The sequence below is a fragment of the Streptomyces sp. NPDC093795 genome, from assembly GCF_044764665.1.
GTDB lineage: Bacteria > Actinomycetota > Actinomycetes > Streptomycetales > Streptomycetaceae > Streptomyces.
The window spans coordinates 283,465-339,451 of the sequence record NZ_JBIWIO010000004.1; the positions used below are offsets into that span (position 1 = coordinate 283,465).

Sequence of the window (55,987 nt, forward strand, 5' to 3'; positions counted from 1 at the left end):
GGCGCGGGGAACGCTGCTGGTAGAAGAGGATCATGAACACCGCCGACCGGGCCTCCGTCGCCCGGCGAAACGTCCAGCCGCCCCGCGCCCAGGCCTCTCTCGGAGCGGGGGTGGTCGTGACCGACGAGGCCGGACGGGTCCTCCTCGGGCTGCACCGCTCCGGGGTGTGGGAGCTGCCGGGCGGCCAGGTCGAGCCCGGTGAGTCCGTCGAGGACGCGGCGGTCCGCGAGCTGGCCGAGGAGACGGCGCTCGTCGCCGACGCCGCCGACGTGGAGGTGATCGGACTGATCCTGGACTCAGTCACGTCCACCCTGATGACCCGGCTGACCGCCGCCACCGTCGTGCGCGCCTTCCGTGGGGTCCCCGCGGTGGCCGAGCCGGACAAGATCGAGCGCTGGGAGTGGACGGAGCCCGACCGTCTGCCGGAGGCGCTGTTCCTGCCCTCCGCCCAGGTGCTGCGGATGTGGCGGCCGGAGCTCGGCCTGCCGGACGGGCCGTACCACCGCTACGCCATGGGCCGACTGCCCGTGTCACCGAGCGGGCCGGGGCGAGCGTGACTAGCGTGGCTCACAGGAACACGTCATCGAACCGGAAGTGAGAGTCACCGTCATGGCCGCACGACCTGAAGGCACGCCGGTCTGGACCGACGCGATGTTCACCGACTTCGAGGGCGCGAAGACGTTCTACGGCGACGTGCTCGGCTGGACCTTCGGCGAGTCCTCAACGGAATTCGGCAACTACACGCAGGCGTACAAGAACGGCAAGGCGGTCGCGGCCGTGGTCCCGCCGATGCCGGGGCAGGACGGCGAACCGCAGTCGGCCTGGTGTCTGTACTTCGCCTCTCCCGACGTCTCCGCGACGGCGGAGAAGATCCGGAGCGCGGGCGGCACCGTCCTGATGGAGCCGATGCAGGTCGGCGAGTTCGGCTCGATGTGCCTCGCGCAGGAGCCGTCGGGTGCCGTGTTCGGCATCTGGCAGGGGGGTGCGCACGAGGGCTTCGAGCTGGAGGGCGAGAGCGGCTCGTACGTCTGGGCCGAGGTCTTCACCCGGGAGCCGGGGAAGGCGGACGACTTCTTCTCCACCGTCTTCGGCTACCGCTCCAAGACGATGCAGGACGGGGAGGTGGACTACCGGGTCTTCGACCTCGGTGCCGACCCGGTGCTCGGGCGGATGGTGATGACGGCGGAGTTCCCGGCGGAGTTCCCCTCGTACTTCCAGGTCTACTTCGCCGTGGACAACTGCGACAAGGCCGTCGAGGCGGCGGGGCGCCTCGGCGGGCAGAAGTTGTTCGGGCCGATGGACAGCCCCTTCGGCCGCTTCGCGGCGATCCTGGACCCGCAGGGTGCCGCGTTCGCCGTGATCGACGTGAAGACCACTGTCGGCGAGATGCCCGAGATGGTCTGACCTGGCCTGGCCTGGCCTGTACGCCGAAGCCGCCCCGGAACCGGTCCCGGGGCGGCTTCCGTGCGTGCACGGCCGGCCGTGGCGACGCTCACGGTCTGAGGTGGGAGACGACGTTGGCGGTGGCGGCGACGCCGTTGTGGATGGTGGGCGCCATGCTGGTGCCGGCGAGGAAGAAGCCGAGCAGCGCGCAGACGAGGGCGTGCGAGAGCTTGAGCCCGCCGCTCCGCAGGAAGATCACGGCCAGGACCAGCAGCAGCACCACGACAGAAATGGAAACGGCCATCGCTCTCACGTCCTCCTTGCGCCGCACCGGAATTGCGGCGTTCGGCGGACAGTGTGGCGGAATGTACGGTCCGTCCGGAGGTATGGCGGGGCGGCCATACGGGTGAGATGTGGTCAGGACGTGGCGGGCAGGCAGTCCTTCCACTCCACCGTGCGGTCGCACCAGCGGTTCAGGAGGACGCGGTCGTGGCCGACGGCGAGGAGACCGGCGCCGGTGTCGGTGCGGTAGGCCTCGACGGCGGCGACGAGGGCGGCCGTGGTGGAGGCGTCGAGCATCGCGGTCATCTCGTCGCAGATCAGCCAGCGGGGGCGCAGGGACAACGCACGGGCGAGGCAGGCGCGTTGGAGCTGGCCGTCGCTGACCTCGTGGGGGCGGCGGGTGAGCAGGTCGCCGGTGAGTCCGACGGCGGGGGCGAGTGCGGCGACCCGGTCGGCCGCCTCGGTGCGGCGGCCGGTGGCGCGCAGGGGTTCGGCGATCAGCTCGGCCAGGGTGAGGCGGGGGTCGGCGGCGGTGCGGGGCTGCTGGAAGACGACGCCGACGGCGGTGCGCAGCGCGCGCGGGGCGCGGTGGCGCCAGGCCCTGACCTCGGTGCCGTCGAGGACGAGGCGGCCCCCGTCCGGGCGGTGGAGGAGGGCGGCGACGCGGGCGAGGGTGGACTTGCCGCAGCCGCTGGGGCCGAGGAGTCCGACGGACTCGCCGGGGGCGACGGTGAGCGAGGCGCCCCGGAAGACGGGGGCGCGGCGGTCGTATCCGGCGGTGACGGTGTCGAGTTCAAGCACGGGGGTGCTCCGGGTGGTGGCAGGCCACGCCGGCGGTGGACGCGGGCGGGGTGGCGCAGAGTTCGGTGGCGCGGGGGCAGCGGGGGGCGAAGGCGCAGCCCTCGGGCAGCGCGGAGAGTTCCGGGGGCATGCCGGGGATCGGGGTGAACGCCCGGTCGGGAAGGGCGTCGAGGAGTCCGCGGGCGTAGGGGTGGCGGGGGCCCGTGGGTCCGAAGAAGCGGTGGGCGGGGGCGATCTCCACGATGCGGCCCGCGTACATGACGGCGACGCGGTCGGCGATGCGTTCGGCGGCGGCGAGGTCGTGGGTGATGAGGAGCAGGCCGCGGCCGTCGTCGGCGTGGCGCCGGAGTTCGTCGACGGTGCGGTCGACGAGGTCGCGGTCGAGGCCGGTGGTGGGTTCGTCGGCGAGCAGCAGCGGGGCGCCGCCGATGAGGGCGAGGGCGGTGGCGGCGCGCTGGGCGAGGCCGCCGGAGAGTTCGTGGGGGTACCGGTCGAGGTGTCCGGCGGGGAAGGCGGTCCGTTCGGCGGCGTCCTCCGCGGCCTTCCTGCGGGCGCGGCGGGAGGTGCCGGTGAGGGCGCGGACGGTCTCCTCCAGCTGGGACCGTACGGTGCGGACGGGGGTGAGGTGGGCGGCGGGGCTCTGCGGTACGAGGCCGACGCGGCGGCCCCGTACGGTGCGGGCGAGGGTCTTCTCGCCGGCGGCGAGCAGGTCGGTGCCGTCCTCGCCGTCGCGGCCCGCGAGCAGGGCCGTACCGCTGGTCTCGGCGTTGCCGGGGAGGAGGCCGAGGAGGGCGGAGGCGAGGACGGACTTGCCGCAGCCGCTCTCGCCGACGAGGGCGAGGCACTCCCCCGCCGCGAGGTCGAAGTCGGCGCCGGTGACGGCGGCGACGGACCGGCCGCCGCTCAGCCGGAAGCGGACGGTGAGGTCACGGACGCTGAGGACGGCGTCCTCGGCCCGTTCGGCGGTGACGGCCTCGAGCGCGCGCAGGACCGTGCGGTCGGTGGCGTTCACAGCATCAGCTCCGATCGGCGGCGCGGGTTGAGCCGGTCCCGCCACACGCCCGCGAGTCCCGCGATGGCGAGGGTCGGGACGATGAGGAGGAGACCGGGGAAGAGGGTGGGCCACCAGTCCCCGGCGAGCAGCGAGGAGCGCGCGTTCTGCACGAGGTTGCCGAGGCTGGCCTGGTGGCTGGGCAGGCCGAGGCCGAGGAAGGACAGCGCGGACTCGTGCCACATGGCGTGCGGGACCATCAGGACGGCGGCGAGCCCGGCCTGTGGCAGGACGGCGGGCAGCAGGTGGCGGACGGCCACGCGCCACCGCGAGGCGCCGCCGGAGACGGCGGCGTCGACGAAGGGCCGGGTGCGCAGGGAGAGGACCTCGGAGCGCACGATGCGGGCGGTGGAGAGCCAGTGGGTGACGGCGACGGAGACGATCACGGGCCAGACGCCGGGCCGGAAGAGGGCGACGACGAAGATGCCGAGCAGCAGGTGCGGGACGGAGGAGAAGGCATCGACGAGCCGCATGAGGCAGCGGTCGGTCCAGCCTCCGAGCGCGCCGGCGGCCGCTCCGACGGCGGTGCCGACGACGGTGGCGACCAGCGCGGCGACGAGTCCGACGAGGAGCGAGATCCGCAGGCCGTAGACGCAGCGCAGGAGGAGGTCGCGGCCGAGGTCGTCGGTGCCGAAGGGGTGGTCGAGGGAGGGCGGGAGGAGCTTGCGGGAGAGGTCGACGGCCTGTTCGTCGAGCTGGACGAGCGGCGGCACGAGCAGCACGGCGAGGAGGACGACGCCGACGATCAGGGCGGAGCTCCAGAGCCGCAGGCGGTGGGTGCGCGGGTCAGCCATCGAAGCCCACCCTCGGGTCGGCGAGTCCGTACAGCAGGTCCGAGAGGAGGTTGCCGAGGAGGACGGCGGCGGTGGCGAGGACGGTCAGCGCGGCGAGCAGGGGGAAGTCCACGGAGGTGGCGGCCTGGACGGTGGCGGCGGCGATGCCGGGCCAGCTGAAGACGGTCTCCACGAGCAGCGCGCCGGTGATGAGCTCGGGGACGCGGGAGCCGACGAGGGTGAGCATGGGCAGCATTCCGGAGCGGAGGGCGTGGCCGGTGAGGACGGTGCGTTCGCTGAGGCCGCGGGCGCGGGCGCCGCGCACCGGGTCCTCGTCGAGGGCGTCGCCGACGCCCTGGCGGACGTACAGGAAGAACCAGGGCAGCTGGGAGACGCCGAGGACGAGCGCGGGCAGGACGAGGTGGCCGGCGACCTGGTCGAAGGTGACGGTGTCGCTCGCCGTGTCGGTGAGCCCGCCGGCCGGCAGGACGCCGAGCTTCAGGGCGAAGAACCAGATGGCGAGGAGGCCGAGCCAGAAGGAGGGCGCGGCTTCCAGGGTGTACGCGGCGGAGCTGACGGCCCGGTCGAGGAGGCCGCCGCGGCGGCGGCCCGCGAGGACGCCGAGGAGGGTGCCGAGGGCGATGGCGACGAGGAAGGCGGTGACGGCGAGGAGGACGGACCAGCCGAGGCGTTCCCCGATGACCTCGGCGACGGGGCGGCGCATGACGGAGGAGTCGCCGAGGTCGCCGCCGAGGGCGGCGGTGAGCCATTCCCACCAGCGGGTGAGGAGGGGCCGGTCGACGCCGAGGTTGGCGCGGAGCTGGTCGAGGTTCTCCTGCGAGGCGGTGAGCCCGGCGGTGCCCGCGTAGGCCTTGACGGGGTCGAAGGGGGAGGCCGCCGCGACGGCGAACACCGCGAGGGTGACGCCGAGGAGGACGGGGACGGCGGCGAGGAGCCGCCGTCCCGTCATCCGGGCCATGGCCCCCCAGGGGAGGCGGCGCTTCACTTCTTCGTGTCTCCGGCGCTCTTGGGCTTCCAGCTCTCGATGTTCCACCAGGGGCCGGCGGCGAGGCCGTGATCGTGCGGCTCGACCTGGGTGCTCAGTCCGTCCCAGGAGTCGTTCACGACGTAGAGGTGGTCGATGTGGGTGAGGAAGGTGTAGCCGGGGTTCTCGACCAGTTCCCGCTGGACGGTGTCGTACGCGGCACGCCGCTTGGCGGGGTCGTCGGTGCGGCGGCCGTCCTCCAGGGCGCGGTCGACCGTCTTGTTGTCGTACCAGGCCATGTTGTTGAAGCCGTCGCCGCCGAGGGTGGACTTCAGGAGCAGGTACTGGTCGAAGTCGGGGTCGCCGGGCGAGCCGCCGCCGGCGAGGACGGCGTCCGTCTTCATCCGGGGCTCGATGACCTCCCACGTGCCGGCCTGGGCGGTGATGTCGATGCCGGCCTTCTTGGCGTCGGAGACGTAGGCGAGGGCGTGGTCCTGGCGCAGCTTGTCGCCGGAGAGGTACCAGAGCGGGAAGGCGGCGCGGACGCCGTTCCTGACGCGGATGCCGTCGGGGCCTGCCTTCCAGCCGGCCTCGTCGAGGATCTTCTGGGCGCCCGCGAGGTCGTGGCGGCGCTCGGTTCCCTTGGTGAACCAGGGGCTGTCGGTGGGCACGGGCCCGTAGGCGGGCTTTCCGGCCCCTTCGAGGATCTTGTCGACCATCGTCCGGCGGTCGACGGCGATGTCGAGGGCGCGGCGGACGGCCGTGTCGCCGGTCACCTGGTGGTGGGTGGGGAGGGTGACCGTGCGGTAGTCGTACGTCTTGGCGGCGTACGACTTCTTCGCCTTGTCGCCCTGGAAGCCGGCCGCGAGGTTGGGCGGCAGGATCGCGCCGTCGAGGTCGCCGGCGCGCAGTCGGGTGGCGCGGACGTCGTCGTCCTTGATGATCGCCATGGTGAACTTCTTCACCGGCGGTGCGCCGTTCCAGTAGCTCGGGTTGGCCGCGAAGCTGAGCTTCTCGCCCTTGGACCAGCCGGTGAGCACGTACGGGCCGGTGCCGATCGGCTTCGTGGTGAAGGCGCCGGTGTTGACGTCCTGCTTCGCCGCGACGTGCTCGGGGGCGATGGCGTGGACGGTGCGCTCGGCGAAGGGCGCGTACGGGTACTTGAGCCGGAAGACGACGGTGTCGTCGCCGACCGCCTCGACGCTCTTGAGGGCGTCGAGCTCGGTGCGGGAGGGGTTGTTCGTCTTCGGGTCGAGGATCGTCCGGTAGGTGAAGACGACGTCCTTCGCCGTGAAGGGGACACCGTCGCTGAAGGTGACCCCGTCGCGGAGGGTGTACGTGTAGGTCAGTCCGCCGTCGCTGACGCGGGGCAGCGCGGCGGCGAGCGCCGGCTTCAGCTTCATGCCGGCGTCGAAGGCGAGGAGCCCGTCGAAGATCTTGGAGTTGCCGTCCTTGCCGTAGCCGAGGAGGGGGCTGAGGGTCTCGGGCTCGTAGGCGATGCCGACGACCGCGGAATCCTTGGGTCCGCCGGAGCCTCCGGCGGTGGAGCCGGGGTTCGTGCAGGCCGCCGCGGTGAGGGCGACGGCCCCCGCGAGAGTCGCGGCGGCCGTGCCGCGGAGGGATCGGGCGGTCATCGAGTCCACACCTCTTAGAAGATCAACTGTTATTGCGAACAGCTTGCAATTAAACAGTATGTAAAGGGGTGTGAACACAGGGGGCCCCTTACAGGGGCGGTTCCAGGCCGACGAGGGCCGCGATCGCGTCCTGGTGGCGGCCCGCCGACCCCAGGGCGATCTGGTCGGACTTGGCCCGCTTCAGCGCCAGATGAGCTGGATGCTCCCAGGTCATCCCGATCCCGCCGTGCAGCTGGACGCACTCCTCGGCGGCCCGGACGGCCGCCTTGGAGCAGTACGCCTGGGCGACGGCCACGATCAGCGGCGCGTCCGCACTGCCGGTGGCGAGGGCGTCCGCAGCCGCCCTGGCCGCCGCCCTGGCGCCGACGAGGTCGAGCCAGAGCTGGGCCATGCGGTGCTTGAGGGCCTGGAAGGAGCCGACCGGCCGGTTGAACTGGTGGCGCTCGCGGGTGTGGCGGATGGTCTCCTCCAGGCACCACTCGGCGAGGCCGAGCTGCTCGGAGGCGAGGAGTCCCGCCCCCGCGAGAAGGCCGCGCCGGACCGCCGCGCGGGCCGCCTCCGGGTCCGCGAGCCGGGTGCCGCTCCCGGCGGGGGCGGTGACCCGGGCCAGGGGGCGGGTGAGGTCGAGCGGGGTCTGCGGTTCGACCGTGGCCTCGGTGGCGGGGACGGCGTACAGACCGTCGGCGCGCGGGACGAGGAACACGTCGGCGGCGGTGGCGTCGGCGACGCCGGGGATCGCGGCGCCGAACGGGGGCTCCGCGTCGGGTGCCGTCGACAGCGGTACGGCGAGGACCGCGACCGTGCGGCCGCTCGCGAGGTCCGCGAGCAGCCCGGCCGCCGCGTCGCTCTCCCCCGCGAGGGCGAGCAGGGTCTCCGTGGCCACCACGGCGCTGGTGAGGTACGGCAGCGGCGTCACCGCGCGGCCGAGCTCCTCCAGGACGACGGCGGCCTCGCGGTGGCTCGCGCCCTGGCCGCCGAGCTTCTCGGGGACGAGGAGGCCCGCGGCGCCGATGTCGGCGGCGAGGGACTTCCACAGGCCGGGGACGTACGGACTGTCCGTCTCGATCCGGCCGAGGAGGGTCTGGTGGCCGGCCCGGTCGGTGAGCAGGGCGCGGACGGCGGCCCGCAGGTCGTCCTCGGTCTCGGAGTAGAGGAGGTCGAGCGGCGGCTCCGTCATCTCCGTCTGATCCGTCTGCTGCGTCTGTTCCGTCACGTCGGTCATCGGGCGAGGTCCTTCCAGGCGACGTCCTTGTCGTTACGGGGCTCGGGCGGCAGGCCCAGGACCCGCTCGGCGACGATGTTGAGCAGCACCTCGCTGGTGCCGCCCTCGATCGAGTTGCCCTTGGACCGCAGATAGCGGTAGCCGGCGTCACGGCCGGTGAAGTCCACGAGGTCGGGGCGGCGCATCTCCCACTCCCCGTACAACAGGCCTTCGTCGCCGAGGAGTTCGACCTCCAGGCCGCTGATGGCCTGGTTGAGGCGGGCGAAGGCCAGCTTCATCGCGCTGCCCTCGGGTCCCGGCCGGCCCGCGACGAGCTGCTGCCGGAGCCGCTCCCCCGCGAGCCTGGCCACCTCGGCGTCGACCCAGTGGTCGAGGAGGCGCCGGTGCAGGTCGTGGGTGCGCAGTTCGGGCCGCTCGCGCCAGGTCGTGGCGAGCTTGCCGATCATGCCGCCCTCGCGGGGGATACGGGCTCCGCCGATGGAGACCCGCTCGTTCATGAGGGTGGTCTGGGCGACCCGCCAGCCGTCGCCGACCTCGCCGAGGCGGTGGGCGTCGGGGATGCGGACCCCGGTGAGGAAGACCTCGTTGAACTCGGCCTCGCCGGTGATCTGGCGCAGCGGCCTGACCTCCACGCCGGGGTCCGTCATGTCGCAGACGAAGTAGGTGATGCCCCGGTGCTTGGGCGCGTCCGGGTCCGTGCGGGCGATGAGGATGGCCCAGCGGGCGGTGTGCGCGCTGGACGTCCACACCTTCTGCCCGTCGACGATCCAGTCCCCGCCGTCGTCCCTGACGGCGCGGGTGGCGAGCGCGGCGAGGTCGGAGCCCGCGCCGGGCTCGCTGAAGAGCTGGCACCACACCTCCTCGCCGACCCAGAGCGGCCGCAGGAAGCGCTGCTTGACCTCGTCGGAGCCGTGGGCGAGGACCGTGGGGGCGGCCATGCCGAGACCGATGCCGATCTTGCGCGGGTCGTTGTCGGGGGCGCCCGCGGCGGCGAGTTCGGCGTCGACGACGGCCTGGAGCGCGCGGGGCGCGTCGAGTCCGCCGAGGCCGACCGGGTAGTGCACCCAGGCGAGCCCGGCGTCGAAGCGGGCGCGCAGGAAGTCGGTGCGGTCGGTGGTGGCGGGCGGGTACTCCTCCAGCAACTTTGCGGTGAGTACGCGGAGTTCCTCGGCCGTTGTCATGCGCGGACTCCTTCCGGGAGGACGACGAGTCGGCCCGTGGTGGAGCCGTCGGCGACGCGCTGGACGGCGTCGGCCGCGCCGGCGAAGGGGACGCGCTCGCCGATGAGCGGCTTGATCAGGCCCTTGGCGGCGTAGGACGTGAGGGTCTCGTGGCAGCGCCCGATGGAAGCCGGGTCCTTGACCGCGTACAGGCCCCAGTGGAGGCCGAGGACCGAGTAGTTCTTCACCAGGGCGTGGTTGAGGGCGGGAGCGGGGACGGTGCCGCTGGCGAAGCCGACGACGACGATCCGCCCCTCGAAGGCGACGCACTTCGCGGACTGCTGGTAGGCCTCGCCGCCGACGGGGTCGTAGATCACGTCCGCGCCGCGGCCGCCGGTGGCGGCCTTGACAGCGGCGACGACGTCCTCGGAACGCCGGTCGACGACCACGTCGCAGCCGAGCGCGCGGGCGACGGCGGCCTTCTCCGGTCCGCCGACGACGCCGATGACGGTGGCGCCGGCCGCCTTGCCGAGCTGGACGGCCGCGCTGCCGACGCCGCCCGCCGCCGCGTGGACGAGGAGGGTCTCGCCCTCCTGGAGGGCGGCGCGGCGGTGCAGGCCGAACCAGCCGGTCTGGTAGCCGATGTGGAGCGCGGCGGCCTCGGCGTCGTCGAGCGACTCGGGGGCGGGGAGCAGCCCGGCCGCGTCGGCGAGCACGTAGTCGGCGAAGCCGCCGTGCGGGAGCGCGGCGGTGGTGAGGACCCTGCGGCCGTCCTCGGTCTCGGCGCAGACCTCCACGCCGGGGGTGAAGGGCAGCGGGGGCCGCACCTGGTAGTGGCCGCGGCAGAGCAGCGCGTCGGGGAAGTTGACGTTCGCGGCGCGGACCTTGAGCAGGACCTGGCCGTCGCCGGGCGTGGGCGGTGTCACCTCCTCGCGGCGCATCACCGCGGCCGGTTCCCCGTTCTCGTACACACGCCATACCTGCATCCGGAAGCCTCCTCCGTACCGAGCGGTCGGTGGCATACTAAGCGGTCGCTTGCCGCCGGGGGAACCCCGTAGGGTGCCGAGTCAGCCGGACTTCTTCGGGCGGGCCCGTACGTGCATCCGCTCCCCCTGCGGGCCGAAGAGGCTCAGGAACTCCACCGGCCCGTCGTCCGTCGGCCCGAACCAGTGCGGGACGCGGGTGTCGAACTCGGCCGCCTCGCCGGCCGCGAGGACGACGTCGTGCTCGCCGAGCACGAGCCGGAGCTTCCCCGAGAGCACGTACAGCCACTCGTAGCCCTCGTGGACGCGGGGCTCCGGCGGCTCCGTCGTCTTCTCCTGGATCACCTTGTACGCCTGGAGGCCGCCGGGCTGCCGGGTCAGCGGGAACATCGTGCGGCCGTGGCGCACGATCGGCTTGGCGCGGATCCGGGGGTCGCCCGTCGCCGGGGCGCCGACCAGCTCGTCGAGCGGGACCTGGTGGGCGCGGGCGAGCGGCAGGAGCAGTTCGAGGCTGGGCCTGCGCTGCCCGGACTCCAGCCGGGACAGGGTGCTCACGGAGATGCCGGTGGCGGCGGAGAGCTCGGCCAGGGTCACCCCGCGGTCTCGGCGGACGCGACGGAGGCGGGGGCCGACCTCGTTGAGGACCTCGTCGATGCGGTCGTCTTCGTTCGTCATGCGTCCAGTGTTGCAGAAATGGCAAGTTTGTTTGCTGGTCGACACCACCTGGCTCGTCGACCGGCTCCCCGCGACGGCCTACCTGGAGGCGAAGGTGGCCGGTCGGCCGGTCGGATGAACCCCGGCGGTTGGGGCTGCGCCGCACGGGCCGAGGGGCGAGGATCGGTCAGGGTGGCCGGAAGCCGGAGAAATCAGTGGTACGGCTCCGACGGCTCGGACGACTCCCCCGGTTCCCCGGCCACGGATGACGGAAGGACAGGACACCTCCCATGCTCGGTACGCAGTTCACCAAGGGTTCCCCCAACTGGCTCGATCTCGGCAGCCCCGACACGGAGGCGGCCGCCGCGTTCTACGGCGCCGTCCTCGGCTGGGAGTTCCGCTCGGCGGGGCCCGACGCCGGGGGCTACGGCTTCTTCCAGCAGGAGGGCCGCACGGTCGCCGCGCTGGGCCCGCTCACCGAGGAGGGCGCGCGCAGCGCCTGGACCGTGTACTTCCAGACCCCGGACGCGGACGCCACCCAGAAGGCGGCCGAGGCGGCGGGCGGCACCGTGCGCCTCCCCGCCTTCGACGTCATGGACGCGGGGCGCATGGCCGCCCTCACCGACCCGGCCGGCGCCCAGTTCGCGATCTGGCAGCCCGGCACCGTCCAGGGCCTTGAGCGGACCTCGTCGACCAACACCCTCGTCTGGGTGGAGCTGCACGTCCCCGACCCGGAGACCGTCCTCGGCTTCTACCGGGCCCTGTTCGACTGGCGCTGGGCGGCGATGGAGGCGCCCGGCATGACGTACCGGGTCGTCTCCACCGCCGAAGGGGACCAGGAGGACGCCACCTTCGGTGGCGCCGCCGAACTCCAGGACGCGAGTGAGAACCCGCGCTGGATCCCGTACTTCGCGGTCGACGACCCCGACGCGATGGCCACCTCCACCCAGGGCAACGGAGGCTCGGTCCAGATGCCCCCGGCCGACATCCCGGACGTCGGCCGCATCGCCTGGCTGGCCGATCCCTTCGGAGCCCCCTTCGCCGTACTGAAGCCGGCGCCGATGGGCTGAGCGGCCCGAAGGACGTCAACCACCCTTACCGGGCGAAGAGTTCGAACGTCACCGCCGGACGGCCGTCGAAGCGGGCGGCGGCGCGGCCGGTCGTCGTCGTGAGGAAGTCGCGGACGTACGACTCCGGGTCCTCGTCCGTCAGGGCCTCGATGTAGGCGCGGTGGCAGAGGAGGGAGCGGATCGCCCGGTCCAGGCCCGGGCCCGCGTCGACGGCGTGGGTCGGGGTGCTGGAGGCCGCGACCGCGACCCAGCGCACGCCGTTCCAGGGCTCGAGGTCCTGGTCGGCGAGCTCGGGGAAGATCCAGCGGTTCCCGGCGTCGGCCGCCGCGTCGAGCGTGGCACGGCCGACGGCCAGGTGGTCGGGGGTGTTCCAGGGCGCGCCGGGGCCGCCGCCCCAAGTGTCGCGGTGGTTGAGGGTGACGACGAGCTCCGGGCGGTGGCGGCGGATCGCGGCGGCGATGTCGCGGCGCAGGCCGAGGCCGTACTCGATCACCCCGTCGTGGTGGTCGAGGAACTCGACCGTGTCCACGCCGACGACGGCGGCGCTGTCCCTCTGCTCCCGCTCGCGCAGCGGGCCGCAGACGTCCGGGGCGAGGGTGTCGATCCCGGCCTCGCCGCGGGTGGCGAGCACGTAGACGACTTCCTTGCCCGCGTCCGTCCAGGCGGCGACCGCGGCCGCGCAGCCGTACTCCAGGTCGTCGGGGTGGGCGACGACGGCGAGGGCGCGCTGCCAGTCGCCGGGCATCTCCGCGAGGTCCGTGACATCGGTTCCGGTCATGAGCGCAGGATACGGGCCGCCTCCGAGGCCGTCGGGCGGAACTCTCCGGAGAGGATCACCGAACGCGAGACGTTCCGGGGCCGGTCGGGGTTGAGGCCGCGCCGGTCGGCGAGGGCGACCGCGAGCCGCTGGGCGCGGACGAGCGCGGCGACCGGGTCGATCGCGTCGGCGGCGAACAGGGCTCCGGTGGACTCCACTTCGTCCCGCAGTCCCGAGGGCGCGGGGCCGAGGCACCAGACGAGGCTGGACCTGTCGCTGATGCTGATGGGGCCGTGGCGATACTCCATCGCCGCGTACGACTCCGTCCAGGCGCGGGCGACCTCGCGCAGTTTGAGCGCGGCGTCGTCGGCGAGTCCGACGGTCCAGCCGGTGCCGAGGAAGGTGAACTGGCCGCGCCGCTCCCAGGCGGCGGGCAGCCGCTCGTACAGGACGAGTTCGGCGTCGGCGATCGCGGGCCCGAGGTCCACACCGAGCCCGGCGCGCAGGAGTTGGAGGGCCGTGGTCGCGAACCGGGTCTGGACGACGGAGCGTTCGTCGGCGAAGCCGAGGTCGACGATCTCGTCGGCGAACCGCCCTGCGGGGCTGCCCGGTCGGCCGGTGAGGACGAGCGTCGGGACGCCCCCGGCCGCGCGGGCGAGCAGGTGCACGACCTCCGTCGTGGCGCCGGAGCGGGTGAGGGCCACGATCCGGTCGTAGCCGCGGCCGAGCGGTGTGGCGTCGGATGCGGGGAAGGCGTCGGTCTCGCCGGCGCCGAGGGATTCGCGCAGCGCCGCGTAGGCGCGGGCGATGAAGTACGAGGTGCCGCAGCCGACCACCGCCACGCGCTCGCCCCGGGCGGGCAGCCGGCCGGCGTGACGGTCGGCGGTCTCGGCCGCGCGGCGCCAGCAGTCGGGCTGGCCGGCGATCTCCGCGCTGACGTGGGTGCTCATGTCCGGGTCCTCTCCTCGGGGGGGTCCCCTCGCGGGGTCCGGACCGAGTTCTACCGGCAGCGGAGAGCAGCACACCATGAGCAAGGGGTGCTCACCTCTTGGACTTTCGCGCGCCGCCCGCGTCGCGTCCGGCGCCGCAGGAGGCCCGGACGACGAGCCGGGGGCGCAGCTGCACCTGGTGCAGCGGGGCGGCGTCGCCTTCGGAGAGTCGCCGGAGCAGGATCTGCGCGGCGAGCCGGCCGAGCTGGTACTTGGGCGGGGAGACGGCCGTCAGCGGGGTCTCGGCGACGTCGGCGAACTCGTTGTCGTAGCTGATCAGGGCCAGGTCGTCCGGGACCCGCACCCCGGCGCGGCGGGCCGCTCCGAGCATCAGGGCTGCCTCGCGGTCGCCGAAGCAGAGCGCGGCGGTGACGCCGGCGTCCCGGAGCGCGGCGAGCGCCCGGTCGGCGCGGTCGTGGTCCCAGCGGGCCATGACGTCCCGCTCGTACGCCGGGGCCCCGGGCAGCCCGAGGTCGGTGAGGGCGCGGGCGAAGCCGGACTCGATGGGGGCGGTGGTGGGCGCGTCGGTGCGGGCGACGAGTCCGAGTCGCTCGTGGCCGAGGGCCCGCAGGTGGCGTACCGCGTCGTAGGCGCCGCCCTCGTGGTCGGTGCAGACGTGTTCGGTGGGGTCGCCGGGGCCGTGGGCGGTGAGTCTGCGCTCGACGAGGACGGCGGGGACGGGCAGGGCGAGGAGTTCCTCGGCGCGGCGGCCGGGGTCGGTGGCGGTGTGGAGGCTGGGGACGAGGAGGAGGCCGTGGACGCCCGCCGAGAGGAGGCGTTCGACGGCGGCGTCCTCCTCGTCGGGGTCGTAGTGGGAGCAGGCGAGGACGAGCCGGGCCCCGGCCGCCGCGAGTTCCTTCTCGATGCCCTGGAGGACGCGCGGGTAGTAGAAGGTGGTGTCGGGGACGAGGACGCCGACGATCCGCTGCCCGGTGGTGTCCCGATCGGGCCGGTGGGCGGCGAAGGTGCCCGCGCCCTGTCGGCGTTCGACGAGTCCGAGGGCGACGAGGTCCTCGTAGGCGCGGCGGACGGTCGTCACCGAGAGGCCCGTCTCGGTGGCGAGGGCGCGCTCGGTGGGCAGTTTGCTGCCGGGCGGCCAGGTGCCGTCGAGGATGCCGCGCCGCAGCTCGGCCATGAGGGCCCGGAACTTGAGCTCCCGGCCGGACGCCGGTGTCTCGTGTGCCGTCATCCGGGCCCCCTCGTCTGTCCGTCCGTGTGGCGCGCCGCATCCTATGCGGGAGCCGTCCCGGGCCGCCCCGGGGCGGTCAGATCTCGCCCCGGCTGAGCGCGAGCAGCCGGTCGAGGACGCGCGGCCCGCCGGCGCGTACGCCGTCGTGCTCGAACTCGTCGGTCACCCAGGTGCGCAGGCCGCGTACCGCGCGGGCGGTTTCGAGGGAGTGGGCGGTGTCCACGTACATGTCGTCGTGGTAGACGGCGGCGGCGACCGGCACCCGGTTGGCACCGAGGCGCTCGGGGTCGTACAGCGGTGTCCAGTCGGTGCGGGCGGCGAGCAGTTCCGCGGTCTCGCGGAGGGGGCGCAGGGCGGGGTCGGTGGTGAAGTGCCAGGGGTGGACGGTCTCGCCGGTGAAGAGGAACGGTTCGCCGTCGGCGAGGGCGGCGCGGGCGTCGAACTCGGGGTGCTCGGCGCGGACGCGTTCGGCGGCCCAGTCGGTGGGGCCCTGCCCCTGGGCGTAGATGGCCTCGTGGAGGACGGCGTACAGCGGGTGTCCGGCGTACGACAGGTGGGCCTGGACCTGCTCGAGGAAGGCGTCGGCGAGCGCGGGTCCGCCGGGGGTGGGGACGAAGGCGCCTTCGAGGAGCAGATGGAGCTGGTGGGTGCCGTCGCCGGAGCCGAGGAGGGTGCCGAGGGACTGGAAGGCCTCGGGGGTGAGGATGCCGCCGCCGGGGAGGGTGACCTCGTGGTCGAGGAGGTGGGCGGCGACGGCGCGGGCCCGTTCGGCGTCCTGCGGGTAGCGGGCGAAGTGGGCCTCGTTCTTGCGCCGGATACGGGGATAGGCGGCGCGGTACACCTCGTCGGCGGTGGCGTACAGGGAGGGCAGACCGCCGGTGACGAGGACCCTTTCCAGGCCCTCGGGGGCGGTGGAGAGGTAGTGGACGGCGCAGAAGCCGCCGAAGCTCTGGCCGAGGACGGTCCAGGGGGCGCCGCCGGTGAGCCGGCGTCTGATCAGCTCGCAGTCCTTGACGATGGAGTCGGCGCGGAAGTGGCCGAGGTAGTCGGCCTGCTCGGCCGGGGTGCCCCGGAGCGGCAGGGTCTGGCGGTTGGCGGGGGTGGAGCGGCCGGTGCCCCGCTGGTCGAGGAGGAGGACGCGGAACTCCTGGACGGCCCGGCCGAGCCAGGCCTGCGGGCCGATGAAGCGGCGGGCGCCGAAGCCGGGCCCGCCCTCCAGGTAGACCAGCCAGGGGAGCCGCTCCCGGTCGGCGCCCTCCTTGCCGCTCGCGACGACCTCACGGCCGAAGACCTCGATGCGCTCGCCGTCGGGACGGGAGTGGTCGAGGGGGACGGGGAAGCGGTGGTCGGTGAGGACGAGTCCCGGCTGCCGGTAGGTGGTCACGCTGTTCCTGCTCCTGTTCGGTACGCCCCCGCCGAGGACAGTGGATCACACGGCGGGGGCGTACCGGGGTCGGACGGGGTCAGGAGGTCGGGAAGTCGTCCGCGGTCCTGATGCGGTCCCGGATCCATACGCCGGCGGGCTTCAGGGAGCCGGTGCCGGCCCAGGGGCCGCCGGCGTCGCAGGTGCCCGTCTTGAAGACGGCCCCGCTGCGATGGTCGTCGGAGAAGTTCCAGTTGACCCAGCTGATCTTCTTGGCGGCCATGAGGTCGAGGTACTTCTGCGTCATGGCGAAGTCGTTCGTGCCCTCACCGGCGTAGTTCTGGGTGCCGAACTCGGTGACGAAGACGGGCAGCTTGTCGGCGGCGCGGGAGAGGGTGTTCAGGTACTCGTCCCGGTGCGAGTAGGCGTAGAAGTGGAAGGTGTACATGATGTTGGTGGCGTTCACCGGGTTGGACACGACCTCGGACTCGTTCGCGCCCTCGGAGACGCCGAACGAGGACCACGCGCGCGTGCCGACGAGGATCGGGGTCTCGGCGTCCTTGGCGCGGATGACCGGGATGAGCTGCTCGGCGTAGCTCTTGATCCGGGACCAGGCGACGCCGCTGGGCTCGTTGGCGATCTCGTAGAGCAGGTTGGTCTTGGCGCCGTGGCGCTGGGCGATCTCGGTGAAGAAGGTCTTGGCGTGGGCGAGGTTGGCGTTGGGGTCGCCCGGGTCGAGCATGTGCCAGTCGACGATCACGTACATCCCGCGTGCGGTTGCCTGCTCGATGAGGGAGTGGGCGAGGTCGGTGTACTTGCGCGGGTCGGTCTCGTAGCCCTCCTCCTGGACGTACGTGGAGACGCGCAGGACGTCGGCGTTCCAGTCCTTGGCGAGGGCGTCGAGCGAGCCGTTGGTCAGGCACTGGGCGTACCACTGGGTGCCGTGGCTGGACATGCCGCGCAGTTGGACCGGCTTGCCGTAGCGGTTGCAGAGCTTGGTGCCGCAGACCTTGAGCTGGCCGTTGATCGCGGCGGGGGTGGTGCCGGTGGGCGGCGGGGTGGTGGCGGTGTCGACGGTGAGGTGGTCGACGTTGGGGCCGCCGTTGGCGGTGGTGGCGGTGGCGCGGACGGTGTTGGCGCCGGCCTTGAGGGTGGTGGTGACGGTGGTGGTGGCCCAGCTGGTCCAGGCGCCGGTGCCGGCGAAGGAGGTGCCGGAGGCGGCCACGGCGCCGTTGACGGCGATGTCCATGGGGCGGTTGGTGGTGGTGCCGTTGGCGTAGCGCAGGGTGAGGGTCGCGGGGCCCGCCTGGGCCGCGTTGACGTTCCACTGGACGTAACTGCCGGTGGCGTTGTCGTAGTTGACGAAGCCGTTGCCGGTGAATCCGGTGTGGTTGGACTCGACGATGCCTCGGGAGACGGTGGCCGTCTCGGCCTCGTGGGTGACGGGGGCGGCGCTCGCGGTGGGTGGCGTGGCGGCGAGGCCGAGGAGCAGGGCGCCGAGGGCGGTTCCGGCGACGCCGAGGCGTCGGAGGCGGGGGCGTACGGTTCGTGCCGAAGTCATGGGGGTCTCCACGGAACGACGAACGAGGGGACGGGGGTACGGAGTTGATTGATCAGACTGGAAGGAAACTTTCCTAACGGATGAATAGCAGGGCCGGGAACCGTCTCGCAAGGGTCATGACAAGAGACGCTGTTCAGCGGGCTGACGGCACACCCGCGGGGGCTCGGTGCGCGCCCGGTACGCGCTCGGTGCACGCCCGCGGGGGCCTACCGCCCGACGAGGCCCCGGTCGACGAGATAGTTCCGGGCCACGTCCTCCGGCAGACGCCGCCAGCTGTCCACCTGTTCGTTGAGGTGCGCCAGATCGGCCGTGGTCAGGACCGTGTTGAGGCGGGCGAGCGCCCGGGTGACGTCCTCGCTCCCGGCACGGGCGCGGTTCACGACGGGGACGATGTTGTCGGCGTTCTGCAGGTGCTTGTCGTCGGCGAGCAGGACGAGCCCGAAGTCGTCGAGCGTGGCATCGGTGGTCGTCGTGAGCACCAGCTGGTCCTGGCCGTTCTGCACGGCCTGCTTGGCCGGGGTGGTGCCGACGCCCTTGGGGTCGACGGCGGTCACGTCGATGCCGTAGACCTCCTTCAGACCGGGCGCGCAGTACGGCCGCCGGACGCATTCGTCCCCGGCCGCGAGCCGGACGGGGAGGCCGGTGGCGCCGAGGTCGCTCAGCGTCTTGAGCCGGTGTTCGGCGGCGAACTCCGCGGTCACGGCGAAGGCGTTCTGGTCGACGGCGCGGCCCGCGTCGAGGACGGTGAGCCCGCGCGGGCCGGCGAGCGCGCGGAGCGCGGTCATGGTCGCGGCCAGGTCGGGCGAGCCGACGGTCGGCGCGTCCGGCCCGTTGACCTTGGCGTTCAGCCAGTCGGCGAAGGTCGCCGCGTACTCCGGTACGACATCGATCTGACCCCGCTCCAGGGCGGGTTCGTACAGCTCGCGGTTGGTGACGGACAGGATCTTCGTCCGGTATCCGGCCTCCTGGAGCAGCAGGGAGTACATCTGGGCGAGCAGGTCGCTCTCGGTGAACCCGGCCGAGCCGACGGTCAGCCGGCGGCTGTCGCCCGGGGCGGCCGTGACCGCGCCCCTGTCCTCCAGGGAAGGGCCCGTGGCGCAGCCGGTGACGCACAGGAGGAGGCAGAGGGCGGGCAGGAGGACGTACGGCCGCCTCACGCGCCGCTCCCCCGCGCCCCGCCGGGTCCGAGGCGGCGGACGGCCTCGAAGACCCCTTCCACGAGGAGCGCGAGCACCGCGACGAGGCAGGCGCCGGCGACGACCTGCGGGGTGGAGGCGAGGTTGAACCCGGCGGTGATGATCCGGCCGAGCCCGCCCCCGCCGGCGAGGGCGGCCACGGTGGCGGTGGCGACGAGCTGGACGGCGGCGATCCGTACGCCGGTGAGGACCAGGGGCAGCGCGAGCGGCAGTTCGACCCGGGCGACCGTCTGGCCGCCCGTCATGCCCATGCCCCGGGCGGCCCGTACGACGTCGGGGTCGACGCCCCGGATCCCCACGTACGCGTTGGTGAGCAGCGGGGGCACGGCGAACAGGACGAGGGCGATGATCGTCGGCCAGTCGCCGTACGAGCCGACCGGGCTGAGCAACAACAGCACGAGCACGGCGAAGGTGGGGACGGCCCGGCCGGCGTTGGAGACGTTCACGGCGAGCGCGCCGCCCTTGCCGAGGTGCCCGAGGAGGAGGGCGACCGGCAGGGCCAGCGCACAGCTGATGACCAGGGAGACGACAGTGAGGAAGAGGTGCTCGCCGAGCCGGTGCCACACGCCGTTCTCGCCGGACCAGTGCGCGGCGGTGGTCAGCCAGGACCAGGTGTCGGAGAGGGTGGTCACGCGGCCTGCCCCCGGGTCCAGGGGGTGAGCAGCCGCTGGGCGCCGAGGAGGAGCAGGTCGGCGGCGACGGCGATGAGGACGCAGAGCACGGAGGCAGTGAGGACCTGGGCCTTGAAGTAGGTGTTCATCCCGGCGTAGATGAGGTTCCCGAGGCCGCCGTGGCCGACGATCGCGCCGATGGTGACGAGGGAGACGGCGGAGACGGCGGCGATCCTCAGCCCGGCCATGGCGGCGGGCAGGGCGAGCGGCAGCTCGACGGCGAGGAGGAGACGGACCGGCCCGTACCCGAGGCCGCGCGCCGCCTCCCGGGTCTCCTCGGGGACGGCGCGGAGCCCGGCGAGGATGTTCCGTACGAGGAGGGTGAGGGAGTACAGGACGAGGCCGGCCACGACCAGGGCGGCGGACAGGCCGTACACGGGCAGGAGCAGCGAGAACATCGCCAGCGCCGGGATCGTGTACAGGAGGGTGGTGACCCCGAGGACCGGGCCCGCCGCCCAGCGCCAGCGGCGGGCGGCGACCGCAAGGGGCAGGGCGATGAGCAGGCCGAGGGCGACCGAGACGCCGGTCAGTTGGAGGTGCTGGACGACGGCGTCGGTGAGGATCTCGCGCCGGGTGGACAGGTAGGCGCCGCAGATCCACTCGTTGCGGGCGAGGCAGTCGTCGGGCGGCGCGATCACTCTCCCATTCGAGGCGGTACGGGGCTGCCGCGCACCTGGACCGGTCCGTTCGGGGGCGGGCCGGAGCCTGGGGGCGGTGGTCTGAGTCGGCGGGCCCGGAGCCCGGGGCGGGGGTCTGAGTCGGCGGGCCCGGAGCCCGGGGCGGCGGAGGTCAGCCTTCCTGGAGCACGGACAGGACGTTGCCCGCGGGGTCCGTGAACCAGGCGATGGCCGGTCCGCCCTCGACCCGCATGACGCCCTTGTCGTCGGCCTCGAAGCCGGGGTAGCGCTCCAGGGTCACTCCGCGGCCGGTCAGCTCGTCGACGGCCCGGTCGATGTCGCCGACCTCGAAGTTGAGGATCGTGAAGGTGGCGGGGGTGTGATCGTCCTTGGGGTAGACGAAGATCCGGGTCCCGCCGGCCAGGGTGAGGAAGAGCATCCGCATGTCCCCCTCCCCCGCCTCCTCCACCGTCAGGCCGAGGGTCTCGCCGTAGAAGCGCCGGGCGGCGTCGAGGTCGTCGACCGAGAAGCCGCTGAATGCCGAGGTCTCGCCGAACATGACGTGCTCCCTTCCGGGGGCCTGTTCCTAGGCACCCCCTCCAGGATCCGCCGACCTGCCGGAGTCCGCCGCCCGGCCCCGTACCCGCCCGGGAGCGATCAGGGCGCGATCGGCAGCTGTCGCTTGTGCTCGGTGAGCTCGTAGCGACGCACGATCGCGTCGAAGGCGGCCCCGGAGACCGGCTTCCCCTCCAGGAAGTCGTCGATGTCGTCGTACGTGACGCCGAGCGCGTCCTCGTCGGGCTTGCCCGGGGCCAGGGTCTCCAGGTCGGCGGTGGGGACCTTCCACACGAGCCCGTCCGGAGCGCCCAGCTCGGCGGCCACCGCGCGGACGCGCCGCTTGGTCAGACCGGTCAGCGGGACGACGTCGGCGGCGCCGTCGCCGAACTTGGTGAAGAAGCCCGAGACGGCCTCGGCGGCGTGGTCGGTGCCGACGACGAGACCGTGGTGCGCGCCGGCGACCGCGTACTGGGCGATCATCCGCTGGCGTGCCTTGATGTTGCCCTGCACGAAGTCCTGGTGGTGGGCGTCGCGGAAGGTGACGTCACCGGCGAGGCAGGCCTCGAGGGCCGCGTCGCTCGCCGCCTTGACGTCCACGGTGAGGACCTGGTCGGCCTGGATGAAGCCGAGGGCGGTCTGCGCGTCCTTCTCGTCGGCCTGGACGCCGTACGGCAGGCGCATCGCGTAGAAGGTGGCGTCGTGGCCGGCGGCGCGGGCCCGCTCCACCGCGAGCTGGCAGAGCCGGCCGGCGGTCGTGGAGTCGACGCCACCACTGATGCCGAGCACGAGGCAACGCAGTCCGGTGGAGGTGAGGCGCTCGGCGAGGAAGGCCACCCGGCGCTCGATCTCCGCCCGCGGGTCGAAGGTCTCGGAGACCTGGAGGTCCCGGGCGATCTGCTGCTGGAGGGCGGTGGACGCCGGGTCGGTCACGGAGGTCTCCTCGTCAGGGTCGGTCGGTCGGCGGCGGCTCGGCGGTGAGCGGTGCGGCGCACCCGTGAGGTGCCGGAGCCGCGCGCCGTCAGGGCTACGGGGTCGACTCTACGCACCGGGGCGGCGCGCCGTCGCCCTGCCCTGGACGTCCCTGACCTGCTGGTCCCGGGGGCGGGGTGCGGTCGGGGGCGGGGCGAACCCGGGGCCCGGTGGTCTCGGCGGCCGAGCGGGGCTCCCGGGGGCCAGGCGTGGCCCCGTGGCCGGGGGCGGCTCCTGGGACCCGGCGCTGTCCCGGTGGCCGGGGGGCTCCCGGGCCACCGGGAGTGTCTCGGTGGCCGGGGGCGGCTCTCCCGGCGGCCCGGCGCGGCCCGGCGGTCGGGCGCGGCTCCCGGGGACCCGGCGCGGCCCAGTGGCCCGGCACGGCCCCGGCGGCCCGGGCCGGCCCGGTCCGGGCGGCCCGGCCCGGTCCCGGTGGCCGGGGGCGGCTCTCCCGGCGGCGCGGCGCGGCCCGGCGGCGCGGCGCGGCCCGGCGGCCGGGCGCGGCTCCCGGAGGCCCGGCAGGACCCGGCCGGCCGGGCGCGGCTCCCGGAGGCCCGGCGCCGGGCCCCCGGGCCCCCGGGCACGGCCCCGGCCCCGCCCCGGGCGGTCCCTCACGGCCTCCGTGGGCCGCGCAGCGCCCGGTCGAGGCCGTCCTGGGGTGGGCCGGTGAGGGCGCGTACGAAGATCTCCTCGTACGCCGGCTCGCCGATCGTCGCGCGGACCGTGTCCGTGTACTTCTCCCGCAGCGCCCGCAGGCCCGGCAGTCCGCGCCGGGGCTGGCCGGTGGAGCGCCAGTAGGCCTCCCCGGTGCCGGAGACGTCGGCGGCGCGCTCGCCGTCACCGGCCGCCGCGAGAGCGGTGGCGAGGACGTCGAGGCCGAGGGCCACGCCGAGGCTCGCCCCGAGTCGGCGGGTGCCTTCGAGCATGGCGCGGGCGTGTCCCGCAGCGGTGGCCGGGTCGCCCTCCAGAAGGCCGGTGAGGGCGAGCTGGTACTCCAGGGCGGTTCTGGTCCAGTGCTCGTCGAGTTCCTCGCACCGGGCGCGCAGGGCGAGCGCCCGCTCCCGGGCCTCCGCGAGCCGGCCGAGGCCGGTGAGGGCGAAGACCCGCACGAGGTGGCAGCGGAGCCGGGCGGCGGAGTCGGCGGGACCGCCCCGGACGGCGTCGAGGACATGGCCCACGACGACGTACGCGGCCATCGGCCGGCCGGTGGTCAGGGCGAGGAGCCCGGCGAGGGCGGCGGCGTCGAGGGTCAGGTCGCCGGGCCGGTGCGGGCCGCCGCTCCCCGGCCGGTCGCCGGGCCGGTGCGGACCGCCGATCCCCGGCCCGTCGCCCGCCCCGTCTCCCGTCGGCTCGGCGTGCTCCGTTCCCTCGGTGTGCTCCGCGTACCGGGCCTCCCGGGCGCAGCGCTCGCTGATCTCCTGGGCGGGGCCCGACTCGCCCTGGAGGACGAGGGTGACGCCGAGGGCCCACAGGGCGCGGGCCCGGACGCGGCCGCGGGCGTCGCTGAGGAGGAGCGCCTGTTCGAGGCCGTCGCGGGCTTCGCGCAGGCGGCCGCGGCAGGACCAGGCGAAGGCGACGGAGCCGACGAGGTCGAGGGCGGCGTCGGGGTCGGTGCGCAGCAGCCGGTCGAGGGCGGTGCGCAGGTCGGTGTGGTGGGCGTCGACGGTCCGGTACCAGCGTGGCTGGCCGGCGCCGTGCCACGCGCTCTCCGCCCGGCGCGCCAGGCCCCGGAAGTGGGCGGCGTGCCGGTCGGCGACCGCCCCCGTCTCCCCGGTCCGCTCCAGCCAGGTCGCCCCGTACGCGCGGATGGTGTCGAGCATCCGGTGTCTCCCGCCGGCGTCCTCGGGACCGACCACGGAGGCGCGGACGAGTCCGGCGAGCGCGTCCGGCAGGTTCGCCCGGTCCAGCGGGCCGCCGATGCACACGGCGGTCGCCGACGCGAGGTCGAAGGGGCCCCGGAAGACGGAGAGACGCGCCCAGAGGAGGCGTTCGAGGGGGGCGCTCAGCTCATGGCTCCAGCCGATGGCGGCGCGCAGGGTCTGGTGGCGGCCCGGCCACACCCGCTCGGGGTGGACGAGCAGGTCGAAGCGGGCCCCGGGCGGGGCGTCGAAGCGGGTGCCGAGCTGGTCCCGTACGGCTTCGGCGCCCTGGAGGCGGATCTGCGCCGCGGCCAGTTCGAGTGCGAGCGGGATGCCTTCGAGGCGTACGCAGATCTCACCGGCGGGACCGGCGGCGGGGAACTCCTCGCCGGCGGCCCGCCGGAGCAGGTCCAGGGCGTCCCGTCCGGTGGGGGGCAGCGGGTCGAGGTCGACGACCCGCTCTCCTTCGACGCCGAGGGGGAGCCGGCTGGTGGCGAGGACGGTGAGTCCGGGGGCGGCGGCGAGGAGTTCGGTGACGAGCCGGGCGCAGGGCGCGGCCAGGTGCTCGCAGGAGTCGAGGACGAGCAGCAGACGGTCGTCGGCGAGGCGGCGGCAGAGGCCGGTGGTCGCCATGCCGGGGGTGTGGTCGGACAGGTCGACGGAGTCGGCGACGAGGGCGACGAGGAGCCGGTCGCCGTCGAGCGGGGTGAGGTCGGTCCACCAGGCCCCGTCGGGGTAGTGGTCGGCGGCGCGGTGCGCGGCGCGCAGCGCGAGCCGGGTCTTCCCGACTCCCCCGACGCCGGTCACGGTGACGAGGCGGTGCTCCGCCAACGCGGCGGAGATCCGCTCCAGTTCCGTGCGGCGCCCCACGAAACCGGGGCTCTCGTCCGGCAGATGTCCACGCACGGCAGCAGTCTCCCTCATCCGGGCCGTGAACGGGCCTCCAGGACGGCTTCGTTACGCACCTTCGACCGTCACGACCACGGAGTGCCGGCCCTGCGCCCCGTCGGGCATCGTGGCGGTGCGCCGTTCCGGCTGGGTGGCGCCGGTGCCGTCGGTGGCGCGGACGGTGAGGGTGTGCCGGCCGGGGGTCGCCGTCCAGGGGTACGTCCACTGGCGCCAGGTGTCGCGGCTGTCCTCGGCGGCGAGCCGGGCGTCCTGCCAGGGGCCTTCGTCGACCCGTACCTCGACGCGCCGGATGCCCCGGTGCTGGGCCCAGGCGACGCCGGCGACCATGACGGTGCCGGCGGCAGGGCGGCCGAAGGAGCGGGGGGTGTCGATGCGGGTCTGGGTCTTCACGGGGGCCTGGGCGGCCCAGCCACGCGGGACCCAGTAGGCGTCGTAGGCGTCGAAGGTGGTGAGCTCGATGGACTCGATCCACTTGCAGGCGGAGACATAGCCGTAGAGGCCGGGGACGATCATGCGGACGGGGAAGCCGTGGGTGAACGGCAGGGGTTCGCCGTTCATGCCGAAGGCGAGGAGGGCGTCGCGGCCGTCCATGATCTCCTCGACGGGGGTGCCGATGGTCATGCCGTCGACGGAGCGGGCGACGAGCTGGTCGGCGGGTCCGCCTTCGGAGGGCGGGCGGACGCCGACCTCGCGGAGCAGTTCGGCGAGGGGGACGCCGAGCCAGCGGGCGTTGCCGACGTAGGGGCCGCCGACCTCGTTGGAGACGCAGGCGAGGGTGATGTCCCGCTCCACGGTCCTGCGGGCCATGAGCTCCCGCAGGGTGAGGGTGAGTTCCCGGCGTACGCCGCTGCCGTGGAGGCGCAGCCGCCAGCGCTCGGCGTCGACCTTGGGGACGACGAGCGCGGTGTCGACGCGGTAGAAGTCGCGGTTGGGGGTGACGAAGGGGCTGATGCCGGGGACGTCGAGCTGTGCTCCGGCGGGGACGGGCGGGGCCGGGGACGCGGGGCGGGGCAGTCGTACGGCCGCGCGGGAGGCGGCGGCGTTCTCCTCGGCGGGTGAGCCGGCCGCCCTGCCGAGGGCGGCGGCGCCGGTCGCGGCGAGTCCGGTGGAGGCGGCGACGATCAGGAAGCGCCGCCGGCCGGGCTGCGCGGTTCCGGCCCTCGGAGCACGGAGGAGGCCGGTCAGGACGTACAGCAGGGTCGCGCCGACGGCGGCGCCGACGAGGGAGGGCACGGCGTCCAGGGCGGAGTCGGAGTCGGGGCGGGTGACGGCGGCGAGAGCCCCGAGGAGGCCGAAGGCGGCGACCGCAAGGGCGCCGAGCAGCCGGTGGCGGAGCGCGAGCAGCCCGATGCCGAGGGCGATGAGCGCCAGGAGGACCAGGATGCCGAGCTGGAGGATGACCTTGTCGCTCTCGCCGAAGGTGCGGATCGCCCAGTCCTTGACGACCGCCGGGGTCCGGTCGACGACGGCGTCGCCGATGGCGAGGACGGGTCCTGCCTCGGGTCGCACCCGGGAGGCGACGAGGTCCGCGACGGCGAGCGAGACGTACGCGGCGACGAGACCGCCGAGCGCGGCGAGGAGACGGTCGGTACGGGTGGGTTCGCGGTCGTCGTCCGTGTCCCGTGCGGTCCCGGGGGGCCTGGTGGCGTTCATGGTGGGTACTTCGGCACGCGGGGGCGTGCGGATGGGTGTCTTCACCCGGGCGGCGCAGGCTCGGGGGCGCAGGCCCGGCCGGTGCGGGGCGGCGCGGCCTCAGCGGGTGTCGGGTGGCTTGCCGGGGGTGTCCAGGTGTTCGCCGGGGGTCGCGAGTTCTTCCACGGCCCCGGCTCCGACGACGGCGCCGGTGGACTTCTTGCCGCGCCGCAGTCGTCCTTCGAGCCAGGAGGCGAAGGTGGTGAGCGCGAAGTTGAGGACGACGAAGAGGACGGCGACGACGGTGAAGCAGGCGATCGTGTTGGCGCCGTAGTTGGCGCTGAGCGGGCGGACGGAGGCGAGGAGTTCGGAGAAGCCGAGCATCGCGCCGCCGAGCGCGGTGTCCTTGACGATGACGACGAGCTGGCTGACGAGCGCGGGCAGCATGGCGGTGACGGACTGCGGGAGGAGCACGTACGTCATGGTCTGGCCCTTGCGCATGCCGATGGCCTTCGCCGCGTCGGTCTGGCCGGCGGGGAGGGCGAGGATGCCGGCGCGGACGACCTCGGCGAGGACGGAGGCGTTGTAGAGGACGAGGCCGGTGACGACGGCGTACAGCGGGCGGGTCTCCGGGCTGATGTCGGTGAACTCGGAGTAGGCCGCGTTGGCGAACAGCATGAGGATCAGAACGGGGATGGCCCGGAAGAACTCGACGACGGTGCCCGCGCCACCCCGCACCGCACGGTGGTCGGAGAGGCGCGAGATGCCGAGGAGCGCGCCCAGGGGCAGAGCGATGACCATGGCGAGCGCGGCGGCGATCACCGTGTTCTTGAGGGCGGGCAGGACGTACGTCTCCCATACCCGCGCGTCCGTGAAGAAGGGGGCCCACTTGTCCCATTCCAGCTGGTTCTTGTCGGCGAGGCTCACCATGACCCACCACACGACGGCGGCGAGGGCGACGAGGAAGAGCAGGGTCCAGAGGAGGTTGCGCCGCCGGGCGCGCGGGCCCGGGACGTCGTAGAGGACGGTGGGTCTGGTCTTCACCGTCTCACCGCCACCTTCTTGGCGACCCAGCCGAGGAACAGGCCGGTGGGCAGGGTGAGGCAGATGAAGCCGGCGGCGAAGATCGCGGAGATCAGGATGAGCTGGGCCTCGTTCTCGATCATCTCGCGCATCAGCAGGGCGGCTTCGGCGACGCCGATGGCGGCGGCCACGGTGGTGTTCTTGGTGAGGGCGATGAGGACGTTGGCCAGCGGGCCGACGACGGAGCGGAAGGCCTGCGGGAGCACGATGATGCGCAGGACCTGGGGGAAGCTGAGCCCGATGGCGCGGGCGGCCTCGACCTGGCCGAGGGGGACGGTGTTGATGCCGGAGCGGACCGCCTCGCAGACGAAGGCGCTGGTGTAGGCGATGAAGCCGAGGACGGCGAGGCGGAAGTTGATGGTGGTGAAGCGGTCGGCGCCGAGGCTGACGCCGAGGGTCTGGAAGAGGCCGAGTGAGGTGAAGACGATGATGACGGTGAGGGGGATGTTGCGGACGATGTTGACGTAGACGGTGCCGAAGCCCCGCATCAGGGGGACGGGGCTGACGCGCATGGCGGCCAGCAGCGTCCCCCAGATCAGAGAGCCGATCGCGGAGTACACGGTGAGCTGCACCGTCACCCAGAAGGCTCCGAGCAGGTCGTACCCCTGGAGGAAGTCGAACACGGCGGCCCACTCACTTCACGACGACGCCGATCTTCGGAGCGGGCTCGTTCTGGTACTTGGCGGGGCCGAAGTTCTTCTTCACCGCCGCGTCCCAGGAGCCGTCGGCGACCATCTTCTCCAGGGCCGTGTTGATCTTGCCCTTGAGGTCGCTGCCCTTCTGGACGCCGATGCCGTAGTTCTCGTTGCTCATCTTGAAGCCGCCGAGCTTGAACTTGTCCTTGAACTGGCTCTGCGAGGCGTATCCGGCGAGGATCGAGTCGTCGGTGGTGACGGCGTCGATGACGCCGTTCTCGAGTCCGGTCAGGCACTCGGAGTAGCCGCCGTACTCCTGGAGCTGGGCGTCGGGGGCGATCTCGTCCTTCACGTTCTGCGCGGACGTCGAGCCGGTGACCGAGCAGAGCTTCTTGTTGTTGAGGTCGGACGGCTGCTTGATCGAGTCGTCGTCGGCGCGGACCAGGACGTCCTGGTGGGCGAGGAGGTAGGGGCCCGCGAAGTCGACCTTCTCGGCCCGCTCGTCGTTGATCGAGTACGAGGCCGCGATGAAGTCCACGTCGCCGCGCTGGAGCAGCGTCTCCCGGTCGGCGCTCTTGGCCTCCTTCCACACGATGTCGGCCGGGTCGTGGCCGAGCTGCTTGGCGACGTACGTGGCCACGTCGACGTCGAAGCCGGTGTAGGTGCCGTCGGGGGTCTTCAGGCCGACACCGGGCTGGTCGAACTTGATACCCACGGTGATCTTGTCGCCGCCGTGGTCGCGTGGCACGGCGCCGGCGGCGCCGCTCGCGAATCCTGCGGAGGTGACGGAGAGGACGACGGCCGCGGCGACGGCCACGGCGGCCCTGCCGGTCCTGATCGGGTTCATGAGGATCACCCCTGGGGGCTGCTGGTCGGGCGACGGCCGTGGCTCGGTGAGGGGCCGTGGCGTGGCTAGTGGTGGAGGATCTTGGAGAGGAAGTCCTTGGCGCGGTCGCTGCGCGGGTTGCCGAAGAACTCGTCCGGTGTCGTCTCCTCGACGATCCGGCCGTCGGCCATGAAGACGACCCGGTTGGCCGCGGAGCGGGCGAAGCCCATCTCGTGGGTGACGACGACCATCGTCATCCCGTCCCGGGCCAGCTGCTGCATGACCTCCAGGACCTCGTTGATCATCTCGGGGTCGAGGGCCGATGTCGGCTCGTCGAAGAGCATCACCTTCGGGTCCATGGCGAGGGCGCGGGCGATCGCCACGCGCTGCTGCTGGCCGCCGGAGAGCTGAGCCGGGTACTTGTCGGCCTGAGAGGCGACGCCGACCCGGTCGAGGAGGGCGCGGGCTCGCTGCTCGGCCTCCTTCCGGTCCTTCTTGCGGACCTTGATCCGGCCCAGGGTGACGTTGTCGAGCACCGTCTTGTGAGCGAAGAGGTTGAAGGACTGGAAGACCATGCCGACGTCGGCGCGCAGGGCCGCCAGTTCACGGCCCTCGGCGGGCAGGGGACGGCCGTCGACGACGATCGCGCCGCTGTCGATGGTCTCCAGGCGGTTGATCGCACGGCACAGCGTCGACTTGCCCCCTCCCGACGGCCCGATGACGACGACGACCTCGCCGCGGTGGATGGTCAGGTCGATGGACTGGAGGACGTGCAGGGTGCCGAAGTGCTTGTCGACGGCGCGCAGCACGACGAGCGCGTCGCCGCCTTCCGGGTCGGGCATCGCACCCTCCTGGCTCACGCCCCCCTCTTGCCGCTCCCTCCTCACGTTCATGCTCCGCCCTCCTTCCGTGCCCCGCACGCCGGAGCCGGGGTGCGGGCTGCGGGGCACGCCCGACGGGGCGGACCCGGCCGGGGCGGGCGCCTCGGGGCGGCCTGGCGGACACTGGGGAGAGGAGCCGAGTGCGCGAGGAGGGTCCGCCATGAGCAGAGCCGCACCCAAGGTCAGCACGCTGCCTCCGGAGCACCGGGAGCGCCTGATGGCCTTCGCCGAGGACGTGTACTTCGACTCCGGTCACCGGCTGTTCGAGGAGCAGCAGATCGCCGACCGGTTCTGGATCGTGAAGACGGGCGCGGTGACACTCGACGCGAAGGTGCCGGGCCGGGGGTCGCCCGTGATCGAGACCCTGCGCCACGGCGAGCTGGTCGGCGTGTCGTGGCTGTTCCCGCCGTACCTGTGCCAGTCGGGGGCCGAGGCGATGACGCCGGTACGGGCGTACGAGTTCAACGCCCCGGCCGTCCGTTCGATGTGCCGCTCGGACACGGAGTTCGGGACCTCGGTCATGTTCTGGGTGGGTTCGATCCTGGCCCACCGCCTCCAGGTGACCCGGGTCCGGCTCCTCGATCTGTACGCCCCGCACGGGAGCGGCATCCTGGCCTGAGCGAGGAAGCCGGGATGCGGCAGTTTGTGGGGGCGTGCCTGGTGGAGGTGGGGGGGGGGGGGGGGACGCAGGGTAGTCGCGGGACAGCGGGGCGGTACGGTGGAGGGGCCACGAACAGGATGCACGAACCGGGGCCCGCGGGCCTGGTGGACGGACTGGGCGCGCGGATTGGGCGCGCCCGCCCTCGGCGGCCCCTCCCCCACACTCCGGCGACGAGCTGCGAGGCCAGCCATGAGCGAACCGACGACGGCACGCGAGGCGATCGCCCTCGTCACCGGCGGCGATTTCACCGAACTCGACTTCACTGAGGGGCCTTTGACGGCTGACGGTCCGATCGGCTGGCCCGGTTACTCGGCGGCCCACGCGCGCGCTTCCGCCCGTACCGGCGAGACCGAGTCGGTGATCTGCGGGACGGGTGTGGTCGGTGGGGTGCGAGCGGTGCTGATCGCGTTCGAGTTCGGCTTCCTCGGCGGTTCCCTCGGGGAGCGGGCGGGGGCGCGCGCGGCCGCGGCCCACGCGGTGGCCCGCTCCCGACGGCTGCCCGTCGTCGTCCTGCCGGCCACCGGCGGCAGCCGGATGCACGAGGGCATGCGCGCCCTGCTCCAACTGCAGTTTCTGGCAGGCGAGTCGGCCCTCACCCGGGCCGCGGGGCTGCCGCAGCTCGCCGTCCTGCGGGATCCGACGACGGGAGGCGGCTGGGCCACGCTGGGCGCCGGATCGGACGTCGTTCTCGCGCTGCCGGGCGCGCAGGTCGCCTTCGCCGGTTCCCGTGTCCGCCCGCCGGACGCGGACCCCGCCGCGTACACCGCCGAGGCGCAGCTCGCCCACGGCCACATCGACGCGATCGTGCCTCCCACCGCACTGCGCGACACCCTAGGACGCTGGCTCTCACTGCTGACCCGCCCTGCGGAGGGCCCGATCCCGCCGCCGCGCGCGCTCGGAGACGCGGGAACGCTCGGCAGCCCGCGCACGCTCGGAGACCCGGGCGGGCCGCCCGCCGCGAGCGGATGGGACGCCGTGGCGCGTGCCCGGCACCCCCGGCGGCCCCGGGCCGGCGCGTACCTCGACGCGGGGTTCACCGTGCGCGCGGAGATCTCCGGCGACCGCTGCGGGGGCGTCGACCCGGGTATGCGGTGCGGGTTCGGGCGGCTCCCCGACGGCCGGACCGTCGCCTATGCCGCGCAGTGCGGTACGGCGACCCTCCCGGCCGGCTTCCGGACGGCGGCCCGGCTGGTCCGGCTCGCGGATCGTCTCGGAATCCCTGTCCTCACGCTGATCGACACCCCGGGGGCGGCCAACGACCCGGCGGCGGAGCGCGCGGGCGCGGGCCCCGCGATCGCCGACCTGTTCGCCGCCGTCGCCTCCGCTCGTGTCCCCCTGACCTCCCTCCTCATCGGCGAGGGCGGCTCGGGAGGCGCGCTCGCCCTGGCCGCCCCCGGCAACCTCTGGGCCACACCCGACAGTTACTTCTCGGTGATCGCCCCGGAGGCGGCCGCGTCCATCCTGAAGCGCGCACCGGAGGACTCCGCCACGACGGCCGACCACCTGCGCCTGCGCCCCCAGGACCTCGTCGACCTCGGCGTCGTCCGGGGCATCGTGACGACCTAGATGCGTGAAGATGATCGCAACCTTTCATGGTTGCGTAGGCGCGACCACGGCACGCAGCTGCGCACCTCGGCGCTGCTCGGCGGCAACAGCCAGAAGTGGACCTTCACCGAGCAGTCGGACGGCTCCTACACCCTGGCCAACGTCGCCTCCGGGCTCTGTGTCGACGTCAACGCCGGCTCCCTGTCCGCCGGCGCCTCCATCATCCAGTGGACCTGCACCGGGAACACCAACCAGCGGTGGAAGGTCGCGGCGGCCTCCGGCGGCGGTCACACCCTGACCTCGGTCAAGAGCGGCCTGGTGATCACCACCGCATCGACGGCCAACGGCGCCCCCGTCACCCAGCAGACCGCCGGTGGATCGGCGTTGCAGCGCTGGACCATCGGATGACCCACCGGGCCTGAGGGCCCGGCGGGTGCGGTCACCGGTTCCGACCGGTGACCGCACCCGCCGTCGGTCCGGGCCGGGGTCAGACCGGTGACCGCACCCGCCATCGGCCCAGGGTCGGGGTCAGACCGCGGGAGCCCCGTACACCGCCATCTCGTAGATCGAGTACCCCCACGTCGTGGCGCGCGTGACGCCCCGCATACGGACGTGGGTGACGGTGCGGTCGGCCGGGAGCCGGACCACGTCGGTGCCACAGACGGTCGGGCGTCGGGTGGCGGCGGGAGTCCAGTTCACGCCGTCGTCGGAGGTCTCGATCCGGTACTCGTTCGCGCACGCCGCCTCCCAGGCGACGGTCACCGCGGCGACCCGGGCCGGAGCCGCGAGCTTGATCTCCACCCACTCCCCGTCGCCGTACCCGGAGGCCCAACGGGTCCCGTTGGAACCGTCGTTGACGTGGCGGGCCGCCAGCCGGTCGAGGTTGCCCTCGACGCTCGACGCCTTCGCCGTACCCTTCAGCGCGAGGTTCTCGCCGCCGCCGGCCACGTCCCACAGCTCCAGCATCACGTCGGACCGGACGAGGAAGGCGTCGAGGACGCCGTCGCCGACCCTGACCCGGGCGTTGCCCCAGGTGTTACGGGCCGGCTCCACCCGTACCGCCTCGGCCCGCTCCTGGAGGTCGCGGGACTCGGCGAGCAGCACCCGCGACCGGTCCGCGTCTCCCGCCTGGCGCGCGGCGACAGCGTCCACCATGGCGACCGCCGCCCGGCCCCACAGCTCGGTGGCGTCGAGCCAGGAGTCCACGTCGGCCACGAAGCCCGCCTGTACGGCTCCGCCGCGGATCCGCTCCGGCGCCCGCGCGATCGAGACGGCGTAGGCCCGCAGCTCCGCCAGGGCCTCGGTCCGCCGTCCGGCGCCCCACTCCGTCCAGAACCGTGCGGTCCGGCGGGCCAGTTCGGGAGCCTGTTCCTGCCAGGGTGTCGTCCCGAACGTGGGCGCGAGGTGCTCCAGGTCCGCGAAGACCCGCAGGGCGGCGGCCGACTCGCCGTCGCCGCCCGCGAGGTACGACAGGGCCCGGGTCCAGCTCGTGCCCGCGTCGTAACCGCGGTCGTTCCAGGCGAAGTCGGCCGCGCCGAACACGGCGATCTCGCTGGCGTAGGGCTGGTTCATCGGGTTGGCGACGATGCCGCTCAGGTGCGCCGAGAGACCGGCCTCGCGCTTGTCGTACGGGGCGAGCAGCAGCCGGCCGCTGGTGGCGCCGAAGTCGTTGACCGGGTAGTTGTCCCAGACGAAGACCTGGCGGCCGAACAGCTTCGAGGCGGCCTCCGCCTGCGCGTTGGTGATCGAGGGCGGGACGACGTCGGTGCCGGTCCACATGACCTCGACCGCGGGGTCGAGGGAGGCCCGCAGGGTCTGCTTGTACGAGGAGTCGCTGAGGTCCCCGTACTCGGTGGGCACCATCTGGAGGGGCTGGGTCCCCGGCCGGGCGGCGACGAAGGTGCGCTGGACGTCGTTGAGCAGGTCCACCTGCGCCCTGGCCGCCGCGGCGCTCCCGGGCGTCCCGTAGGCCCGCCGGTCGCCCTCGCAGTTCCACGAGGTGTAGTGGATGTCGTCCAGCGGGACCGAGAACGCGCGGGCGCCCAGGTCGTGGAGGGCCCCCAGCTTCGCCTTCAGGGCGGCGCGGTCCGCCGGGTCGGAGTAGCAGATGGACGCGCCGGGGGACACGGCGAAGGTGAAGCGGACGTGGTTGGCGTTCGCCCGCTCGACCAGTGTGCCCAGCTCGGCGAGCTTGTCGGACGGGTACGGCTCACGCCACTTGTCACGGTGGTACGGGTCGTCCTTCGGCGCGTACACGTAGGTGTTGGCCTTGACATCGCCGTAGAAGTCCATCTGGTCCAGGCGCTCGGCCGGGGTCCAGGGCCGGCCGTAGAAGCCCTCGATCGTGCCGCGCAGCGGCATCGAGGGCTCGTCCGACGCTCCGACGGCCCACATGCCAACTGCTGCGCGCGTCACGGGAGATGGGGACACCCGGGCGCTTCAAGCTCGCACGCCGATTCCATGTTGTCTAGACCACTTGGGGACCACGCGGGTCGACAGCGAGACGACGGGGCCGTACTCGCGTGCGGTCGCCGGCCACTCCCCAGTGCCGCGGTCGCCGTCAGATCCCGGGCCCGTACCCCGGGTCGGGGTCCTGTCGCGGATGCCACACGGACTCGATGCCCCAGAGGCCGAGCCCGGCGACGGCGGCGCAGACGAGGAGCGCCACCCACGGGCGCAGCCACCGCGTCGCCGCCGCCCAGGTCATGGGCGGAACGAGGAGCCCCGCGAGGAGGATCAGCGGTACGTCGACGAGGATGACGCTCCAGTCCCGGGCGTGCGCCTCGAATCCGCCGTCGATGCTGAACGCGGCCCGGGGCAGCGCGAAGACCGCGGCGCCGACGACTCCGACGACGGCGAGGAGACAACCGACGGCGCTCTCCGTCCTGCCGTCGTCGTCGACGCCGTCAGGGCCTGCGCCCGTGGGGTGTGGCTGGTTCTCGCTCATGTCCGGGAGGGACGCCCGGCGCGCCCGCCCGGTTCCGAACGCCGTTCCGGTACGGGGTGCCCGGCGGCGGCCGTACGCGTCACCGTCCCGGCTTCGGTGCGTGCCGCCGCAGGTGCTCCGCCGCTCGGGCGGTGTCGCGGGCGGCATCGGCGTGACCGTGCCCGCGCAGGTACCAGGCGAGCCAGGCCAGGGACTCCGCGAGCGCGGCGATGTCGTTGCTCGGGTGGACGCGGTCCAAGTCCCGGAGGTGACGGACGGCCTCGGCGGTGGGGCGGGCCACCTCGTCGTGGCGTTCGACACGGGCGAGACGAAGGGCGAGGTTGGACAGGGCGTGAACGAGTCCGGGAAGGTGTGTGTCGGGATCGGCCCGGTGCAGACGACGGTGGATCTCCAACGACTGCTCGGTGGCGGCGAGCGCCTCGGCGTGGCGGTCGCTGTCGCAGAGGCGGATGCTGAGGTTGTTCAGGACCCGGGCGAGGGCGCCTGCGTAGGTGCTCGGGTCGGCGCCGGCGAGTTGCCGGTGCAGCGCCACCGCCTCCGTGGCGGGCGCGACGGCGTCGCGATGGCGCCCGAGTACGGCGAGGCGATGGGCCAGGCTGTCCGCGGCTTCGGCGAGCAGCGGGCGGACGGTGTCGGGCGCGGCACCGAGCAGCCGCCGGCAGAGATGGACAGCCTCGTCGGCGGCCTCGAGCGCCTCCGCCCGCCGGCCGCCCCATGCCCGTACGAGACCGAGATGGTGCAGCGTACGGGCGAGGGCGACGGCCCCGGCGAGGGTGCCACGGTCGGCGGCGGCCTCACGACCGAGGACGAGAGCCTCTTCGAGGGGTGCGACGGCGAGTTCCGGCCGCCCACTGTCCGCGAGGGCGAGCGCTCGCGCGTTCAGCCGCCCGATCCGCTCGATCCGATCCGCCGGGTCCACCGGGACCGCCGGGTCCGCCTGGTCCGCCCGGTCCGCCCGGTCCGCCGGGTCCGCCCGGTCCGCCGGGTCCGCCCGGTCCGCCGGGTCCGCCCGGTCCGCCCGGACACCGAGGCCCTCCGGGACCGCCGAGCCCCTTCGGCCCGCCAGATCCCCCAGGTCCTGCCTGCCCTCCCGATCCGCCGCGTCCTCCCGGCCCACCGGGCCCCGACGGTCCGCCAAGCCCCCGCGGCCCTCCTGGTCCCCCGGGTCCTCCCGGTCCCGCACCTCCGCGGCATCCGCCCCGTCGACCCCGACGCCCTCACCCCCCGCCCCGTCCCCACCCGTCTCGCCGCGCCCCCCGCCGTCGTGTTCGATCCGCCCCTCCCCCGTGACCCGGAAGCCGTGCCTCGCCAGGACGTGGTCGAGGAACGGGAGGATGGCCGGGTCGCGTTCGCCGCACTCGGCGCGGAGCTCGGCCGCTTCGGCGAAGTACGGGCGGGCCTCGTCCGTGCGCCCGAGGCCCGTGAGCGTACGGGCCGCCGCGAAGGCGATCGCCGCGTGGTCGGCGAGAGCGCCGACCGGCCGGTCACCGGCGGTTTCGCGGTACGTGGCCACCGCCGCGCGCAGCACGTCGAGGGCCTCGGCCCCGCGGCCCATCTCGCCCAGCTTGATGCCCAGGTCTCCGAGAGCCGAGGCGAGCTCCTCGCGGCCGGTCCCCGTGACCGGGTCGACGAGGGAGCGGCGGATCTCGACGGCCTCGGTGACACGGTCGAGGGCTTCGTGGTGGCGGCCCGTCTCGGCGAGCTGGTTGCCGAGGTTGACCAACGCCCCGGCGAGTTCCCCCCGGCTGCCGTCGACGCCCCGGTCCACGAGCAGACGCCAGAGACCGACCGCCTCTCGCGCCACCTCGCGTGCCTCCACCCGCCGCCCCAGAAGGCCGAGGCCGAGCGCCTGCCGCTGCGACACGACGGCCAGCCAGGCGAGATGTGGATCCGGGTCCGTCGCGGCCAGCCGCCGGTACACCCCGGCCGCCTCCCCCAGAATGCCTACCGACTCCCCGTTCCGCTCCAGGTCGGTGGCGAGCAGCGAGCCGAACCTCAGCAGGGCCCGGCCGAGTTCGGGAAGGTGGCCGACGGGCTCCGCCTCGGCCGCCCGTCGCAGCCGGGCGACGGCACGCTCCGCCTCGTCCAGTTCCGTCAACCCCGGCTCCGTCCCACCCTCCGGTGCCGTCTCCCTCGATGACATGACGCTCCCCCTCGTCCGTACGGCTCGGAAGGCGACGATCCCCCGCCCCGGTGAACTCCGGGTGAAGCCGTAGCCGCCGGGCCACGGCTGGCCGAACCGGCGGCAGCGGGTGACCATGGATGACGGGACCCGACCGGACGCCGGCCAGGACTGGGAGGCACCCGTGGCGCGCACCGGCACCACCACCGACGTACTGATCGTGGGCGCGGGTCCGGTCGGCCTGAGCGCCGCCGGCGAGCTCCGTCGCCACGGGGTGCGCTGCCGGCTCGTCGACCGGCTGCCGGCCCGGCTGCCGTACGCCAAGGCGGTCGGGATCCAGCCGCGCACCCTGGAACTGTGGGACCGGATGGGCCTGGTCCGTGCCGTGCTCGAGGCCGCGGTCCCGATGCGGGGCCAACTGACCTACGTCAACGGCAGGGAAGCGGCGCGGATCGATCTCGACCTGCCCGCCGAGGTGCCGTACGGGTTCGCCGCGCTGCCGCAGTACGAGACCGAGCGCCTCCTCGAGGAGTACGCGGCCGGCCTGGGGACGGTCATCGAACGCGGCACCGAACTGGTCTCGTTCGACCAGGACCCGGACGGTGTCACCGCCCGCCTGCGCACCGCGTCGGGGGCGGACGAGGAACTGCGGGTCCGCTATCTGATCGGCTGCGACGGCGCGCACAGCGTGGTCCGCAAGACGCTGGGCCTGTCGTACGAGGGCGGTGCGTTCCCGGAGGCGTACATGCTGGGCGATGTCGTGGCCGACGGCGACTGGGATCTGCCCCCGGGGTACGCGCTCCGCTCCGAGCACCGCGCCGCCGACGGCTCGACCGACGACGTGCTGGTCTGCATCCCGCTGCCGGGAGCGGGACGCTACCGGATGTCGATGAGGGTCCCGCCCGACCTGGCCGAACCGGCCCGGGGACAGGAGGCGTCCGACCGCGTCGAGCACGGTCTCGCGGGCGGCCCCGGCCCCGGCCTGGCCCATCTCCAGGCGGTCGTCGACCGGCTGGCTCCGCGCCCCGCCCGTCTCTCCGGCCTTCGCTGGTCCTCGGTCTTCCGCATCAGCCATCGCATCGTCGACCGCTACGGCGTGGGGCGGGTCTTCGTCGCGGGCGACGCCGCCCACATCCATCCGCCCACCGGCGCGCAGGGCATGAACACGGGTGTCCAGGACGCCGTCAACCTGGGCTGGAAGCTCGCCCTCGTGGTACGCGGCGAGGCCGGCCCCGCACTGCTCGCCAGTTACGACGCCGAGCGCCGCCCGGTGGGCGAGGAGGTCGTCGGCCGCACCGTCCGGCACTCCACCCAGGGTTTCGAGAACGACCCCGACGACCGGCGGACCGTGCTCCTCCGGGAGGCGCAACTCCTCGTCGGCTACCGGGACGGTCCGCTCTCCGGCGTCCCGTACGGCCCGGTCGACGCGCCGCAGCCCGGTGACCGGGCCCCGGACTGCGCCGGGCTGACCACGCCGATCGCCGCCTTCCCGCTGCGTCTGCTCGACGTCCTGCGGGGGCGTCCCGGGCACGTCGTCCTCCTGTACGGGGCCGATCCCGCCGCCCTGGCCGGGGCGGCGGCCGACGCGAGGGAAGCCGGCGGCGAGGCCCACGCCGTCCTCGCCGTCCTGCCCCGGGAAGCCTCGGGGCCCGCGCAGGCGCCGCCCGCCTCCCTCGGTGTGCCGGCGTACCGGGACGCCGCCGGGGAGTTCGCGCAGCTCTACCGCCCCGACGGCGCGACCGGCTTCGTCGTACGCCCTGACGGGCAGCTCGCCGCCCGGTTCCCACTCGGCGGCACCACAGCGGCCCTGTCCGGCTACCTCAGGGCGCTGTCCGCTTGAGCTGACCGGCGTCCGTCCCGCGGCGTGGCGTGGCCCGGGCCTGTCCCCGTGGCGTGGCCCGGGCCTGTCCCCGTGGCGTGGCCCGGTCACGTCCTCGTGGCGTGACCCGCGCGTGCCCCTGTGGCGTGGCCCTGGCACGTCCCCGTGACGTGACCCTGGCACGTCCCCGTGACGTGACCCGCGCATGTCCCCGTGATGCCGCCCCTGCCCGTCCCCGTGCCGTGCGGTGCCCCGACCCGTGTCACTCCTTCAGCGATCCGACTCCCGCCTTCGCCTCGCGGGCGTTCCGTAGCGCCGTGTGCACCGACCAGACCACCGAGACCAGCGGCACCGCGACCACCGCGCCCACGATGCCGGCGGCGATCGAGCCCGCGATGACGGAGATCGCCACGACCAGCGGGTGGAGCCGTACGGCCCAACTCATCACGAGCGGGTGCAGGAGATGCCCCTCGATCTGGCCGATCACCACGATGAGGGCGATCACGATCGCCGCCACCAGCGGGCCCTGTGACGCCAGGGCGACGACGGCGGCGACGGCGAGGGCGACGGGCGAGCCGATCAGGGGCACGAACGCGGCCAGGAATTCGAGCAGGGCCAGCGGCACCGCGAGCGGGACGCCGAGGAGCCACAGCGCGACGCCGACGAGTACCGCGTTCACCGCCGCGACCAGCACGATCCCGTGGGTGTAGCCGGTGAAGGTACGCCAGGCGGCGCGCCCCCCGATCGCCACCCGGTCGCGGACCGAGCGCGGCAGCTGCTCCTGGAACCACGCCCACTGCCGGTCCCCCGAGTGGATGAAGAACACCGCGCAGAACAGCGCGAGGGCCAGCGTCGTCAGGACGGCCACCACATGGCCTGCCCCGCTCAGCGCCTCACTGACCAGGGTCGACCGGTGGCTGGACACGAAGTCACCGATCTTGGTCTGGAGGTCGGACAGCGCACCCGGGTCCAGCCGGAACGGCGGCCGCTCCAGCCAGTCCTCGATGCGGCCGACGCCGTCCCGGAACTCACGGACCAGGGTCGTCCGCTCCCCCGCGACCGCCTCGCCGACCAGGGCGAGCGCGCCGAGGACGAGCGCGATGCTGCCGAGCAGGGTGAGGGCGACCGCCGGCGGCCGGGGCAGCCCCCGGGCCACCAGGTCGGCGACGGGGCGCAGCAGCGCGGTGATCACCAGGCCGAGGAACACGGCCACGCCGACCTCGTGGAAGCGGCCGAGGACCGCGAACAGGCTGTAGACGAGCACGCCGACGACCAGCAGCCGCCACGCGTAGGCGGCGGCCGTACGAAGGAAAGGGGTCACCGTCGGTGTTGTGCCTGGCTGCATGGCGAACGACCTACCACCGGGGAGCCGCCGCGCCACGCCCGGGACCCCACATTCGCCCGACACGCGCGCGGTATTCGCCCGACCGGGCCCCGGGTCGGCGGCCGCCGCGACCGGTTCGTGGCCGGCCGGGACCGCCGCCGGGCGGGCGCTCAGCCGACGGCGTCGCTCAGGAAGCGCTGCCGGACGCGGGAGAGCGTACGGAAGTCGTCGATGGTGACGTCCTGGAGGTCGATGGTGGTGCCGGAGAGGTCCTCCAGGAGGTCGATGAACTCGAGGAAGTCCATCGAGTCGATGAGACGGGCCTCGATGAGGTCCTCGTCGCTGTCGATCGGGCCGTCGAGGCCGGGGTTCTTCTCGTGCAGCCACGCGGCGATGCGTTCCATGGGGTGGGGTCGCTCCTTACAGCTGGTACGGGATACGTGAGGGGCGCGGGGGCAGGACGGGCGAGGGCCCGGGAGGGGGCCGGGCCCCGTCTCAGGGGCGAGCCTCGCGGAGGCGGTCCAGGGCCTGCTCGGGGGTGCCGTGGGTGAGGATCATCGCGTGGACCCAGCGCTCCAGGCCGAAGGCGACGCAGGCGCTGTACGCCGGTCCTTCCGAGCCGGCGCGGATGTCCAGCCGCTCGCCGAAGAAGTTGCGGTGCCGGTTCACGGAGGCGATGGCCGTTCCGTCGGGGGCGCAGAACTCGTGCTTGACGGGGTCGAGGGCCATCAGTCGGGCCCGGGAGCCGCCCTTGTCGTAGAACGGGTCGTCGGCCACGGCCCTGTTCAGTCCGAGGCCGAGCCGTGCGGCGGCTTCCAGAACGAACTCGGCGCCCTGTTCCAGGTGTTCCACCGCGCCCTGCTTGGTGCCGAGGTACAGGACCTCGCGCATGTGGAAGCCCCACAGCCGGCGCAGCCCGTCGTAGTGGGTCTCGTTGCGGAAGCAGCGGCCGGTGGCGGAGAGCCGGAGGCCGTCCTCGCCGACGTCCCGGCCCTCCAGGGAGAGCAGCAGGCCGTAGCAGGTGGCGGACGGCAGGAGGTGGCCGGTGGGCCGTAGGGGCAGCTCTCCCGGTGACTCGCCGGCGGCGAGCCCGTCGAGTACGTCCGGGTCGAACCGGCCCGCGGAGACGCCGAGATGGGGGAAGTTGCGGAAGAAGTCGAGTCGCGCCAGGCCCTCGACGGACAGTAGCGGCGGCCCGACGACCTCGGGCGCGGAGAGCCGTGCGGCCAGTCCGGTGAGCAGCTCGTCCAGGCCGTGCAGGAGCGCGGTGCGGACCGGGTCGAGGGTGATGAGGCCCGCTCCGGGGCTCCGCAGGACGCCGTCCGGCAGGGCTGTGGTGCTGGATGTGCTCATGGAAACCGCTCCCTGTGGGCGTGGGCGAACAGTCGAGGGGTCGGTCGGATGGGGCGGCGTGCATGCCGACTGATACGCCATCAGAAACCGGACTGCGCAGGGGGACACTAAGCCAGTTCCGCAGCTATTGTCTAGACCAAAGTCGACCGGTCGACAGCTCCGGTGGATTGACGCCCGGAGCGACTCGGTCACCCAACTCCGCATATTGAGATGGCACTTGACAGGAGCTATGGTCTAAACCAATTCTGCTGTACGACGTGGCCACCGCACCCCGCGCCACGGCGTCGCCGTCCGTCCATGCCGTCTGCCACCGGCCCCACGCCGAGGGTCGCCCCGTGCTGTCCATCGGTCGAGGAGCCTCCCCGACTTCCGCTCCGGAGGCACCCATGGACTCTCGTTCTGGAGGGACCCCATGACGACACCCGCTCCCCACCGCCCCCGCCCCCGTCTCCACCGGGCGGCCTCGGACCGGCCGTACTTCAGCGCGGACGGCGAGTCCTACCTCGCCCAGACCACTTTGCGGGAACTGAAGAAGACACGACCGTTGCGGGTGCTGTCCGAGGAGGACTTCGCCCACTGGCAGACGTACGGCTATGTCATCGTCCGCGAGGCGGTCCCGGCGGAGGCCGCGAAACGTCTGCTCGACTTCACCTGGGAGTTCCAGGGCCTCGATCCCGACCGGCCGGAAAGCTGGTACGAGGACCGGCCGTTCCGTTCCGAGCTGGACCAGCAGCTGCACGTGTACGGCTTCGTGGAGGCGTACCACCACCAGCTGCTCTGGGACAACCGGCAGGCCCAGCGGGTCTACGACGCGTTCGTGGACGTGTGGGACTGCGAGGAGCTGTGGGTCACCCAGGACCGGCTCAACCTCAACCCGCCCAACATCAGGAACCGGGACCGCGCTCTGATCGAGCCCACGGACCGCGGCTTCGACATCGAGCTGCACTGGGACATCGACACGACGCTCGGCGTCCCGCCGCAGCGGGTACAGGGCATCATCGCGCTCAACGACACCCGGCCCGAGTCGGGCGGATTCCAGTGCTGCCCCGAGCTGTTCCGGCGCTTCGAGGAGTGGAAGCTCGACCAGCCGGCCGGCCGGGACCCCCTCCGGCCCGCCGTGGACCGGACGGAGTACCCCGTCGTACGGCCCGATCTGCACCCCGGCGACCTGCTGATCTGGAACGGGCTGCTCGCGCACGGCGTGGCGCGCAACACGTCCCGGGACCAGGTGCGGGCCGTCCAGTACCTGTCGATGATGCCCGCCCTCGAAGAGCACGAGCGGCTGAAGCGGTCCCGCGTCGACGCCTGGCGACACCTGCGGACCCCGCGCTGGAACCGGACCCTGGTCGGCGACCCCGTACTGCACGAGTCCAAGCGGTACCCCACCGCCACGCTGGACGAACTCGGCAGCCGGCTGCTCGGACTCACCTCGTGGCACGACGCACCGACCGCCCCCGGCCAGAGCGGGGAGCCGGCGTGCGCCGTGTCTGTCTGACCCTGCCCACCGACCGGGCCTGCGCCGCGACCCTTCGCGCCGTGGCCGAGGAAGCGGCCTACGGCGCCCGCGGTTTCGGCGCCGAGGTGCGGCTTCTCGTCCTCGACTCCTCGGACGCCCCCGTCCTCGCCGAGCACCGGAAGGTGGTGGCCTCACTCCCCCCGATGCCCGGTGTGGTCGTGCACCACCTCGACGAGGACGAGCAGCGGACCTTCCTGCGGGAGGTGATCGCCCGCTCCGGCGTCGCCGCGCAGGACCGGTTGCTCGACCTGATACTGCCGACGGGCGTCTCCTACGGGGCCTGCACCAACCGCGCCTTCCTCATCGCGGAGGCACTCGGCTGTACGTCGGTGCACCGCCGGGACTCGGACAGCCGCTACCAGTACCTGGACGGCGAACCGGTCTTCCCCCTCCACCACGAGCTCACGGCCCTGGGGCGGCGCGCCGCCGACGTCGCCGGACTGGTGTCCCGGAGCAGGCTCGATCCGGCGTACGCGGACCGGCCGGTGGCCCTGGTCGGCGGCTCCTTCGTCGGCGAGATGTCCGTGGACGTCGCCGAGATCAGGCGGCTCGACCCGGCCGTCTACGAGGACGTCGTGGGCCTGTCGGTCCCCGCCGGCTATCCGGAGATCTGGCGCAGGAACCTGATCGACGAGTCCTTCCGGGGCGCCGGGACCGCCGCCTTCACCGGCGACCTCACCACGCTCACGAGCGTCAGCCCGACGCGGGTGGACATGTGCAACATCGCCTTCGACCGCGAGGTCTACGGCCGTGTGCCGCTACCGCCCGCCACCGACACCATCGGCAGCGACTACTTCCTCATCCACCTGGTCCACGACGCGGGTCTGCCCGGTGTCCTCCACAACAGACACATCGTCAATTTCCATACTCAGGAGCGTCGTTCGGACGCTGGTTTCCTCGCCTACCAGGTCCGGTTCGCCAAGTTCCTCCTCTCCACGCCGTACCTCGACGCCGTCCACACCCGGATGAAGGAAGCCGGGGACACCCTGCTGGACGCGGAGGGCCACGTCCGCTCCTCCGCCGTCGCCGGGTTCACCAGGGACAGCGCCCATGCGGACCGGGCGGAGAACGCCGACCGGCTCGACGTCCTCGACCGTTCGTTCCGCGCCCTGGGCGGCCGTTACGCCACGGCGGCGGACCTCCTCGCCGCCCGCCGCGAGCAACTCCTCGACGAGGCCAGGCGGGACATCGAGGACTTCGCCTTCCTGACCGACGCCTGGGAGGCACTGACCCGCGCGAGCCGAGCGTCCTCGTACCGGAGGGCCACCCACCGCCACACCCTCACCGTCCCGTACACGGGCGGTGCGGAGCGCCGGGGCCCCGTCACGATGGGCCAGGCGAACATGATCCGTTGCGTGCTGCGGGACGAGCCCGCGCACATCAACATCCACGATGTGTGGCCCGTCCCCGAAGGGACGCGGACGGAGTCGGCGATCGACGCCCTGCGCGCGCTGGTGGTACGCCACGAGGCCCTGCGTACGACGTTCCCGCACGCGCCGGGCAGCGCGCCCCGCGAACAAGTGGTGGGGGCCGAAGGCGAGTTCACCGTCGCCGTCCTCGATCACGAGGAGCTTCCCCGCGAGGCCGCCGGGTACGCCGAGTCGCTGGCTCTCGCGGCCCGCGTCGAGCGGTTCCGGCTCGACCGGGACTTCCCGCTCCGCGTCACCCTCGTCGCCGAGTCCGGCGCGCCCGTGTTCGTGGCCCTCGCGGCGAGCCACGCCGTGACCGACGTCAGTGCGCTCGCCGTGCTGAAGGAGGAGTGGCTGACGCTGCTCGCCGGGGACGCGCTTCCTCCGCTCGCCGCCACCCCGCTCGACCTGGCCGCCGAGGAGGCGTCGCCGGCCGGGCTCCGGAAGTCCGAGGCGTCGCTGAGGCACTGGGAGTGGATCATCCGCTCCGGGCCCCAGGCCATGTTCGCGGAGCCGGGCGCCGAGGGCACCGAGGTGGGCACGCCGCAGCTCACGCTCCGGTCACGGCGGGCCGCGCGGGCCCTGGCGCTCGTCGCGGCACGCACCGGCGGTCTGCCGTCCACCGTGCTGCTGACCGCGTGGTGCGCGCTCATCGCCCACCGTACGGGTCAGACCACGTGCGTCGCCGCCGTCCCCACCTCCAACCGATTCCACCCCCGGCTCGCCCGCTCGGTGAACACCGTGTCCCAGGACGCGCTGCTCTCGCTCGACGTCCGGGTCCCGACCTTCGACGCGCTGCTCCGTAAGGCCTGGGGTGCGGCGCTCAACGCCTACCGGCACAGCCAGTTCGACGCGGTCGCCCTGTGGGAGATGATCGGGCGGGTCACGTTCGAGCGCGGCAGCGGGTTCGCACGCGATGTCGTCTTCAACGACGTGAGCACGCTCCCCGCCACGGTCGCCTCGGTCACGTCCCCGACCGCCGGGGACGTGACCGAGGGCGCGACAGGGCCTGAGCTGGAGCTCAGTTGGGGCCCTGAGCAAGTACTGCCGACCCGGGTCCTGGCCTTCGTCCACGAGATCGAGCCGGTGATCCACCTGGGGATGTGGGCCGATCCCGCCCTGTTCGGGCGGGAAGACGCGGAGGGCTTCCTCACCGGCCTCGTACGACTCCTGGAGGCGGCCGCCACCGAGGACGTCCCGCTGGCTTCGCTCACCGAGGTGACGGGGCTCCGGCCGGTCGAACGCGGGCCGGGATGGTGCCTGGTGGACGGCTCCTGGACATCGCCGCCCCTCGTGGCGGAGACGCTCGGCAAGGCCCTGGGCGGGCTCCCCGTACACGTCATGGCAGATGGCGCCCCGGGCACGGACTCGGAGGGGCCGCGCCCGGACCCCGAGCCGTCCCTGACCGCGTTCATCGCCGCCGGCGGCACCCCGCTGACTCCGGCGGAGGCCCACGCCGCACTGATGGACGCCCTCCCCGGCCGTCCGGGGGTACTGGCCCCGCGCCGGTACGTGATCGTGCAGGACCCGCCGGCGGAGGCGGACCGGAGCAGCGCATGGCTCCGGCAGCGGATTCTCATGGAAGGGACCGGCCGGGACCGGCGGATGTGACATGACGATGGATGAGGTAACCGCGCCACGGGAGAAGAGCACTCCCCCCAGCCCCTGGCGGTCGAACCGCTTCCGGCTGTTCTTCACCGCCCGCAGCACGTCGCTCCTCGCCGACGGCATGCTGATGGTGTCGCTCACGACCGCCGTGCTCGGGGCGGGCTACGGCGCGGCCGGGGTGGGATACGCGCTGGCCGCGTGGATGGCGCCGATCGTGCTGCTCGTCCTGTTCGGCGGAGTCCTCGCCGACCGGTTCACGCCACAGGTGATGATGGTCGGCGCCGATGTGGTGCGCATGGTGGCCATGCTCGCGCTCGCGGTGCTCCTGATCGCCACGGACGTCCGGCTGTGGCAGATCATGGCGCTCCTCGCGCTCAGCGGCGCCGCCACCGCCATGTTCCAGCCGGGTCTGGCGAGCCTGGTCCCCCAGGTCGCCGAGGACATCCAGCGTGCCAACGCGCTCCTGCGCATCTCCGAGGCGATCTGCACCCTGCTCGGTCCCGGCCTCGCCGGCCTCCTCGTGGCGTACTGGGACGTGGCGGGATCCTTCGTCGTCATCGCGGCGGCGTACGCGCTCAGCGCGCTCGGCCTCGCGCCGCTGCGCAAGCTCGGCACGGCGAGGGACGAGAGCGACGACCCGATGTGGCACCGGCTCGCCACGGGATGGCACGAGTTCCGGTCCCGTGGCTGGCTGTGGGGGGTCATCGCCGTCTGGGCGGTGTACGGCCTCTTCGTCTTCGGCCCGGCCCTGCCGCTGGGCGCGGCGCTGCTCACCGAACAGCACGGGGCCAGCGGGTACGGCTGGATCGCCTCGGCCGACGGCGCCGGCACGGTCGTCGGCGGCCTGCTCGGTATGCGGGTCCGACCGCGGCGACCGCTCGTCGCCGGGGCCTGCGCGATGTTCTTCTTCACGCTCAACCCGCTTGCCCCTGCCCTGGGTTGGTCCTTCACCGCCACGGTGCTCACCGGGGTCGTGGCGGGTTGCGGGTTCGCCTTCTGGGGCGTCATGTGGGCGACGAGCGTGCAGTCCCACATCCCGCTGGCCGTCCTGAGCCGCGTCTCGGCGTACGACGTGGCCGGTTCCATCATGGTCATCCCGCTGGGCCGCGCCCTGGCCGGCCCGGCGGCCGACTCCTTCGGAGCGGACCGGGTGCTGCTGTTCTCGTCGGTGGTGGGCGTCGTGTGCATGGGCGTGATGCTCTGCGTTCCGGCCATCCGCGCGCTGGGCCGGGCACCTGGGGAGCGGGCGGGGGCGACGGTGTAGAGCGCCGAGCGGGCGGCCGGTGGCTGCTCAGGCCGCCGCGGTCAGCGCGGCGAGGGCGTCCACGACCTCGGTGCACCGGCCGTGGCGGCGGTAGACGGCCCGCTGCCTGGTCGCCCCGGCCCCGTGGGCGCGGATACGGCGCCACTGGCGGAGGACCTGCTCCGTGTCGCCGGCGAGGTCCAGGGCCGGGCGGGCCCGTTCGACGAGTCGGTCGACGAGTTCGACGGTGGGCCGTTCACGCGCGGTGCACGGGTCGATGCCGTATCCGGAGAGACCGTTCCGGGCGGCCAGGTCGTGCGCAAGGAGGAGCCTCCGGACGGGGACGCGCGGTGCGGGCCGGCCCTCGTACTCGTCGGTCAGGAAGGTCGTGGCGAGACCGCGGACGAGCGCCGCCAGCATGACGACCGTGTCCACGTCGGCGTTGGCGTCGGCGACGCGGATCTCCAGGGTGGGCACGTGCTCGGACGGCCGGGCGTGCCAGTACACCATGCGCCGGTCGAGCAGGGTCCCCGTCCGCACCAGCTCGGCCACGTGGGCCAGGTACCTGGCCTCGTCCAGGTCGGGGGCGGGGCCGACGGTGGGCCACCGCGCGTACTCGACCGAGCGCCAGCTGTCGAAGCCCGTGTCGCACCGCCGCGCGAAGGGGGAATTCGTGGTGACGGCCTGGAGGACGGGCAGCCAGGGCGCCATCCGGCGGGAGAGGGCCAGGGCGAGTTCGCGGTCGAGGGTCCCCACGTGGACGTGGCAGCCGCAGACGAGACCGTCGACCGTGCTGAAGTGGGAGGCGAAGCGGTACGCCATCCGCCGGTAACGCTCGGTGTCGGTGACGGTCAGGGGCTGCTCGGGCGGCACCACGGGGGTGCCGGTGGCGACCGGCATGCACTGCTCCGCGTCGGCGGCGGCGCCGACCGCCGCGCGCAGCCGCACCAGCTCGTCGCGGAGGTGCGGGGACGAGTCCGTGGGGCTGGAGATGGTCTCGATCTGGGCGTTGAAGAACTCGGGCTGCACCTGGTCGCCGAGAACTCGGGCGGCCGAGGCGATCACGTCCGGGGCGCGGCCGACGGGGGCGCGGCCGACCCGGTCGACGAGGACGAACTCCTCTTCGACTCCCATGGTCAGGAGTTTCATGGGTCTCCTCCTCTCGTCGGGGGGCCCGCGGCTCGCGACTACCCCGGTCGGCGCGTTCCACCCCTCCGGGGACACCGGGCATGTTCCGCGACCGCCGGGGCAGTGGCACGGGCGGAGAGGTGCGGGGGAAGGCGTGCGGCCCGAGGTGAGGAAGCGCCGGAGCGGTCGGCGGTACGCCGGCGCTCCCGGCGCACACCCTCCTGACCCGGTCGGGCCCGGCCACACCGGCCCCGTACCGAAAGGCGGTGACCGGTCGTGACCGACACGGACTTCACATTGTTGGACATCTCCCTGTACACGGAGGAGCCCGATCGCCGCGTGGTGACCCTGCGGGGCCTGGACGCGGCGGAGACGCCGGAGATCCCCGAGGGAGCGGTGCTCAGCGTCGGCCTCACCTTCCGGCTCGGCCGTGAGATCGAGGGGGTGGCCTTCGAGGACAGCCGTGTCCGTGAGGGGAAGGTGCTCGCGACCGTACGGACGGTTCTCGGCGGCTTCCGGGCGGGAGGTCCGTACGAGGTCAGGCTGCCGCCGGAACGACTCCCGGTGGGGCGGGCCCACCGCGGGGTCTACGAGCTGACGGGCCGCTTCACCGACGGCGACGGGCGCGAGCTGACCGTGTCCCACCACCGTATCCGCGTGGTCTGCCAGCCGGCCGCGCACAAGCGGTGGGCGGCGAAGATGGCTCCCGGGCCTACGCGGCCCCTGTCCGGAGCACCCGGTGAGAGCCTGGCGTCCTGATTCGTGCGGCGCGCTGACCCGTTTCGGTGGTGGGGAGGTACGTCCCCGTTTCCGTGGTGGGGAGGTACGTCTCAGGCAGCACCGGGCGCGTGGTCGAGCGTGAAGAGTCCGCCGTCCGGGTCGCGGAGCGTCCTCTGGCGCCCCCCTCCCCGGGCCGGGTCGGTGGCCCCGCCGCCCCAGTCCTGACCGGTGACGGTGCTGCCGCCGTTCTCCAGAGCGAGCGCCACCGCCGCGTCCAGGTCGGGCACCCTGAAGTGAACGAGCCAGCGGGGCCGGAGCTGCGGCTTCGGCGCGGCCTGCTCGATCGGGCCGCTGTTCAGCCGGGCGACGGGGCGCCCCCCGTGCCGGAGCACGACCTGATCCTGCTCGTACGAGGTGTCGCAGCCCCCGTCGCTGCCGCCCCGGCCCCACCCCAGCACCTCGCCGTAGAAGAGCGCGGCTTCGAACGCGTCGGCCGTGTGGAGCTCCAGCCAGGCGGGTGACCGCTCCGCACCGACGCCCCACTCGGCCAGTACCTCCCCGTCCCAGACGCCGAAGACGGCGCCCTCCCTGTCGGCCACAAGCGCCGCCCTGCCGCCGGCCGGGAACGAGACGGGCCCCACCCCGACCGTGCCGCCTCGCTCGCGTGCCCGGCCGACCGCCCCGTCGGCATCGTCGACGGCGAAGTACGGCGTCCAGGCCACCGGCACGGCGAACTCCCCGGCGACCGCCCCGATCCCCGCCACCGGCACTCCGCCGATCTCCGCCACCGAAAAGGCACTGCCGAACCGGCCCTGCCGGAACGACCAGCCGAGGACCGTTCCGTAGAAGCGCTCCGCCGCCTCCCGGTCACGCGCCGCGAGACTCAGCCAGCAGGGAGCGCCGATCACATCCGCTGCCACCAGAACCACCCGATTCCTCCGATCTTCTTCTCCCTTGGGATGCCGTCCGTCCGTCGCGCTAGAGGGCCCGGGGGCCGAGGTGCCGCTCCGCCGCGAGGACGGCGTCGTGGGTGGTCGGCCGGCCCATCAGTACGCACAGCGTGTAGGCGGCGTCGTCCATGGCCCGGACGGCCGCCGGGTCCCCCGGTGCCGCCGCCAGGCGGGCCTGGCAGCCGCGCAGACGGGTCAGGACCTCCTCGGTCCGCTCCCGGTTCGGTGCGAGCCCGACCGACAGTGCGGCCTGGACCGCGGACGTACGGGCCGCCTCGACCGCGCGGCGCAGGGCCCGCTCGATGCGTACGGGCGGGGGCGTGCCCTCGGCCCCCGCGGCCACGACGACCGCCAGATCGTGGACGCTCATCTGGGCCAGGTCCGCAGCGGCCGCCAGGATCCGCTTCGCGTCGCGTGCCGTGCACGGGGTGGCCGCCATGAGCACTCCCACCGCGCGCGCGGCCGGGGTCGGCGCGAGCGGCGGCCGGTCGACGGGCTCGACGACCATCGGGGGGTCCTGGGGCAGGTTCGCGGGCATCGCCATGCGAGGTCCCTTCATTCCAAGGCCGCCGGGGCGCCAATGGTTGCGTAGGGAAGGTGTTCCCACCCTACTGGCGCCGGGTAGGCGGCACGCAGGGGCCGTGTCAGGGCGCCACTGCCCCGCTCCGACCACCCGCACACCCTCGCCCGCGCGGGACGCGGTGGAAGCCCACGGCGACCAGCAGTAGCGTGACGAACAGGAGACGACCACGCCGTGCGAGGAGGTGCAGCGGCCATGGCGCGTCTGACGGTCAAGGCGGAGGAGCTGATCGTCCGGCTCACGTGGTGGGAGAAGCTGGCCGCGCGCCGGGGCAGCGTACACCTGCCGCTCCGGGCCGTGGAGAAGGTGGAGGCCGACCCTTCCTGGTGGCGTGCGCTACGCGGGTCGCCGGGGCGTGGCGTGTGGATTCCGGATGTGCTCTGCCTCGGCGTACGGGACGTACCCGAACCCGAGGTGACCGAGGCTGACGTGTCCGAAGCTGGCGTGTCCGGAGCCGGCATGACCGGTGCCGGCGTGTCCCGGGCTGCGGCGTCCGGAACGAAGGACTTCGTCGCGCTCCGACCCCGGCGGGGAGGAGTGGTCAGCGTCGACCTGCGACCGGCGGCTGCTCCGTTCGCCCGCGTCGCCGTGTCCGACCGCATCCCCGACGGGACGGCGGCCACCGTTCGCACAGCCCTCAGCCGCTTGCGGGACAGCTGAACGGTTCGCACAGCAGGAGGCGCACCCGCCAGCAGTTGTCGGGTGCGCCTCCTCGAGCGAGCTGTGGACGTGATCAGCCTTCGCTGTACGTGGTCCGCGTCTCGCGCTCGTCCGCCCGGTGCTCGGGGGCGCGGGCGGGGCGCGCTTCGTCGGCGCCGACGCGCTTGTTGCCCTTCGGTGCCATCTTGGCCTGTCGGCCGGCCCGGTCCTTCGGCGAAGTCTTCTTGGCCACAGCTGCTCACTCCTCGTGAGTTGGGGGGTTGGACATCACCACCGTGGCACCTGCGACTACGAACCGCACGTCGATCAGTCACGCAGCGTGATGCCATGGGTGTCTCCTTCCGTCGCGGCGGTCGGAGGTCCGGACGAACGGTGAGCGGTAGCCCGGTTCCTTCACCCGAAGGTGGGGGCGATCCGTAGCTGTCGGCGGCCGTGTCGGGCGAGGATGCCCGGCATGGCGACAGAACAGGACCTCGCCCTGCCGCATGAGCCTGGTCGTGGTCCTGGTCGCGCTGCCCGCCCGCCTGGCCTCGGTGCCCGCCTCCGAGGTGGCGTCGCACTGGCCCGTCGCGGTCAACCTCCGCCGGGAGTCTCCTCGGGGCCTGGGCCGGAGCGACGTGGGCGGTACGGATGCGCGGCTCCACCCTGCACAAGGTGCTGGCCGGGCTGATGCTGCTCATGGCCGCGGCTCTCCTCGTCTCGCACCTGTCCACCCAGGACACCCTGTCGCTGCCGCTGTGGGCCCAGGCGCCCTGCGGGGTGGTGGCCGGCTTCGGGATCGGGGTGGTCGCGGCCATCACGGGTTGGCCGGGGGCGAACTCCTGATCCCGACGATCGTGTTGCTGTTCGCGGTGGACATCAGGACGGCGGACAGCCTCTCCCTTCTGGTGTCCCTGCCGACGATGCTGGTGGCCTTCGCCCGCTACAGCCGCGACGGAAGCTTCGCGGTACTGCGCGCCAACCGCCGCTTCACCGTGGTCATGATCGCGGGCTCGATCGCCGGAACGGTGCTGGGCGGGCTGCTGCTCGGCGTCTTCCCGGACCTGGTGCTCATCCCCGTACTCGCCGTCGTCCTACTGGCTTCCGCGGTCAAGCTCGCGCGCCACGGCAGAACAGCCGCGTCACCGGCGCCCTGGCCGCTCGCGTGGGCAAGGCGGCTAAGGTGGGCGCGCGACGACACCATGCTCGCTCAGGAGGTCATGAGTGGGGCCAGCCGAACCCCTGCCGATACGCGTGCCGGTCGGGGAGGGATCCCCTCGGTGGGCGAGCCGTACCGTCCAGCGCCGGGTCCTGCTGGTCGTCCACAACGTCACCTCCGCCGGACGCCTGTGGGACCTGCTGCCGCTGTTCCACGACGACTTCCGCGTCCAACTCCTGGTGACGTCGACGGGGTCCTCGGCGTTCCAAGGCGGTGTCCGCGAGCTCTTCGCGGATCTGGAGCTTCCGGTGCTGCCGTGGGAACAGGCGCTCTCGACACCGGTGGATCTCGCGATCTCCGCCAGCTTCGGCGGCGAACTCGCCCATATCCAGGGCAAGTTGTCCGTACTCTCCCATGGTGTCGGATACACTAAGAAGCTAGGCACGCCGGGAGCCGGGAGCCGGGAGCCGACGTTCGGTCTTTCGCCGGAGTGGCTCCTCGCGGACGACGGCGCGCCGTTCGTGGACGGCTTCGTCCTGTCCCACCCCGAACAGCTGGAGCGTCTGGCCCAGGCCTGCCCCGAAGCTGTGCCTTCCGCCGTTATCGCCGGCGACCCGTGTTTCGACCGCATGCTCGCAGGCCGCCCGTACCGGGACAGGTTCAGACGCGCCCTGGGCGTGCGCGACGGCCAGCGCCTCGTCGTACTGAACTCCACCTGGAACCCTGAGGGCTTCTTCGGAAGCGGCGGAGGCCAGGACGCTCTGCCCAGCCTGCTCCCCCGGCTCACCGCCGAACTCCCGGCCGACGACTACCGGCTGGCCGCCGTGCTCCACCCGAACATCTGGCACGGGCACGGGCCCGGCCAGATCCGGGCCTGGCTCGACCAGGCACTCCGCGCCGGGCTGACCCTGATCGACCCCGTGCACGCCTGGAGGCAGGCCCTCCTGGCGGCGGACCTCGTCCTCGGGGACTTCGGGGCGGTGACCTACTACGCCGCGGCTCTGGGCACCCCCGTACTGCTCGCGGCGGACGGGCAGGGCAGGCTCGACCCCGAGGCGCCCCTCGCGGAGTTCGTCCGGCGGGCGCCGCGCCTCCTCCCCCGGTCCCCTCTGCGCCCACAGGTGGAGGAGGCGCTGGGCGGACACCGTCCGGACACCACCCCCGCCGAGTTCGTCACCTCGGCTCCTGGCCGGTCGGCCGCGCTGTTGCGGCGGCACTTCTACGCGCTGATGGGCCTCCCCGAGCCTGCCGCCCCGGCGTCCCTGGAGCCGCTGCCACTCCCCCCGTACAACCCGCCGAGAACGACGGCTCCGTTGCACGTACGGACGCGGGTCCAGGGCGCGGACATCACGCTCGAACGCTCCACGGAGCAGCCCTACGACGCGGCCGGTGACACCCACCTCTCGGTGCACGAGGACACCCGCCACCCCGGGGACCTGGAGCTGGCGGACCTGATCACCCGGGCGGGCCGGGCGGACGATCCGCGCCTCGGCGGCCCTGATCTGTGGACCGCGGAGGTGCTGCGGCGGCATCCGCACTGCGCGGCGGCGGCGTACGTGACCGGGCCGGGCGCCTGCACCGTACGCGTCCGGGGTCACGGCCTGTACCGGCTGACCGCAGGCTCCGGAGCGGACGCGGATCCGGCGGCGTACGCGTCGTCGTTGTACGCCTGGCTGGCGAACGGCGGGACGGTCCCGGCGCGAGGCCTCACGCTCCGGGTGCGCACCGCCGCGGGCACGCACCCGGTCGTCGTGGACGCCGTGGACGACGGGGACTTCGGCGGCTTCGTGGCCTTCGCGTAACGGCCTACTGCCCGGCCGCGGCCTCGCACCGCCGCCGAAGACCCGCCAGGTACCTCAGGTGCGGAGCCGCGGCCGGGGTGAGCAGCGCTTCCGCTTCCGTGATCCTGGTCAGCGCCGCCGTGTCGTCGCCGAGGTCGTGCAGGGTCTCCGCGAGGTCGGTGAGAGCGCGCGCCTGGTTGTACGCCTCCGCCGCGAGCCCTCCCCTGCCCGCGAAGAAGTCCACGGCGCTCTCCAGACGACGGCGGGACTCGTCCAGCCGCCCCAGCCCGCGCAGGGCCCTGCCCTGGTGGCGTTCGGCCAGGGCGAGGGCGCGCGGAAGGTCCGCCGCGCCCTCCTGGTCCGGAGTGATCCTCCGGTAGATGTGATCGGCCTCGATGAACCTCTCGTGTGCCTCCTCGTACAGCCATCGGTTGAGGTTCAGCAGACCGAGGAGTTCCACGGACGACGCCTCGCCCCGTGGGTGTTCCGCCGCTCGCTCGCAGGTGACGGCGGCCTGCGCCGCACGGCTCGCCTGTTCCCAGCGGCCCAGTTCGCCCAGGCAGTGGGCCAGTTGGAAGTGCAGCGCGCCCGCCATCCGCCGGTCCGCGCGGTGCTCATCGGCGCACCGTGCCGCGACGCGGAGCGCCGGGAGCACCTCGTCCCAGTATCCGGCCTTCAGCTGCAGCGGCCAGAGGGCGCGGGCGAGGCGCAGAGCGGTGGTGATCCGGCGGTGCTCCTCGGCCACGGTCACGGCCCGGACCACGTTGGCCACCTCGACGGCCAGTACGGCCACACCGTCCGTCTCGTCCCGGGAGGCGTACGGGAGGTCCGGCGCGGGCTCGGTCCGCCAGCTCTGCGGCAGGGCGGCGTGCGCCGCGTGGAGGACCCGGTTCAGGAGGGCGTCGAGGACCCGGACCACGGCGTCCGTGCACTCCTGGGCGCCGTACTCCGAGGCGGCGGCGTCGGCCAACTGGCGCCGGACCTCGGGCCGGAAGCGGTAGCGCGTACCGGGCAGCGGTTCAAGGAGGTGCAGGTCGGCGGCATCGGCGAGCATCCGGGCCGCCCGCTCCTCGTCGTCGAGGCCCGCGGCGGCGGCCGCGAGCTCGGGGCTGAGGGACGGCCAGGCACCCAGGGCGGTGAGGCGGCAGAGCCGTAGCGCGTCGGGGGCGAGACGAAGGGAGGCCTGCTCCGCCGCGCCACGCATCGGATGGTGCCGCCATGCCTCAGCCCCCGGACCCAGGCCCAGGCCCAGCCCCGGTTCCAGCCCCGGCCCCGGCCCCGGCGCGCCAACGGCCCCAGTCCCAGCCCCACTCCCGGCCACGGTCTCGGCCAGCAGGCGGGCCTCCGCGTGGAGGGCGTACGCGTTGCCCTGACAGCGTTCGAGCAGCCCGGGCAGTCGGGCGTGGGCACGCGCGACGACGTCCGGCCCGGCCACCTTCCGCACCATCTTCTTCGCGTAACGGTCGCTCAGCGGCGCCACGGCGACGCGCTCCGCCTCCAGCAGAAGGGGCGGCCCGGACACGACCACGAGCAGGAAGACGTCGGGGGTCGCCGGCACGAGGCCCCGGACCTGGGCGAGGGAGGTGGCGTGGTCGATCACCACCAGCGCCTTGCGCCCGGACGTGAGCCGGCGGTAGAGCCGCTCGCGGCCGGATTCGGTGGTGGGCATCTGGTCCGGAGCCACGTCCATTTCGCGGAGCAGCCGCAGCAGGACCGCCGCAGGTTCCGGCCCGCTGTCGCCGGAGGCGTCACGCAGGTCGAGGTAGTACTGCCCGTCGGGGAACCGGTCA

The 55,987-nt window shown here is 73.5% G+C and carries 51 protein-coding genes and 2 pseudogenes (1 of these 53 cut by a window edge); 16 read left to right on the forward strand and 37 right to left on the reverse strand.

Annotated elements, in window-relative coordinates:
- Positions 1-32: 32 nt before the first annotated feature.
- Both ACIRB7_RS13435 and ACIRB7_RS13440 read left to right on the forward strand, forming a co-directional pair.
- Positions 33-557, forward strand: a complete 525-nt coding sequence (locus tag ACIRB7_RS13435) for an NUDIX hydrolase (protein ID WP_403596820.1) — start codon at positions 33-35, stop codon at positions 555-557.
- Between the two features lie 52 nt (positions 558-609).
- Complete coding sequence (locus ACIRB7_RS13440; RefSeq protein WP_403596822.1) at positions 610-1,404, forward strand: VOC family protein; 795 nt, start codon at positions 610-612, stop codon at positions 1,402-1,404.
- 88 nt (positions 1,405-1,492) lie between these two features.
- Here ACIRB7_RS13440 and ACIRB7_RS13445 read toward each other — a convergent pair whose 3' ends face one another.
- From ACIRB7_RS13445 to ACIRB7_RS13490, 10 genes are all read right to left on the reverse strand, one after another.
- Entirely contained in the window at positions 1,493-1,687 is a 195-nt protein-coding gene (locus ACIRB7_RS13445; protein ID WP_403596824.1) for a hypothetical protein, read from the reverse strand.
- Between the two features lie 113 nt (positions 1,688-1,800).
- Positions 1,801-2,466 (reverse strand): ABC transporter ATP-binding protein, encoded by a 666-nt coding sequence (locus tag ACIRB7_RS13450; RefSeq protein ID WP_403596827.1) that lies wholly within the window; start codon positions 2,464-2,466, stop codon positions 1,801-1,803.
- Positions 2,459-3,454: an ABC transporter ATP-binding protein gene (locus tag ACIRB7_RS13455; protein ID WP_403597675.1), complete on the reverse strand. Its 996-nt coding sequence runs from the start codon at positions 3,452-3,454 to the stop codon at positions 2,459-2,461. Before ACIRB7_RS13455 ends, ACIRB7_RS13450 begins: the two co-directional genes overlap by 8 nt.
- A 20-nt stretch (positions 3,455-3,474) precedes the next feature.
- Entirely contained in the window at positions 3,475-4,311 is an 837-nt protein-coding gene (locus tag ACIRB7_RS13460; RefSeq protein ID WP_403596830.1) for an ABC transporter permease, read from the reverse strand.
- Positions 4,304-5,296: an ABC transporter permease gene (locus ACIRB7_RS13465; protein WP_403596833.1), complete on the reverse strand. Its 993-nt coding sequence runs from the start codon at positions 5,294-5,296 to the stop codon at positions 4,304-4,306. Before ACIRB7_RS13465 ends, ACIRB7_RS13460 begins: the two co-directional genes overlap by 8 nt.
- Positions 5,293-6,909 (reverse strand): ABC transporter substrate-binding protein, encoded by a 1,617-nt coding sequence (locus ACIRB7_RS13470; RefSeq protein ID WP_403596836.1) that lies wholly within the window; start codon positions 6,907-6,909, stop codon positions 5,293-5,295. Before ACIRB7_RS13470 ends, ACIRB7_RS13465 begins: the two co-directional genes overlap by 4 nt.
- A gap of 88 nt (positions 6,910-6,997) precedes the next feature.
- Positions 6,998-8,086: an acyl-CoA dehydrogenase family protein gene (locus ACIRB7_RS13475; RefSeq protein WP_403597678.1), complete on the reverse strand. Its 1,089-nt coding sequence runs from the start codon at positions 8,084-8,086 to the stop codon at positions 6,998-7,000.
- Between the two features lie 41 nt (positions 8,087-8,127).
- Positions 8,128-9,312 carry an acyl-CoA dehydrogenase family protein gene (locus tag ACIRB7_RS13480; RefSeq protein WP_403596839.1) on the reverse strand — a complete coding sequence of 395 codons (1,185 nt, stop codon included), beginning with the start codon at positions 9,310-9,312 and terminating at the stop codon, positions 8,128-8,130.
- The gene (locus ACIRB7_RS13485) at positions 9,309-10,277 is read right to left on the reverse strand and encodes an NADPH:quinone oxidoreductase family protein (RefSeq protein WP_403596841.1); all 969 of its coding nucleotides are present in this window, start codon (positions 10,275-10,277) and stop codon (positions 9,309-9,311) included. Before ACIRB7_RS13485 ends, ACIRB7_RS13480 begins: the two co-directional genes overlap by 4 nt.
- An 81-nt stretch (positions 10,278-10,358) precedes the next feature.
- A complete protein-coding gene (locus ACIRB7_RS13490) occupies positions 10,359-10,949 on the reverse strand; it encodes a helix-turn-helix domain-containing protein (protein ID WP_403596844.1) in 591 nt (196 codons plus the stop codon).
- Between the two features lie 269 nt (positions 10,950-11,218).
- Here ACIRB7_RS13490 and ACIRB7_RS13495 point away from each other — a divergent pair, with 269 nt between their 5' ends.
- Positions 11,219-11,998 (forward strand): VOC family protein, encoded by a 780-nt coding sequence (locus tag ACIRB7_RS13495; RefSeq protein ID WP_403596847.1) that lies wholly within the window; start codon positions 11,219-11,221, stop codon positions 11,996-11,998.
- A 25-nt stretch (positions 11,999-12,023) separates the two neighbouring features.
- Here ACIRB7_RS13495 and ACIRB7_RS13500 read toward each other — a convergent pair whose 3' ends face one another.
- The 16 genes from ACIRB7_RS13500 to ACIRB7_RS13575 all read right to left on the reverse strand — a co-directional run bounded on the left by ACIRB7_RS13500 (position 12,024) and on the right by ACIRB7_RS13575 (position 29,654).
- The gene (locus ACIRB7_RS13500) at positions 12,024-12,776 is read right to left on the reverse strand and encodes a PIG-L deacetylase family protein (protein WP_403596849.1); all 753 of its coding nucleotides are present in this window, start codon (positions 12,774-12,776) and stop codon (positions 12,024-12,026) included.
- Positions 12,773-13,705: an SIS domain-containing protein gene (locus ACIRB7_RS13505; RefSeq protein WP_403596852.1), complete on the reverse strand. Its 933-nt coding sequence runs from the start codon at positions 13,703-13,705 to the stop codon at positions 12,773-12,775. The genes ACIRB7_RS13500 and ACIRB7_RS13505 overlap by 4 nt, the downstream gene beginning before the upstream one ends.
- A gap of 91 nt (positions 13,706-13,796) precedes the next feature.
- On the reverse strand, positions 13,797-14,933 hold the full coding sequence (locus ACIRB7_RS13510; protein ID WP_403596855.1) for a GntR family transcriptional regulator: 1,137 nt from the start codon (positions 14,931-14,933) through the stop codon (positions 13,797-13,799).
- A 76-nt stretch (positions 14,934-15,009) separates the two neighbouring features.
- The gene (locus ACIRB7_RS13515; protein ID WP_403596858.1) at positions 15,010-16,317 is read right to left on the reverse strand and encodes an alpha/beta fold hydrolase; all 1,308 of its coding nucleotides are present in this window, start codon (positions 16,315-16,317) and stop codon (positions 15,010-15,012) included.
- A gap of 79 nt (positions 16,318-16,396) precedes the next feature.
- Positions 16,397-17,857 (reverse strand): cellulase family glycosylhydrolase, encoded by a 1,461-nt coding sequence (locus ACIRB7_RS13520; protein ID WP_403596860.1) that lies wholly within the window; start codon positions 17,855-17,857, stop codon positions 16,397-16,399.
- Positions 17,858-18,063: 206 nt separating this feature from the next.
- A complete protein-coding gene (locus ACIRB7_RS13525; RefSeq protein WP_403596863.1) occupies positions 18,064-19,014 on the reverse strand; it encodes an ABC transporter substrate-binding protein in 951 nt (316 codons plus the stop codon).
- Positions 19,011-19,685 (reverse strand): ABC transporter permease, encoded by a 675-nt coding sequence (locus ACIRB7_RS13530; protein ID WP_403596865.1) that lies wholly within the window; start codon positions 19,683-19,685, stop codon positions 19,011-19,013. Before ACIRB7_RS13530 ends, ACIRB7_RS13525 begins: the two co-directional genes overlap by 4 nt.
- Positions 19,682-20,362, reverse strand: coding sequence for an ABC transporter permease (locus ACIRB7_RS13535; protein ID WP_403596868.1), 681 nt, complete (start codon positions 20,360-20,362; stop codon positions 19,682-19,684). Before ACIRB7_RS13535 ends, ACIRB7_RS13530 begins: the two co-directional genes overlap by 4 nt.
- Before the next feature lie 151 nt (positions 20,363-20,513).
- The gene (locus ACIRB7_RS13540; RefSeq protein WP_403596871.1) at positions 20,514-20,900 is read right to left on the reverse strand and encodes a VOC family protein; all 387 of its coding nucleotides are present in this window, start codon (positions 20,898-20,900) and stop codon (positions 20,514-20,516) included.
- A 98-nt stretch (positions 20,901-20,998) separates the two neighbouring features.
- Entirely contained in the window at positions 20,999-21,829 is an 831-nt protein-coding gene (gene nadE, locus ACIRB7_RS13545; protein ID WP_403596874.1) for an ammonia-dependent NAD(+) synthetase, read from the reverse strand.
- 650 nt (positions 21,830-22,479) lie between these two features.
- The gene (locus ACIRB7_RS13550) at positions 22,480-24,633 is read right to left on the reverse strand and encodes an ATP-binding protein (RefSeq protein ID WP_403596877.1); all 2,154 of its coding nucleotides are present in this window, start codon (positions 24,631-24,633) and stop codon (positions 22,480-22,482) included.
- A gap of 51 nt (positions 24,634-24,684) precedes the next feature.
- On the reverse strand, positions 24,685-26,289 hold the full coding sequence (locus ACIRB7_RS13555) for a molybdopterin-dependent oxidoreductase (RefSeq protein WP_403596880.1): 1,605 nt from the start codon (positions 26,287-26,289) through the stop codon (positions 24,685-24,687).
- Between the two features lie 99 nt (positions 26,290-26,388).
- Positions 26,389-27,312 (reverse strand): amino acid ABC transporter permease, encoded by a 924-nt coding sequence (locus ACIRB7_RS13560; protein ID WP_403596883.1) that lies wholly within the window; start codon positions 27,310-27,312, stop codon positions 26,389-26,391.
- The gene (locus ACIRB7_RS13565; protein WP_403596886.1) at positions 27,309-27,974 is read right to left on the reverse strand and encodes an amino acid ABC transporter permease; all 666 of its coding nucleotides are present in this window, start codon (positions 27,972-27,974) and stop codon (positions 27,309-27,311) included. The genes ACIRB7_RS13560 and ACIRB7_RS13565 overlap by 4 nt, the downstream gene beginning before the upstream one ends.
- Before the next feature lie 10 nt (positions 27,975-27,984).
- Positions 27,985-28,833: a glutamate ABC transporter substrate-binding protein gene (locus tag ACIRB7_RS13570; protein WP_403596888.1), complete on the reverse strand. Its 849-nt coding sequence runs from the start codon at positions 28,831-28,833 to the stop codon at positions 27,985-27,987.
- A 65-nt stretch (positions 28,834-28,898) separates the two neighbouring features.
- A complete protein-coding gene (locus ACIRB7_RS13575) occupies positions 28,899-29,654 on the reverse strand; it encodes an amino acid ABC transporter ATP-binding protein (protein WP_403596891.1) in 756 nt (251 codons plus the stop codon).
- A 199-nt stretch (positions 29,655-29,853) separates the two neighbouring features.
- Here ACIRB7_RS13575 and ACIRB7_RS13580 point away from each other — a divergent pair, with 199 nt between their 5' ends.
- From ACIRB7_RS13580 to ACIRB7_RS13590, 3 genes are all read left to right on the forward strand, one after another.
- A complete protein-coding gene (locus tag ACIRB7_RS13580) occupies positions 29,854-30,312 on the forward strand; it encodes a Crp/Fnr family transcriptional regulator (RefSeq protein ID WP_403596894.1) in 459 nt (152 codons plus the stop codon).
- A gap of 231 nt (positions 30,313-30,543) precedes the next feature.
- A complete protein-coding gene (locus tag ACIRB7_RS13585) occupies positions 30,544-31,920 on the forward strand; it encodes a carboxyl transferase domain-containing protein (protein WP_403596896.1) in 1,377 nt (458 codons plus the stop codon).
- Positions 31,921-31,950: 30 nt separating this feature from the next.
- Positions 31,951-32,307, forward strand: coding sequence for an RICIN domain-containing protein (locus ACIRB7_RS13590; protein ID WP_403596899.1), 357 nt, complete (start codon positions 31,951-31,953; stop codon positions 32,305-32,307).
- Positions 32,308-32,427: 120 nt separating this feature from the next.
- Here the strand turns inward: ACIRB7_RS13590 and ACIRB7_RS13595 are convergent, their stop codons facing one another.
- The 3 genes from ACIRB7_RS13595 to ACIRB7_RS13605 all read right to left on the reverse strand — a co-directional run bounded on the left by ACIRB7_RS13595 (position 32,428) and on the right by ACIRB7_RS13605 (position 36,944).
- Positions 32,428-34,293, reverse strand: a complete 1,866-nt coding sequence (locus tag ACIRB7_RS13595) for a beta-N-acetylglucosaminidase domain-containing protein (protein ID WP_403596902.1) — start codon at positions 34,291-34,293, stop codon at positions 32,428-32,430.
- Positions 34,294-34,459: 166 nt separating this feature from the next.
- A complete protein-coding gene (locus ACIRB7_RS13600; protein ID WP_403596905.1) occupies positions 34,460-34,846 on the reverse strand; it encodes a hypothetical protein in 387 nt (128 codons plus the stop codon).
- Between the two features lie 79 nt (positions 34,847-34,925).
- Positions 34,926-36,944: a tetratricopeptide repeat protein gene (locus ACIRB7_RS13605; RefSeq protein WP_403596907.1), complete on the reverse strand. Its 2,019-nt coding sequence runs from the start codon at positions 36,942-36,944 to the stop codon at positions 34,926-34,928.
- A gap of 208 nt (positions 36,945-37,152) precedes the next feature.
- On the opposite strand from ACIRB7_RS13605, the gene ACIRB7_RS13610 reads away from it, so the two are divergent.
- Positions 37,153-38,808: an FAD-dependent monooxygenase gene (locus ACIRB7_RS13610; RefSeq protein WP_403597681.1), complete on the forward strand. Its 1,656-nt coding sequence runs from the start codon at positions 37,153-37,155 to the stop codon at positions 38,806-38,808.
- 241 nt (positions 38,809-39,049) lie between these two features.
- On the opposite strand, the gene ACIRB7_RS13615 is transcribed toward ACIRB7_RS13610, so the two are convergent.
- The 3 genes from ACIRB7_RS13615 to ACIRB7_RS13625 all read right to left on the reverse strand — a co-directional run bounded on the left by ACIRB7_RS13615 (position 39,050) and on the right by ACIRB7_RS13625 (position 41,464).
- The gene (locus ACIRB7_RS13615; RefSeq protein ID WP_403596909.1) at positions 39,050-40,132 is read right to left on the reverse strand and encodes an AI-2E family transporter; all 1,083 of its coding nucleotides are present in this window, start codon (positions 40,130-40,132) and stop codon (positions 39,050-39,052) included.
- A 149-nt stretch (positions 40,133-40,281) separates the two neighbouring features.
- Positions 40,282-40,515: an acyl carrier protein gene (locus ACIRB7_RS13620; RefSeq protein WP_403596912.1), complete on the reverse strand. Its 234-nt coding sequence runs from the start codon at positions 40,513-40,515 to the stop codon at positions 40,282-40,284.
- A 91-nt stretch (positions 40,516-40,606) separates the two neighbouring features.
- Complete coding sequence (locus ACIRB7_RS13625) at positions 40,607-41,464, reverse strand: hypothetical protein (RefSeq protein ID WP_403596915.1); 858 nt, start codon at positions 41,462-41,464, stop codon at positions 40,607-40,609.
- Between the two features lie 412 nt (positions 41,465-41,876).
- Between ACIRB7_RS13625 and ACIRB7_RS13630 the strand changes: the two genes are divergently transcribed.
- The 4 genes and pseudogenes from ACIRB7_RS13630 (at position 41,877) to ACIRB7_RS13645 (ending at position 47,261) form a co-directional block, all read left to right on the forward strand.
- A complete protein-coding gene (locus tag ACIRB7_RS13630; protein ID WP_403596918.1) occupies positions 41,877-42,959 on the forward strand; it encodes a phytanoyl-CoA dioxygenase family protein in 1,083 nt (360 codons plus the stop codon).
- A pseudogene (locus ACIRB7_RS13635) lies at positions 42,941-44,221 on the forward strand (DUF6271 family protein); the annotation flags it as partial. The gene ACIRB7_RS13630 and the pseudogene ACIRB7_RS13635, both read left to right, overlap by 19 nt.
- On the forward strand, positions 44,207-46,000 hold the full coding sequence (locus ACIRB7_RS13640; RefSeq protein ID WP_403597684.1) for a condensation domain-containing protein: 1,794 nt from the start codon (positions 44,207-44,209) through the stop codon (positions 45,998-46,000). The pseudogene ACIRB7_RS13635 and the gene ACIRB7_RS13640, both read left to right, overlap by 15 nt.
- Position 46,001: 1 nt before the next feature.
- Positions 46,002-47,261: an MFS transporter gene (locus ACIRB7_RS13645; RefSeq protein WP_403596920.1), complete on the forward strand. Its 1,260-nt coding sequence runs from the start codon at positions 46,002-46,004 to the stop codon at positions 47,259-47,261.
- A 27-nt stretch (positions 47,262-47,288) separates the two neighbouring features.
- On the opposite strand, the gene ACIRB7_RS13650 is transcribed toward ACIRB7_RS13645, so the two are convergent.
- A complete protein-coding gene (locus ACIRB7_RS13650) occupies positions 47,289-48,389 on the reverse strand; it encodes a glutamate--cysteine ligase (protein WP_403596923.1) in 1,101 nt (366 codons plus the stop codon).
- Positions 48,390-48,644: 255 nt separating this feature from the next.
- Between ACIRB7_RS13650 and ACIRB7_RS13655 the strand changes: the two genes are divergently transcribed.
- Positions 48,645-49,127 (forward strand): hypothetical protein, encoded by a 483-nt coding sequence (locus ACIRB7_RS13655; RefSeq protein WP_403596926.1) that lies wholly within the window; start codon positions 48,645-48,647, stop codon positions 49,125-49,127.
- Between the two features lie 71 nt (positions 49,128-49,198).
- Here ACIRB7_RS13655 and ACIRB7_RS13660 read toward each other — a convergent pair whose 3' ends face one another.
- Both ACIRB7_RS13660 and ACIRB7_RS13665 read right to left on the reverse strand, forming a co-directional pair.
- The gene (locus tag ACIRB7_RS13660; RefSeq protein WP_403596929.1) at positions 49,199-50,017 is read right to left on the reverse strand and encodes a VOC family protein; all 819 of its coding nucleotides are present in this window, start codon (positions 50,015-50,017) and stop codon (positions 49,199-49,201) included.
- A 49-nt stretch (positions 50,018-50,066) separates the two neighbouring features.
- Entirely contained in the window at positions 50,067-50,582 is a 516-nt protein-coding gene (locus tag ACIRB7_RS13665; protein WP_403596931.1) for a DUF5133 domain-containing protein, read from the reverse strand.
- Between the two features lie 231 nt (positions 50,583-50,813).
- Here ACIRB7_RS13665 and ACIRB7_RS13670 point away from each other — a divergent pair, with 231 nt between their 5' ends.
- Positions 50,814-51,278, forward strand: coding sequence for a hypothetical protein (locus ACIRB7_RS13670; RefSeq protein ID WP_403596933.1), 465 nt, complete (start codon positions 50,814-50,816; stop codon positions 51,276-51,278).
- A gap of 73 nt (positions 51,279-51,351) precedes the next feature.
- Here ACIRB7_RS13670 and ACIRB7_RS13675 read toward each other — a convergent pair whose 3' ends face one another.
- A complete protein-coding gene (locus tag ACIRB7_RS13675; protein WP_403596935.1) occupies positions 51,352-51,510 on the reverse strand; it encodes a hypothetical protein in 159 nt (52 codons plus the stop codon).
- A gap of 398 nt (positions 51,511-51,908) precedes the next feature.
- Between ACIRB7_RS13675 and ACIRB7_RS13680 the strand changes: the two genes are divergently transcribed.
- The 3 genes and pseudogenes from ACIRB7_RS13680 to ACIRB7_RS13690 all read left to right on the forward strand — a co-directional run bounded on the left by ACIRB7_RS13680 (position 51,909) and on the right by ACIRB7_RS13690 (position 54,218).
- Positions 51,909-52,103, forward strand: a complete 195-nt coding sequence (locus ACIRB7_RS13680) for a hypothetical protein (protein ID WP_403596937.1) — start codon at positions 51,909-51,911, stop codon at positions 52,101-52,103.
- 26 nt (positions 52,104-52,129) lie between these two features.
- Positions 52,130-52,342 (forward strand): annotated as a pseudogene (locus ACIRB7_RS13685) (sulfite exporter TauE/SafE family protein); the annotation flags it as partial.
- 139 nt (positions 52,343-52,481) lie between these two features.
- Positions 52,482-54,218, forward strand: coding sequence for a hypothetical protein (locus ACIRB7_RS13690; RefSeq protein WP_403596939.1), 1,737 nt, complete (start codon positions 52,482-52,484; stop codon positions 54,216-54,218).
- A 4-nt stretch (positions 54,219-54,222) separates the two neighbouring features.
- Here ACIRB7_RS13690 and ACIRB7_RS13695 read toward each other — a convergent pair whose 3' ends face one another.
- Positions 54,223-55,987 carry the 3' portion of an ATP-binding protein gene (locus ACIRB7_RS13695; RefSeq protein WP_403596941.1) on the reverse strand. 443 nt of this gene lie beyond the right edge of the window, so only the last 1,765 of its 2,208 coding nucleotides appear in the window; its start codon lies off the right edge, out of view; the stop codon is at positions 54,223-54,225.

What these genes read in the sequence shown, in the direction of transcription:
- ACIRB7_RS13435 (WP_403596820.1), top strand. Translation starts at nt 33, where the DNA reads ATGAACACCGCCGACCGGGCCTCCGTCGCCCGGCGAAACGTCCAGCCG.
- ACIRB7_RS13440 (WP_403596822.1), top strand. Translation starts at nt 610, where the DNA reads ATGGCCGCACGACCTGAAGGCACGCCGGTCTGGACCGACGCGATGTTC.
- ACIRB7_RS13445 (WP_403596824.1), bottom strand. Translation starts at nt 1,687, where the DNA reads ATGGCCGTTTCCATTTCTGTCGTGGTGCTGCTGCTGGTCCTGGCCGTG.
- ACIRB7_RS13460 (WP_403596830.1), bottom strand. Translation starts at nt 4,311, where the DNA reads ATGGCTGACCCGCGCACCCACCGCCTGCGGCTCTGGAGCTCCGCCCTG.
- ACIRB7_RS13470 (WP_403596836.1), bottom strand. Translation starts at nt 6,909, where the DNA reads ATGACCGCCCGATCCCTCCGCGGCACGGCCGCCGCGACTCTCGCGGGG.
- ACIRB7_RS13475 (WP_403597678.1), bottom strand. Translation starts at nt 8,086, where the DNA reads ATGACGGAGCCGCCGCTCGACCTCCTCTACTCCGAGACCGAGGACGAC.
- ACIRB7_RS13480 (WP_403596839.1), bottom strand. Translation starts at nt 9,312, where the DNA reads ATGACAACGGCCGAGGAACTCCGCGTACTCACCGCAAAGTTGCTGGAG.
- ACIRB7_RS13485 (WP_403596841.1), bottom strand. Translation starts at nt 10,277, where the DNA reads ATGCAGGTATGGCGTGTGTACGAGAACGGGGAACCGGCCGCGGTGATG.
- ACIRB7_RS13490 (WP_403596844.1), bottom strand. Translation starts at nt 10,949, where the DNA reads ATGACGAACGAAGACGACCGCATCGACGAGGTCCTCAACGAGGTCGGC.
- ACIRB7_RS13495 (WP_403596847.1), top strand. Translation starts at nt 11,219, where the DNA reads ATGCTCGGTACGCAGTTCACCAAGGGTTCCCCCAACTGGCTCGATCTC.
- ACIRB7_RS13500 (WP_403596849.1), bottom strand. Translation starts at nt 12,776, where the DNA reads ATGACCGGAACCGATGTCACGGACCTCGCGGAGATGCCCGGCGACTGG.
- ACIRB7_RS13505 (WP_403596852.1), bottom strand. Translation starts at nt 13,705, where the DNA reads ATGAGCACCCACGTCAGCGCGGAGATCGCCGGCCAGCCCGACTGCTGG.
- ACIRB7_RS13510 (WP_403596855.1), bottom strand. Translation starts at nt 14,933, where the DNA reads ATGACGGCACACGAGACACCGGCGTCCGGCCGGGAGCTCAAGTTCCGG.
- ACIRB7_RS13520 (WP_403596860.1), bottom strand. Translation starts at nt 17,857, where the DNA reads ATGACTTCGGCACGAACCGTACGCCCCCGCCTCCGACGCCTCGGCGTC.
- ACIRB7_RS13540 (WP_403596871.1), bottom strand. Translation starts at nt 20,900, where the DNA reads ATGTTCGGCGAGACCTCGGCATTCAGCGGCTTCTCGGTCGACGACCTC.
- ACIRB7_RS13555 (WP_403596880.1), bottom strand. Translation starts at nt 26,289, where the DNA reads ATGAACGCCACCAGGCCCCCCGGGACCGCACGGGACACGGACGACGAC.
- ACIRB7_RS13570 (WP_403596888.1), bottom strand. Translation starts at nt 28,833, where the DNA reads ATGAACCCGATCAGGACCGGCAGGGCCGCCGTGGCCGTCGCCGCGGCC.
- ACIRB7_RS13575 (WP_403596891.1), bottom strand. Translation starts at nt 29,654, where the DNA reads ATGCCCGACCCGGAAGGCGGCGACGCGCTCGTCGTGCTGCGCGCCGTC.
- ACIRB7_RS13580 (WP_403596894.1), top strand. Translation starts at nt 29,854, where the DNA reads ATGAGCAGAGCCGCACCCAAGGTCAGCACGCTGCCTCCGGAGCACCGG.
- ACIRB7_RS13585 (WP_403596896.1), top strand. Translation starts at nt 30,544, where the DNA reads ATGAGCGAACCGACGACGGCACGCGAGGCGATCGCCCTCGTCACCGGC.
- ACIRB7_RS13595 (WP_403596902.1), bottom strand. Translation starts at nt 34,293, where the DNA reads ATGTGGGCCGTCGGAGCGTCGGACGAGCCCTCGATGCCGCTGCGCGGC.
- ACIRB7_RS13600 (WP_403596905.1), bottom strand. Translation starts at nt 34,846, where the DNA reads ATGAGCGAGAACCAGCCACACCCCACGGGCGCAGGCCCTGACGGCGTC.
- ACIRB7_RS13615 (WP_403596909.1), bottom strand. Translation starts at nt 40,132, where the DNA reads ATGCAGCCAGGCACAACACCGACGGTGACCCCTTTCCTTCGTACGGCC.
- ACIRB7_RS13620 (WP_403596912.1), bottom strand. Translation starts at nt 40,515, where the DNA reads ATGGAACGCATCGCCGCGTGGCTGCACGAGAAGAACCCCGGCCTCGAC.
- ACIRB7_RS13625 (WP_403596915.1), bottom strand. Translation starts at nt 41,464, where the DNA reads ATGAGCACATCCAGCACCACAGCCCTGCCGGACGGCGTCCTGCGGAGC.
- ACIRB7_RS13630 (WP_403596918.1), top strand. Translation starts at nt 41,877, where the DNA reads ATGACGACACCCGCTCCCCACCGCCCCCGCCCCCGTCTCCACCGGGCG.
- ACIRB7_RS13645 (WP_403596920.1), top strand. Translation starts at nt 46,002, where the DNA reads ATGACGATGGATGAGGTAACCGCGCCACGGGAGAAGAGCACTCCCCCC.
- ACIRB7_RS13650 (WP_403596923.1), bottom strand. Translation starts at nt 48,389, where the DNA reads ATGAAACTCCTGACCATGGGAGTCGAAGAGGAGTTCGTCCTCGTCGAC.
- ACIRB7_RS13665 (WP_403596931.1), bottom strand. Translation starts at nt 50,582, where the DNA reads ATGGCGATGCCCGCGAACCTGCCCCAGGACCCCCCGATGGTCGTCGAG.
- ACIRB7_RS13670 (WP_403596933.1), top strand. Translation starts at nt 50,814, where the DNA reads ATGGCGCGTCTGACGGTCAAGGCGGAGGAGCTGATCGTCCGGCTCACG.
- ACIRB7_RS13680 (WP_403596937.1), top strand. Translation starts at nt 51,909, where the DNA reads ATGCGCGGCTCCACCCTGCACAAGGTGCTGGCCGGGCTGATGCTGCTC.